Source organism: Arthrobacter sp. MYb229 (assembly GCF_002975405.1).
Classification (GTDB): domain Bacteria; phylum Actinomycetota; class Actinomycetes; order Actinomycetales; family Micrococcaceae; genus Glutamicibacter.
On record NZ_PCPS01000008.1, the window covers coordinates 57,672 to 115,342 of the forward strand.

Here is a 57,671-nt window from a genome sequence, read left to right on the forward strand (position 1 = left end):
CTGATCCTGATCGGACGCGGGGCGCTGATCACCCAAGCACCCACGCAGGAGCTGATCAAGCAATTCACCGAACCGGTCATCACGGTGCGCTCGCCGCAGGCCGCCGCGCTCGCCGGGTTGCTGCTGCAACCCGGTGTCGAGGTGAATGCCACCGCCGGAGACCGTCTGGAAGTGATTGGATTGCCGCTGGAAGCTATCGGCGCCTCGGCCTTTGCCGGTGGTATCGAGCTGCATGAACTCAGCGTTGCCCACGGGTCGCTGGAAAACGCCTACAACCAACTGACTCACGACACGGTGGAATACTCCACCGAGCTAGCAGGGAGAGTGGGAAGCAAATGAGCACGCTGCAGATCGGTGAATCCAGGACCGGTGACTTTGCCGGACCGCTGTTGCGGGCAACCGGCGCCGAGGCCACCAAATTCTTCGGGCTGCGTGCCCTGGTCGGGCTCTATGCCTCGGGAATACTGGTGACCATCGCATTGGGCTGGCTACTAGGGGCCAGCGCGAAAGCCAGCGGGGACAATGGCTTCGACACCGCGATGCCGGCGCCGCTGCTGGTGTTTGCGACCCTGCAATTCAGCCAGCTGTTCTTTGCCGCCGTGGCCGCCTTGCACATCACCAACGAGTACTCCAGCGGGAGCATCTACACCACCTTGCAGTCGGTGCCGCGCCGCTCGGTCATGCTCGGCGCCAAGGCGCTGCTGCTGGCCGGGCTCGGCTTGGTTGCCGGGGTCTGCATGATCGGCTTGGGCACCATCCCGGCAACGCTCAGTGCGGGGCAGTACGGCGCCTTCGCTCTCTCCGACCTGGTCTCGGCCTGCCTCGGCGCCGGTGCATATCTGGCGCTATTGAGCTTGATGGTGCTCGGCCTCGGGCTACTCTGCCGGAACTCGGCGGGAGCGATCGTCTCGGCGATCATGCTGGTGATCGGGCTTCCGCAGATCCTGCAGCTGATTCCGTTCGAGTGGGTGCAGACGCTGGCCCAATACCTGCCGACCAACGCGGCGACGTTCATGGCCACCGGCGCGTCCGAACCCTATGGGCCGCCGGCGGCGCTGCTGGTGCTGATCGGCTGGACCGTGGCCCTGCTCGGAGCCGGGTATATTTCGCTGAAGCGGCGCGACGCCTAGCCGCGGCCGGTGCGGGGGACCTGCCAACGCAGTTGCACAGACAGCGCAAAGCGAGGTATCCGGCTCACCGCCGGATACCTCGCTTTGCGCAATTGGTTGCTGTAACTATGCCTTGGACCGGAGCTGCGCCCGATCGCGCCATGCGGCGGTGCTCCAGAGCGCAAGCGCGATCAGCACCGGTTGGAAGAACAGCCGGGTGAGCCGTTTCCCGTCGGTATCCAGTCCGAACGCGTCGCGTCCCTCCTGCCATTGCGCGAAATTGCCGGGGAACACCGCGACGAAGAAGAGTGCGGCAATCCAGCCCACGGCTACCCGCTTTTTGAGCAGCGCCAGCAAGGATAGCCCCAGCCCGATTTCGGCCACGCCGGAGAGAATCACCGTCAGGTCCGGATCCAAGGGGACAAAGTCCGGGACCTGGGAGCGGAATTCCTCGCGGGCAAAGGTCAGGTGGCTGACCCCGGCGAAGCCAAGGAATGCTCCGAGCCCAATGCGTGCGCCGTGCCGGGCGAACCCCAGCGGTTTCGCCGCCGGCGACTTAGTCATCGCTGACGCTCACCAAGACATCGATGTTGCCGCGGGTGGCGTTGGAATAGGGGCAGACCTGGTGGGCCGCATCGGCCAGTTCCTGGGCCAGTGCGGGTTCCATGCCGGGAATGATGACCTCCAGCTCAACTGACAGCTTGAATCCGTCATCGCCGTCGCGGTTCAAATGGACTCGCCCCCCCACGCTGGAGTCCTCGATCTTGACCTTGCGGCTGCGCGCCACCACGTTCAAGGCCGAGTGGAAGCAGGCGGCGTAGCCCGCGGCGAAAAGCTGTTCCGGGTTCGTTCCGGTTCCCGAGCCGCCCAGTTCTGCCGGGGAGGTCAGGGACAGGTCGAGCTTGCCATCGGGGGTCTGGACGCGGCCTTCGCGGCCTTGGCCGGAGGACAGGGATTCTGCGGTGTATAGGGTTTCCATGGAACTGCCTTTCGATGATGGTGAAAGCTTGTAGTTATTCTCCGGAGGGTTGATCCGGAGAAGAGATTTCCTGCATGGAGGTGGTGATGCGGTGCAGGGCTGCCAGCAGTGCCTGCGCGCTCTGGAGATCCGGGAGTCCGGTGCCGCAAGCAATCTGCGCCGGAATATGCGCCAATTCTTTGCGCAGGGATTCTCCGGCGGGGGTCAGGCTGACGTTGACGACGCGGCTATCTTCCTCATCGCGCTGGCGTTTTATGAATTCCTTCTGTTCCAGCCGGCGCAACAGCGGGGACAGGGTCCCGGAATCCAGCTGGAGCATTTCGCCGATTTCGCGCACCGGCTTATCGCCTTCGGACCACAGCGCAACGAGCACCAGGTACTGGGTGTAGGTCAGCTGCCATGGGGCGAGCAGTTCGGCGTACGCCCGGGTGGTTGCCCGGCTCGCCGAATAGAGGGAGAAGCACACCATTTCGTCAACTATTGCCATAAAATAATGATTGCACGCAATTCAATTGTGCGCAACTTAAATTATTGGTCCTTTGGGCGCGGTGCTGCTCGGGCTACCGATCGGGCTCTTGGCGATGGCGCCGAATTGGTTATGGATTCGGGGTGCTTAGCTAGCTGGAGGCATCGGGAGAACTCCAGCCCTGTAGCTTGATCCGGTCACGTTTCGCGCAGTTCGGCTGGCATCGCTAAGCTGGGATTCATGAACATCGGCAAGCATCTGGCGAATGCCGGCGGGCGCAGCTACCCCCGCCTGGCGATAGTTCGCTCGCTGTTGCTGATTAGCGCGGTGCTTTTCGGTTTGTTCTCGATGCACGTGATGAATCATGGACTCTCGGCTGACTCCTCGGCCCCGCCGGCGCAGGCGCATTCGGCAGAAGCCCTGCCCATGCACCACGCTCCGCTAGCCGATCCGGGCCATCCCTCCGAGCAGGGCTGCACCGACTGCCCGCTGGGCCATGAGATGGCCGCCGCAGGTTGTGTTTTGGCGCTGCTGATCATGCTGTTGTTCCTGCGGCCACCGCATACCGTAGCTGTGGCCCGGACGGTGTTCCTGCGGACCTTGCGCGCAGCTTCGAAGCTTCGTGGGGTCGCGCCGCGCAAACCCGATCTGACGGCCTTGGGGATCTGCAGAACGTGAGAGCTTGGCAGGTCATTTGGCCTGCCGCCAGCTCGTTCCGGCGCCGCCGCAGGCAGGCGCCGCTCACGTTCCGAACTCATCAGGAGAATCACCCATGAACAAGCAGACCTTCTTTTCCAGCGCCCTCGCACTGGGCGCAATGCTCGCCCTCACCGGTTGCGCGGGGGAACCATCAAGCACTCCGGCGCCGAGCGCCTCGGCTTCCGAAGCGCATTCCGGGCATTCCATGGAGCAGTCCCCATCGGCCAATGACGCCGATATGGCGTTCGCCTCGGGCATGAAGATGCACCACGAACAGGCGATCGACATGTCCGAGATCCTGCTGGACAAGTCCGGGGTTCCCGCCGAGGTGGTGGCCCTGGCCGAACGGATTAAGGCGGCGCAAAGCCCGGAGATCGAACGCATGGACCGCTGGCTTTCCGAATGGAACATGCCCGAGGGCATGGATCACGGGGCTATGGACCACGGCGACGGGATGGTTCCGGAAGATGAGATCAAGGCCTTAGAGGACGCAACGGGGTCCGAAGCTGCCCGGCTCTTTCTTGAGCAGATGATCATGCATCACGAAGGTGCCGTGGTGATGTCCGAGACCGAGATCAACGAAGGAAGCTACCCGGCGGCCATCGACCTGTCCAAGCAGATCGTTGATTCCCAGACCAAGGAAATCAACGAGATGAAGCAGCTGCTTGAAACGCTGTAGCCAGGAAGTGAAGACAGAAAGGTTGGGATTGACCGTGCCCAAAAAATTTGAAGGCAGCAAAGGTGCGCGCGCCGGGATTGTGGCCGCGGCGGCCGGCGCGGTGCTCGCGCTGGCCGCGTTGACCGGGTGCAGCACTGCACCGGCGCCCGTCGCGCAGCCCGAGCCTACGGTGGTTGCGGCCGAGGACACCGGGGAGTTCCTCGCGGAGCTTGGCCTGGCCGGGCTCGATGCCAGGGCGGCGATCGATCGGCTCGACCGGATGCCGGTGGCGCAGCGGCCGGGCGACTTCACCGCCTCGGTGCAGCCGGCCCAGCTGGTGCTCACCGATGCGTCGGGACGCACCGCGGGTCTGCCGATGCCGGAAGATGAGTACTACCTTTCGGCGGCACCCTATGTGAGCCAGACCCACAGCTGCCATTTCCACAGCCTGACCACCTGTCTGGGGGAGCTGGCGGGAAAGGAAGTCCAGGTGAAGGCAACTGACGCCGACACCGGCGAGGTGCTGGTGGAGAAGGGCGTAAAAACCTTCGACAATGGATTCCTTGGACTCTGGGTTCCGCGTGGAATTATCCTGGATATGGAATTCAGCTACGAAGGCAAAACCGCGAAGACCACCGTGTCCACCGCCGGCAGCACAAACGCCACCTGCCTGACCGAGCTGCCGCTGGTCTAAGACAGCGCGTCTGCACAACCAAAAAAAGCATTCGGGCCTGCAACCACATCTAGTGGTTGCAGGCCCGAATGCTTGGCGCCGGAGAACTTAGTCCTTGGGCTCCTGGGCCGCCTTGTTCATCAATTCCTCGAACGCCCGGCGCTCCTTGCGGGAGACGGGGATCTGGCCGGTCAGCGGATTGACCACCTGGCCCGGAATCGCCTTGGGATTAACCGGATCCGCCGGCTTGGCGTCCGCCACCTTCGGCTCGGGCTTGGCCTGCTTCTTGTCCTTGGCCTGCACCGGCACCTGCTTGGCCCCCGGGGTGATCTTCGCGGTGGCCCCGTTCATGGCCAGCGCAAGATCCTGGGCTCCCGTGTGCTGCTCGGTGGAGTGCTTGCGTCCCGCGCGGCGCAGCTCGCGCTTCTCCTTGCGCGACTCCACCAGGCGGTAGAGCACCGGTACCAGGATCAGGGTCAGCAAGGTGGAGGAGATCAGGCCGCCGATGACCACCACGGCCAGCGGCTGCGAGATGAATCCGGACTGGCCGGTGAGTCCCAGACCCATCGGGATCAGCGCGAAGATGGTGGCCAGCGCGGTCATCAGAATCGGGCGCAGACGCTGGCGGGCACCTTGCATGATGGCCTCATTCAGCGCCATCGCCGGCCGCTCGGGGGTATCGGCCCGATACTGGTTGATCAGGTCGATCAGCACGATCGCGTTGGTGACCACGATGCCCACCAGCATCAGCATGCCGATCAAGGAAGGCAGCCCCAGCGGGATGCCGGAGATCAGCAGCAGGCCGATGGCCCCGGTAGCGGCGAACGGAATGGAGATCAGCAGGATCAGCGGCTGGATCAGCGACTTGAAGGTAGCCACCATGATCACGTAGACGATCGCGATGGCCGCCAGCAAGGCGAGGTAGAGCTGGTTGAAGGATTCGGCCTGCTCGGTGGCCGCGCCGCCGATTTCGGCACTGGCGCCCTCGGGCAAATCCACCGAGTCGAGGCGCTCGGTGACGTCCGTGGAGACCTTGCCAAGCATGTTCTCCGCCGGGGTCAGCGTGAGGGTGGAGATGCGCTCGCCATTGGAGGTGGTGACCTGCTGGACGACCTTGGTGCGTTCCACCGTCGCCAAATCCTGCAGCTGCACCAGGCCGGCGGCGGTGGGGATCTGCAGTTCGCGCAGCTTGTTCAGCCCGTTCAGATCCATGGGCTCGCCGATCTGCACGGTCATGTCCGTGTAGTCCAGGCGCAGGGTGCCCGCCGGGACGGCGGAGACCTGTGAGGCGACCAGACCGGAAAGCTGCGCCTCGGTCAGCCCCGCCTCGGCTGCCTTGTCCGCGTCGATATCGATGGAGACCTGCTCGCGTTCCGCCGAGAGGTTGTCCGCGATGCCGGTGACATGCTCGGTGCCGGCCAGCGCTTCGCGCAGCTTCTCGGTGGCCTCGCGCAGAATATCCTCATTCGGGGCCTTGACCTCCACGGTGACGTCGCTGGACATCATCGCCGAGGAATTGGAGCCGAAGCTCAGGGTGACATCCTCGGACAACTCCAGGCCCTGGATCTGTTCGCGGACCGTATTGCTCAGCGCCTCCTGGTCGCGATCGGGGTCGGTGATCGCGGTGAAGCTTGCGGTGTCCGCGCCGGAGGCGAACATCGCCGCCATGCCGCTGGCGGTGCCCACGGTCATCTGCACATCTTCCAGGCCCTCGATGTCCTGCAGCTTTGCTTCCACCTTTTCGGCCTCGGCCAAGGTGGTCTCCAGCGCGGTGCCCGAGGGCAGCTTCGCGGTGATGGAGATCGAGTTCTCCCCGGTGGAGCCGAGCAGGTTGGTGTTCAGCAGCGGCGTCATCGCCACGGTGCCGGCCAGGATCAGCACGGAGGCCAGCAGCGTGATGACCGGGTGCTTCTGCGTGCCGTTGAGCACCGGCACGTAGGCGCGCTGCAGCCAGGACTTGTCCTCGGCCACGTGGACGGTGCGGGTCGCCCCGGTTCCCGGGCGGTGCGGCAGGAACCAGTAGGCGAGCACCGGAACGATGGTCAGCGAGACCAGCAGCGAGGCGAGCAGGGCGATGGCCATGGTCATCGCGAAGGGGCTGAACAGCTCCCCGGCCATGCCGCCGACCATGGCGATCGGCAGGAACACCGCCACGGTGGTCAGCGTCGCGGCGGTAATCGCTCCGGCCACTTCCCTGACCGCCAGCAGGATGGACTGGGCCTTGGATTCGCCATGGGCCAGGTGGCGCTTGATGTTCTCGATCACCACGATCGAGTCATCCACCACGCGGCCGATGGAGATGGTCAGCGCGCCCAGGGTGAGCATATTCAGCGTGTACCCGAACACGTTCATGCCGATGAAGGTGGCCATCAGAGACAGCGGGATGGAGATCGCGGTGACCAGCGTGGAGCGCACGGAGAACAGGAAGATCAGGATGATGAGCACGGCGAAGCCCAGGCCCAGGGCGCCTTCCAGCGCCAGGTGGCTGATGGAGTCCTCGATGAAGGGTGCCTGGTCGAAGATGGTGGTCATCGTCGCCTTGTGGCCGAGCTCGGCCTCCAGATCCGCGATCATCGCGGTGACCGCGTGGGAGATCGCGACGGTATCCCCGTCCGGGGTCTTGGTGACCTGGATGGACAGGGTCTCATCCCCGTTGGTGCGCGTGACGCTGGTGGCCTCGTCGGCCTGCACGGAGACCTCGGCGAGATCCTTGAGCAGCACCGGGCCGTTGTCGGTCACCAGCGGAATCTCTTCGATCGCAGCCAGGGTATCTGGGGAGGATCCGGCGATGACCGGAAGCTGCAGCCCGTCGACGTCCATATTGCCCACCGGCATGGGGGAGCCGGCGTTCTCGATGCCGTCCTTCAGGTCGGCAACGCTCAGCCCGGCGGCGCTGAGCTTGTCGTCGTCCGGGATCACCGCGATGTGCTGGGAAGCGCCGCCGGAGACTGCGGCTTCACGCACCCCGTCGATCTTCTGCAGTTTAGGCAGCGCGATGCGTTCCACATCATCGTTCAGCGCTTCCAGGGACTCGTTCGAGGAGACCGCGAGCATCAGCACCGGAAGGTCGGCAATGGAGCCGGCCAGCGCCGTGGGTTCCACGTCTTCGGGCAGCTGGGTCTTCACGTTGGAGATCGCGCGTTCCACCTGCGCGCGGGCACGGTCCATATCGGTGCCGTACTCGAAGGTCAGCGCGATGCGGGTGAATCCGGTCTGCGAGGTGGCGGTGGAGGATTCCAGGCCCTCGACCGCCTGCAGCGCGGTTTCCAACGGGGCGGCGACCTGTTCGTCGACCACCTCGGGGCTGGCGCCCATCTGGGTGGCCATCACGGAGATCTGCGGGAACTCCAGTGCGGGGATCAGTTCCTGCTTCAGCGATCCCATGGAGATCACGCCGAAAACGGCGGCGAAGATCGTGATGAGCGCGATGAGCGCCCGGTTCTTCAAAGACAAGATGGCCAAGCGCTGCATGCGTGTGTGGTCCTAGCTGTGTCGCAGTGGGAGGGGCTGAGCACAACTTTAGTTGGTTGTCATTGCTCAACAGTCACCGAGAGATGTTAAGCACGCAAAAATCATCCGAATGGATTACCCCGGAGTTGCCTGCAGCAGCGGCGCCGGATGCGGCAGCTAGTTTTTGGGGCGTCTACTGTTCTCCGCGCCATGCCTTGAGGAACCATGTGCCAGCGTCGTATGGAAGGAAAATGCGCTTGTAGAACTCTGGCTCTGCTTGGCGCGTTGTCCACGTTGTCCCGCCGCAGGACAAGGCCTGCACCTCGCACTGAGTCCGCAGGGTCTCGCAGACGTGCGCCGAGCGTGTGATGGTGACTTCGGCCCGAGAACTTTGGCTGCGGCGCCCACCAATCTTAGACGGAAGTGGGTCGGGACGAACCGGGAAATCGAGTTAGAGGCTGTACGTGGATTATTGGCCATCGAGAACGGCTTTTTACTCAGGGGCCGCATCATTTCCGCGAGCGCCACCGATGGCCGTGGCATGGGGTAGCCGAAGTTCACCGCGGAACTCCGTTTCGGCTGGGATCGCACCAAGCGCCCTTGGATGGTCAGCCCGACTAGGAGGAGCTTCGTTGGAGCCGTTTCCTTGGGGCATGAGGTAGGCAGGAACGTTGCGAATATGAATGCTCGTTGGAGGGGTCCTCAAAGTTTCGCAACCTTCGTAGATCCACGAAGGTCGCCGCCGCGGAGGGCCAACGCCTAGTTAGGTTCGTTTTTTCGCTTCTGGTTTAGGGCTTCTTCGGCAACGATAGGAGCATCTTCGCGGCTCGTCCTAGAATATGCGACGTCATCGCCGCCATAGAGCTCTGCGGCTATTTCCGTGGCCGCATCTACGTTTTGAATACCCAGCTTTTCCAGCTAGAAGCTGAGGTCGGGCATGTCCCGATCTCGTGCTGAACTCAGCTTCATGGCAAGCAGCGTTTCAGGCGAAGCGATATATGCCTCGAGCCCGTCGCCAAGGTTGATACTGACCCATTTTGCTCCTGCGGGGATGAAAGCGGTCGCGCTGGAGTTCAGCCACCCGGAGGGAAGATTGCGTTCCTGGGCCATTGCTTCAATGACGCGTTCAACGTCGGCTGGGGGTGTATAGGAGGCATCAATGTCTTGGGTCACCCGACGATCGTTTCCCGTGAAGGCGATGGCCGCCCCGCCGACCAGTCGGATCGTCGGGGTGATTCCCTTGGCACGCAGCCTGCTCCCAAGCTCGCCAAGCAGTTCGCGAATCTCATAGATGGTGAAGTCTTTGCTCACGCCATCTCCAGCGAATTATCTTTGAGGAAAATATTAAAATCAGCCAATGTCTTCGGGGTGCGCTTGATTGTCAGTTCTCTGAATGCGTCGCTCATGCTCCGCGTGTCACTACCTGGAAACCAAGGGTCCTGCAGTTTTACACCCCACCGAGGTTTTTGTGCAGAAACGCCTTCAAGGGCGATTCGCGCGCCCGCTGCAAGCAAAGCATCAAATCGTTCGCTTCCGGTGGGGCCGGGCTTCTTGAGGTGCTCCGGCTTCATCATTTTCAATTGCTTCAATGAATCCATTGCAATTCGTAAAGCGAATTCTCTGTCACCGGAGGACAGCTCGCGGGCAATATCGCGGGCCGCCTCGTCGAGGATCGCCTGAGGCGTCGGAGCAGGGGCGGCCCAGCGGATGTTCAAGGCGTCGGCAACTCTAAGCGAAGCGCCAAGCTCAGCTGTCTCTTTGCCGGATTCAAGCTCATAGATGAATTTTCGGGAAAGCCCGGTTTTGTTTGCAAGCCCCTGCTGGCTCAATCCGCTTTGAATCCTTGCGCCACGGATTGCTCGCCCCAGTTCTTGCGCGGTACTAATCGTTCCCATATTTACATTATGACACCGTTCGCTCACAAAATGCAGATATGCGCGTAGGTAGATTGGAAGCGGGCGTAGGTCGTGATGAGAATTTCATGGAATTTCGCACTCATAGTTTTAAGCTTCGTTGCGTTGCGGTTTGGCGGTTATTCCTGCGCACAGACCAGAACCTTTCCGACGGCAGCGAATTAATCTTCGATAGATGACGTGCAGTGCTAGCCAGAGTCACAGTGGCGGGAACATTCTTTTTGGGGGGCTCTTTCCCTTTCGGTTCTAGCACCCGCCGGTGTTGTCATTTCGTGTGGCGGGCCCTTGGCGAAAGCAGGGTAAAAGGCACTCAGCCTAGGTCTCAGGGGTGCCAGATCATCGGACCTGCACTACTGGACTTTGTAATTGGCTCTGGCAATGAGGTAGGGATTGCGCTCTCACCCTAGTGTTTTGTGGATTTTGACGGTAGGTGCCGCGCGGTGCTTGGGTATAACAGTGAATAAGAAAGCAGTGCGAGCACAGCCGCTGTCCTTGGCCGACTTCTTTCTGGGTTTCTATATCTGGATAGCCTGATTGATCATTTTGGGATCTTCACCGATAGGATCGCGACGCAGAATTTTCCCTCCGGCCTCCATACCTATGGGGATTGCGAGCTGGTAAGGGCCTCCAAGGGCCTCAAAGATTCAAGTACACGGAACGGCGATCCTGACGTAACGAATTACGGCTGCCAGCAAGCAGGTGCTAAAACTGCCAACTGATCGGGTCCCATAGTGGGATTCGAGCGCATACTCGGTGTATGGGAATGCCCCACGGAACTTCGCAGATGGGTAGGACGGCCATGGATCGGGACACTTTACGCAGCGTGCAGCGGCCGTTGAAACAGCTTTACCGCGAGCAGCCGCAAGCCGGAAGCATCGTATTGGAGGCCACCGGAACTCTCGGAGAAGAAGGACTCTCCTGTTCGGTGCAAACCGGTCAGGCGCTGGTGAGCGCCGGCCTGCACCCGTCCACCGGCGGGGATGGGACGCTGGCCTGTTCGGGGGATCTGCTCCTGCAGGCGTTGGTGGCCTGTGCCGGGGTCACCCTGGCTGCGGTCGCGATCAACCGCTCGCTGAGCGTTGCCGGCAGCGTCCACGCGAGCGGTGTGCTGGATGTGCGCGGCACCTTGGGGCTGGACCCCGAAGCCGCGGTGGGATTCAGCTCGATCAAGTTGTCCTTCGAGCTGCACACCGAGGCCAGCGAGCAGGACATAGCGCAGCTGATCGAGGCGACGGAAAAATATTGCGTGGTGCTGCAGACCTTGCGATCCCCGCTGGCCATCGAGGTCACCGCGTTAGCAAAATGACAAAGGCCCGGTTCGCTTCCCTGGCCGTTAGGCGGCAGGAAGCAAACCGGGCCTTGCCTCGGCTGTCTAGATCAGTTCCAGGCTCTTATCCGTAGCAGCCTTGACCTCGGCGTAGAGCGCCGGGTTCTCGTTCAGCTTGGTGCCATAGGAAGGGATCATTTCCTTCAGCTTCGCTTCCCAGCCGGCGAACTGCTTCGGGAAGCAACGCGAAAGCAGGCCAACCATGATCGGGGTCGCGGTCGAGGCGCCAGGGGAGGCGCCGAGCAGACCGGAGATCGAACCGTCCGAGGAGGTGATGACCTCGGTGCCGAACTGCAGGACACCGCCCTTCTTGGCGTCCTTCTTGATGACCTGGACGCGCTGGCCGGCGGTGATCAGCTCCCACTGTGAGCCATCTGCCGCGGGGAAGTACTCGGCCAGGGCCTCGTCCTTCTTGGCACGCGACTTGAGCACCTCCTTGATCAGGTAGGTGGTCAGCGACATGTTGTCCTTGCCCACGGCAAGCATCGGGATGATGTTGTGCGGACGCAGCGACAGCGGCAAGTCCATTTGCCCGGTGGACTTCAGGAAGTTCATCGAGAAGCCGGCGTACGGGCCGAACATCAGCGAACGCTTGCCGTCAACGAAGCGGGTGTCCAGGTGCGGCACGGACATCGGCGGGGCGCCAACCGAAGCCTGGCCGTAGACCTTTGCATGATGCTGGTTGATAACCGCTTCATCGGTGCAGCGCAGGAACTGGCCGGAGACCGGGAAGCCGCCGAAGCCCTTGATCTCATCGATGCCGGACTTCTGCAGCAGCGACAAGGCGCCGCCGCCCGCGCCGACGAAGACGAACTTGGCCTTCACTGTCTTCACGGCGCCGCTGGCGTTGTCCTTGACGGTGATTTCCCAGCCGGCGCCATCGCGCTTGAGGGATTTGACCTTGTGGCCGTAGTTCACCGAGGCGCCCGCGGCGCTCAACGAGTTTGTCAGATCCTTGGTCAGGCGGCCGAAGTCCACGTCGGTGCCCGAGGCCACGCGGGAGGCGGCAACCTTCTGCGAGGCGTCGCGTCCCTTGGCGACCAGCGGAGTCCACTCGTTGATGGTGTCTAGATCGGTGGTGTGCTCCATTTCGCCGAACAATGCGTTCGGCTTCAGCGCGTCATAGCGCGCCTTGAGGTACTTGGAGTGGTCCTCGCCAATGACGAAGGACATATGCGGCAGCGCATTGATGAAATCCGCGTCTGCAACGCGCTTGTTCTCAACTGCCCACGAGTAGAACTGGCGGGATACCTGGAACTGCTCGTTGATGCCGATTGCCTTGGCTGGGTCAACGGTTCCGTCGGCCTTGGCCGGGGCGTAGTTCAGTTCGCACAGTGCCGAGTGACCGGTACCTGCGTTGTTCCATGGTGAGGATGATTCCTCTCCGGCCTTGTCGAGGTTTTCGAAAAGACCAATAGACCAGGTTGGTTCCAGCTGGTTGATCATGGTGCCAAGGGTGGCACTCATGATGCCGGCACCGATTAGTACTACGTCAAAAGATTCGGTTGACGTTTCAGAAGGCACGAGGATCTCCATCGACAGTGATACTTTGCTCTACTACAGACTAGACCTAGTAGACCACCGGTTAAAAATCCTTAACTGGAAAGTGCGGGTGAGTTAGTCATCTGCACGTCCAGATAGCTCTCATTGAGCATGGGCGAAGAAGGATAGTAAGTGACATTCGGGTTGAAGGCCAAGGCGGAAATCGGAAATACCAGTGGGACCAGCGGTAGATCGGTGTTCAGCGTGGCCAAAATGGCAGTCATGGCCGCCGTGCGTTCCTCGCCAGGAGGCAAGGAGCGGGCAGCCAAGGCCTGTGAGTCAAGTAACTTGGAGGTGTATCCGAACTCATGCTCCTTGGCGTCGAGAATTCCGGAGATGAAGTCATCTTCCAGGCGATAGCCACCGGAGAAGCCCAAGAGGTGCATCCCGTTGAATTCCTCCGAACGCACCGTATCCACATATCCGTCGGTCCACGCAATGGGGCGTGGCTTGATCCGGATGCCGACCGCAGCCAGGTCTTCGGCCAATTGGGCGAAGGTGCGCTCGGGCAGCGGAAGGTAGTTTCGCGAGACCCGCAGCGGGTAGGCGAACTCGATGATTTCGCCCTTGTAGTCGATGTCCGCCAGCAGCTGCTTGGCCTTATCGGAGCTGTGGTTCAGCGTGCCCTCCGGATCCGGGACGCCGAAGGCCGGCGGCAGGATGCTCTGCGCGGATTTGGAACCCTGCAGGAAGAGGTTGTCGGCCAACCGTCCACGGTTGACCGCGTGGGTGATGGCCATGCGGAATTCGGGTTTGGCCAGCCATTCGTTGCGGTGATCCAGTCCGAGATACAGCACCGAGAACGGGTCGCGCTGCACGACGACTTTCGCGTTGCGCACCAAGGTACGCATGATATCGACCGAAACCATGTCGAAGCCGTCGATTTCCTCCGCCATCAGCGCGCTTTCGCGGTTGTAGGGGGAGGGGACCGGGGAAACCACCACTACTTCTGGATGGTTCGGGTTGTTGCTGAGCTTTGATTTGTCCCAATAGTCGGCGAAGAGCTCCAGATTCACGGTGCCCTCGTCGTTGGATACGAACTTGTAGGGGCCGGTGCCGGAAGGCGCGGTGAGCAGCGCTTCGCTCGGGTTGCTTTTCGGGCCTCCGGTAAGCGAATCCGGTGCGGCGATCGCCATCCCCGGCAGGGTGAGCGATTCGATGAGCCCGGCACGGCGTCGACGCAGCTTCAAGGTGAGAACGTATGGCTCCGTGGCCTCGACTCCGGCGAAATAGCTTGCGCTGCCGCCGAGGGATTTTCCGGTGAATAGGTCCTGAGCGTAAATGGCCTTGAGCTTCTCCAGCTCGGCCAGGCGCTGGGTCTCGGCCGCCTTCTGCTCCTCGGTGACCGTGGTGCCCTGGTCCAGCTTGAGCTTCAGCTCCGCCTCGGTAGGCAGCTTGGGAATGTCTTTTTCGTGGTGGAAGACGTGCATGAAGCCCTGGCTGGAGCGCAGCTGCAGATCCTTGGGCAGCTTGACCCAGCGGTTGAAGTTCGCCACGACGGCTGCGGCATTGAATTCGCTGCCGTCGTGGAAGCGCACCCCGCGCCGCAGCGCGAAGGTATAGCGCAGCCCGTCTTCGCTCTCGGTCCATGATTCGGCGAGGCCGGCAATGGGGCTGCCGGTATTCGCATCGATGGAGATCAGCGTCTCGTAGATCTGGCGGGTGATGCGGAAGGATTCGTTGTCATTGGCCAATGCGGGATCCAACGACACCGGGGGAGCGGAAGCTGCCAGACGCAGGGTACGCGGAATTGCAGGTTCACTTGCCGACGGGCTGGCGGAGGCTACGCCTTCACCGTTCTTAGAGGTGCAGGAAGCCAACGCCAGTGTTGTCGCAGCGAGCGATCCAGTGAGCAGCAAGCGTCGCGTCACGAGATGTTGTTGCTTCGAAGGCACGGTTGTGGCTCGACTTCCTCTTGATTGCTTTCGGTTCCCAGCCGCGGTGAACCGGCGGCTTTCGCGGCGGTAAACGGTTTGGGTATTTATCAAAGATAGCGCACGCCGCTAGCGGCACCCCCAGTAACTCTCGGGGTGCCGCTAAGTGGAATCAAATTGTTAGCTAAAAAGCATTAACTAGTGATCTGATGCACAGCGTTCTGGCCAAGTTCGCCTTCGGACCAGGCCGGGAGCTGCTTTTTGAGCAGGCGCACCATCCGCGGGAAGAAGGCGCCGGTGTTTCCGCCGTTATGCGGCAAGATCAACGCGTTCGGGCATTGCCACAGCGGGTGGTCCGCCGGCAGCGGCTCTGGTTCGAAAACATCCGAGGCCACCGACAGCCGGCCGGAGGAAACTTCGGCGACCAGCGCATCGGTGTCCACCACTGGACCGCGGGCCACGTTGACCACCAGTGCTCCGTCGGGAAGTTTGGCGAGCAGCTGGGCATCCACCAGATGGTGCGTGGAGTCATTCAGCGGAACAATCAGAATCAGCACCTCGATTTCACCGGCGTGTGCGGAGAGCTGGTCAATGGAGAGCACCTGGCCGTGCGCGTCGGTGCGGGCGCGGGAACCGAAGCGCAGCAGGTTCACCTCGAAGGGATCCAAGCGTTTGCGGATCTCCTCGCCAATGCCGCCGACGCCTACTAGGCCCACCGTGCGATCGGCCAAGCCGGGCCACTGCATGGGGTTCCACGCCCCTTCGCGCTGGTCGCGTACCGCCTGTGGGAAGCCCCGCAGTGATGCGATGGCCAGCCCTAGTGCCATCTCTGCGGTGGCTGCGGCGTGCACCCCGGCGGCCGTGGTGATGCTTGCCCGGTCGCCAACGAGATCAACCAGTCCGTCGTAGCCGGTGGTCTGCGTTTGAACGTGGCTGACGTTTGGCGCCCGATCGATGTTGCGCAGGCTGTGCGGTGAAGCCATATAAGGGAAGATCGCTATGTCGATCTCCTCCAGGTTCGTGGATGGCTCGTTGACCAAGTCCCAAATAACTGGCTTGAGGTTGCGTGGCAGCTCGCCGACAGCGTCGAGGAGTTCTTGAGTGGGAAAGGAAACCGTGCGTTGGCTGTTCATGGGTTCACTGTATAAAGCAGGAGATGCCTATGGAAATAACCCCAAGTCATCTGCTGTAACGAAGGTCACCGGCCGGAGGGCCCCTCTCGTTTTGCACTCTCGCCGAAAGCTGGTAAAGTTTTATCTCGTTGCGAAAGCGCGAAGCATAAAAAGCTTCTAGAACATCGCAGCGGGCGCCTCTAGCTCAATTGGCAGAGCAACTGACTCTTAATCAGTAGGTTTCGGGTTCAAGTCCCGAGGGGCGCACAGTGAGAAAGGTCGGACTTCGGTCCGGCCTTTTTGCGTACCCGGATCAAACTTCGGCACCTAGCCCTGAAATGCGGGCCGTAAACCTGGGGTCGGATTTCTTCTCTCACGGCCGACTTTGATCGTCCCCTCATTTGCCCCAGCCTCAACGCTCGTTAGCCGTTCATCGTTTGGCTCATGGCAGAGAGGAATGAACAGCGGACCACGACTATGGGGGAGCGCCATGCCCGAGCCAGAACGTGAATACCAAATCAATGTCCTGCGGGAATTTCGAGGCACAGAATCCATCACCATTTCAAACTGGACAAAAAGAGGCTGGGAAGTAGCCGAGGTAATGGCACTGGCTGCTGTTAACGATAATTACCTTGCGTCGGCCCAGGCAGAAGCTCCCGAAGCACGCCTAAGTGATACTTGGCGTGTGCGTTGCCGCGCTGTTCCTGAAAGGTGGAATCTTGGCATGGATGGAAGGTCACCGCGAAGTCGAACCCGCTGAACGGGCACCGCATCGGTCAGTAAGAGTAGGTGAAGGAGCTGTCGCCAAAAAGACGGAGAAAGTGGAAGTACGAGCCGAACCCGCGTTTGCTTCTGGTGGCTACGGAATGTTTCTGCGTATTTATCCTCATAAATAACGAATAGTTGAAGCTCACAGTTAGAATCACGGCAGTTGGAGAAGTGCAGAGTTAGTACCTATGGGGGCGAAATGTCTGAATCGGAAATTGATTACCACTCTAAAATCGTGAAAACGATCCGAGGCGCGGAGTCCAGGGCGATTTCGAAGTGGACAAGTGAAGGGTGGGAACTCGTAGAGGAAAAGCGCGGACGACTCCAAACTCAAATTACCTTCCGTCGCCCAAAGCGCAAGTTGTCTAGACGAGCGATGGTAGTTCTTGGCGGAAGTATGGCCGCGTTATTTATTTTTATTGGTGTCATGGCCGTTCTCGAAAGTGGAAATGAACAAGAACCAATTGCGCCAGTTGCTCGTGAATCGGAGCAATCAAATGAAGAACCAATAATCGATGCGACCGCGGAAGTGATAGACGCAGAGCTGCCGTCCGGTGATTCGTTGCTGACCGAAGTTCCAAGTGCAGCACCCGCAGAAGAAATCTTGACCGTGGACAACAGCAAAGACTTAGCTGAGCTTCTGGCTGGGAGCGATTCCGGTCCTGTGGTTGAAAAGTTCGCAGCGAAGTACAAGGACCAGTTGATTGAATTCGATGCCAGCGTTTGGGCTCTCGCGCAACATGGTAACTACAAAACTCGGTATGACATCTTGATCGCTGCCGGGAACTTTGATGAAAACCGGTCGCCTGGCCCAAGCTTCCAATTTCGTGATGTCAATACCACTAACGACCTGCACTACACCAATGAGAGCCCCACAGGCACTATTGGCATCCGAGACAACATCCATGTAGTTGCCAGGGTCGGAAAATATAGCCCGGATAGTCTTCTGTTCCAACTGGAACCAATCGAAACTAGCTTTAGATGAGCCGCCAGCCTTTCTGCGGAACTGTCCTTGCTGGATTCTTCCGCGGCCTCATCTTGCGCGTGTAATCCGATAAATATTCCCCTTCTCGAATCCGTTGCACTTTTGGAACCCATAATTTCTCAGAGTCGAGGAATCAGTTTCTTCAGCATGGGCTATTTGCTTGGTCCGAGCCTGCAGATGACTAAACACTAGATCTCGTGGAATTAATTCATAAGTTCCCGCAGGACGATTCAGAATGTGGTTCAAACCACGCAGGAAATTTTAACGAATTTCCTGCCCTGCGACCCCAGGGGATCCGGTAAGTCCTATCTGACTAGGTGTTTGTAGGGTTCCAAGGGTGCGGGCAGTCGATTTTCCTTTTTGGGTGCCTTCTGCCTATGATTATCTACGTCGCAACGACATGAACCGGAAACGGACTAGTCAGAGCGAAGTAAGCGCCTCTAGCTCAATTGGCAGAGCAACTGACTCTTAATCAGTAGGTTTCGGGTTCAAGTCCCGAGGGGCGCACAATGAGATCCGACCTGAACTATCAGGTCGGATTTTTTGTATATCCACGGAAAAGGGGTTCTACGAATGAGCAATGAAGCCACTACGCCAACTCGCTTGGCTGCGGGGGATCAGGCGCCAGACTTCACGTTGAGCGACGCCGAGGGCAATGAAGTGACCTTGTCCAGCCTCCGCGGCAAGAAAGCCATCGTGTACTTCTACCCGGCGGCCTCCACGCCAGGCTGCACCAAGCAGGCCTGCGATTTCCGCGACTCGATCCAGTCCCTGAAGGCTCTGGGCTACGAAGTTCTCGGAATCTCCCCGGATGGGGTCACCAAGCTGGCAAAGTTCGCCGCCAAGGAAGAGCTCAACTTCCCGCTGCTGGCCGACGAGGACCATGCGGTCGCCGAAGCCTATGGCGCCTGGGGCGAAAAGAAGAACTATGGCCGCACCTACGAGGGGCTGATTCGCTCGACCATTGTGGTCGACGAGCAGGGTCTGGTTTCCCTGGCGCAGTACAACGTTCGTGCCACCGGTCACGTAGCAAAGCTGCGTCGTGACTTGGGGATTGATCCCAAGTAGAAGCATGGTTCGCCGATTTTATATCTGCGAATTATTCCGCTAGACTAGTTGAGGTCGAGTTACCGGACTTCGAGTCAGGTGTAGCGCGAGCGAGTATGGCGGAATTGGTAGACGCGCTGGATTTAGGTTCCAGTGTCTTCGGACGTGAGAGTTCAAGTCTCTCTACTCGCACCAACCACACAAAACCTCCCGAACTAGCAAAGTTCGGGAGGTTTTGTGCATTCTGCAAGGTGGACGCTGGCGCGCGGAGCGGTGCCGTGGCTCGGATCCTGCTCGTTGCCGCGGGCCGGGGGAGTAGGCTTTGGAAGAGCAATCCTGCGATCGGGAATGCTGAAGGTGATTATTCAAGGGGTGGAATGTGGAGCGCGAAAAGCTGCCCACGATGTATAGCTTGGCGCAATCGGATCCGGAGCAAGCGCTCATACCCCGCGCTGGCATCCCGGCGCAGGACCTCGCCCAGATCGAGCGCATCATGGCCGAACTGGGACGGCTGCGTGCGGTGGAGCGGCGCATCATGCATAGCGCGCAAAGCTTCATGAAGCTCAACGAAACGGATATGCGCGCCATTCGCCAGCTCATTTCCGCAAAGCATGCCGGGCAAGCGGTGACCCCAGGATTGCTCGCCCGCCATTTGGGGGTCACCACCGCCTCTGTGACCAAGATGATCGACCGGCTCGTGGCCGGCGGGCATGTGGTGCGCAAGGCGCACCCCACCGATCGGCGCTCCTGGCAGGTGGAAGTCAGCGAAGAAACGCATCTGGCCGCCCGCGAGCAGCTGGGGCGCCACCACGCCAAGCGATTCGACGTGGCCCTGGGATTGAGCGCCGAAGAACGCGATGTGGTGATCCGCTTCCTCGCCGGCACCTCCGATGCCCTGCAGGACAGCCTCTACGGGGTCGAGCCCGAAGCCTCCGAGTCCGGCGAATAACTCCCTAGGCCGGGGTGCTCTCGTTTTCGGCCTGCGTTATGATGCTGCGCAGCATCGAGGAGAAGATCAGGCCGTGGAACGGGTACACGGACCACCAGTAGAGCCGTCCGGCGAGCCCGCGCGGGAAGAAGATGGCCCGTTGGGTCAGCCGCACCTTTCCGGCCTCCTGGTCGCTGAGCCGGAATTCCAGCCAGGCCCGTCCGGGCACGCGCATTTCGGCGCGCAGGCGCAGCAGCTGGCCCGGCTCCAGGGCTTCGACCCGCCACCAGTCCACCACATCTCCCAGCGCCAGCTTTTCGCGTTGCCGCCGTCCGCGGCGCAGGCCTACCCCTCCGGCTAGCTTGTCCAGCAGCCCGCGGGCCTTCCAGAGCAGCGGGAAGGAGAAGTAGCCGGACTCTCCGCCGATGCGGCCAAGCACCGTGAACAGCCCGGCGGCGCTTGCCGCGCTGTCCTGGGTTCGCTCATCGACGTAGACCCGGTGCCCGGCCCACTCGGGGTCCGAAGGCAGCGGATCCGCGGGGGCCGAAACGGGGTGCGCCGTAGCCCAATTGGTGTCCACCGAGTCGGTGCGGATCTTCTCCAAGGCCAGCGCGACCGCGCGTGGATAGTCCGTCAGCCCGCCTTCGGGGCGGTCGATCAGCTCATCGATGGCCCGGTTGCGCACCAGGCAATCGTGCTGCAGCGAATCAACCAGCGCGCCGGCGAGGGTATGCGGCAACGGAGTGACCAGGTTAACCCAATGCGAGGCCAGCCGCGGCGTCAGCAGCGGAAGCGGTATCACCCACGGCTTGCGCAGTTCCGCCTGGACGGCGTAGCTGCGCATCAGCTCGGCGTAGCTGTAGGCAAGCGGGCCGCCAATGTCATAGGTCCCCCAGCTGCCGGCCGGCAGTTCCGCGCAGCGCGCCAGATAATGCAGGGCGTCGCGCACCGCGATGGGCTGGACCTTGTTCAGCACCCAGCGCGGCGCGGGCATCACCGGCAGCACGTCGCTCAAATGCCGGATCATTTCGAAGCTGGCGGAGCCCGAACCGATCACCAGGCCCGCCTGCAAGGTGAGCAAGGGGACCGGGCCGGATCCGAGGATCCGGCCCACCTTGGCCCGGGAGGCCAGATGGTCGCTGAGTTCGCCCTCGGGATGCAGCCCGGAGAGGTAGACCAGCTGTCCCACCGAAGCCTCGGTGGCCGCTTTCAGCATGCTGTGCGCGCACCGTTCCTCGGCGGCCATGAAATTCTTGGTGCTGGACATCGAATGCACCAGGTAATAGACCACGTCCGCTCCGGCGCAGAGCCGTGCGACCGCCGAGCCGTCCTCCAGGGTTCCGGAGACAACCTCTACCTGCTCGCGCCAGGGGACGTCGCGCAGCCGGTCGGCGCTGCGCGTGAGCACGCGCACCCGGTGCCCGCGTTCGAGCAGCAGCGGAACCAGCCGCCCGCCGATGTAGCCGGTCGCGCCGGTGACCGCAATGGTGCTCATAATTGCCTCGATTTCTCTCGGGTGCCCAAGCGCAGTGCGATTCCACCCGCGCTGAGCAGCAGCAGGACCGCAATCGCCAGCGCGCCGTAGCCGACCAGTTCGGATTCATTGGTCCCGGTGAGCCGGCTATGCCCAATCCAGGCGATGCCCCAAGCCATGGCCAGCGCCGTGTAGAGCTTTCCTGCACAGTACCAGCAGACCGCCACCGCGATGAGCGCGGCAACGACCAGCAGGGCCAGCGCCGCCACCCGAGCCCACGCGGCGTCTTCTCCCACGCCCCAGGAGGAGAGCAATGCCGAGACATTGGCAATGCTGGCCACGTTCACCCAGCCCAGGTAGACGCCGAAAGTCAGCCACATGATCCAGTGCTCGGCCCGCGTGCTGCTGGGGAAGCGCACCAGCCGGACCAGGATCCAGAGCAGCACCAGCAGCAGCGCGAATATCACCACGGCGCTCAGCGCCAGCAGGTCGAATTGCACCACCGCGATCCAGGCCGCATTCAGCAGCGCGGAGGCCGCGACCGGCAGGCGCAGCGTCCTCAGGGTTACCGAGCGCCGCCCGGCGGGCAAGGCCTGGTAGACGGCGAACACCGCAAGTCCCAGATAGATGAAGCTCCAGATGGAGAACGCCGGCCCGGACGGGGACAGCAAGGTCGAGTCGGCACCGAGGTAGCCGCCGGCGGCATCTTGGATGGAGGTGCCGCCCAGGGCGCCGCTGCCGATGAAGGCCGCCGTGATCGCCGCGCCCAGGGCTGCGATTTCCAGGAGCACCGTAGGCCAGGAGGCCAGCGATGCGCTGCGTTGTGGTTCTTTCATGATCCGCTCCTCGCGGTTGGTGGGGCAAAAATCTTGAAACTGGAGTCGACAAATGAAGATACTTAAACCATGATGTATCTAGCGAAGCTAATAATCAACCTAGCGAGAGAAGTTCTTCATGGCTACCACTGCGGACCCCAGGTCTTCTAGCGTGCTGCGTCTCATGCGCCAATTCCAGCATGCCTACGCGGCGGCCGAGGACGAATACCGCAGGGAACTGGGCCTGAACGACACGGATCTGCGCGCGTTGAACGCGCTGGGAGTCAACCGGCAGCTCGGTCCCGGACAGCTTGGCGCCAAGCTCGCGGTGTCCACGGCGGGAATCACCTCCGTGCTGGACCGGCTCGAGGCCCATGGCTACATCCGCCGCGAGGACCATCCCCAGGACCGGCGCAAGAAGATGATCTTGCATGGAGAGAACTTTCCAGGCCTCCCGGAGCAAGCCGCGGGAAGCCTGCGCGGAATCTACCGGGCCTTCCGGGAACTGGACGAGCAGCAACAGCACACGGTGCTTGGCTTCCTGCATGAGGCCTGCCAAGCGTTGGAATCCGACACCGAAACCCACCTATGGAGCAAAGGGCCATGACCATCCACGCCACCTCACACACGGCACCATCCAGTAAAGACCCCGGATTGCCCGGCTTTGCCGATGCCCGGACGCTGGCCGAAATCCGCCGGCATCTGGAAACTATCCTGAACCAGGCCAAGGCGCGGGCGAGCGTCTATTCCCCGCACACCGCGCAGCTCTGGGAGCAGATCGCGCGCAGTGTGGAACATGGAAAACTCACCCGCCCGGCGCTGGTGTTCCTCGGCTACCAGGCGTTCGCCGGCCGGGATCCGGGCCGTGCCAAGGATCTGGCCTGCGCCTTCGAGCTGCTGCATACCGCCTTGCTGATGCATGACGATGTGATCGACCGCGACTACATGCGCCGCGGCCAGCCGACCCTGTCGGCGCACTACCGCGATCAGGCGCTGGACGCCGGACGCGGCACGGCGGATGCCGAGCACCTGGGCAACAGCGCCGCGGTCATCGCCGGGGACCTGCTGCTGGCAGAGGCCATCAAGCTGGCCGCCCGCGCCGGGCACGGCCTGGACTGCGAAGGGGCCGTGGAGGACGCCTTCGCGCAGGCCATCGCCCAGGCCGGGGCCGGTGAGCTCGAAGACCTGCTCTACTCGCTGCTCGATGCACCGGCCACCACCGGAGAGGTGTTGCGCATGGAAGAGCTCAAAACCGCCGCCTACTCCTTCCAGCTGCCGCTGCAGGCCGGGGCGCTGCTCGCCGGGGCCAGCGCGCAGCAGGCCGCGCGGCTGGGCGAGGTGGGCTGCCAGCTGGGCATCGCCTACCAGGTGATCGACGACGTGCTGGGGACCTTCGGGGAACCGGAATCCACCGGAAAGCCCAACGATTCGGATCTGCGCGAAGCCAAGAGCACCATTCTGACCTCGCTGGCCAGCGAACAGGAAGGCTTCAGCTCGCTGCTGGCCGCCTACCGGGCCGGGCACAGTGATATGGCCACCGTGCGCCACGCCCTGGAAGAATCCGGAGCCGAGCAGTTCGCCCGGAAACTCGCCAACGAGCTCTGCGCCTCCGCCACCCGTTCGGCCACCTTCCTGCGCCTGCCTGCCGCCGCGCAGCGCATGCTGCACGAATGCACCGCCCTGATCCTCTCCCGGAGCAACTGAGCCATGGAACCCACAGATCTGCAACGCTACGCGGACACCGCCCAGCGCAGCGCCCGCGTGGTGATCGGCTCCTACTCGACCTCGTTCTCGCTGGCCTGCAAAATGCTGGACCGGGCCACGGCCAGGCATATCGCCAACATCTACGCCCTGGTGCGGCTGGCCGACGAGGTGGTCGACGGGGTAGCCCGCGAAGCCGGGCTGGATGCCCGGCAGGTCGCCGCCGCGCTGGACGCGCTCGAAGCGGAAACCGAGCAGGGGCTGGGCAGCGGATACAGCACCAACCTGCTGGTGCACGCATTTTCCGCAACCGCCCGGGCCACCGGCATCGGCACGGAGCTGACCCGCCCGTTCTTCGCCTCCATGCGCGCGGATTTGCTGCGCAGCACCCACGACGCCCAATCCCTGGAGCAGTACATCTACGGGTCGGCCGAGGTGGTGGGGCTGATGTGCCTGCAGGTGTTCCGCGCCATGCCCGGAAGCCAGCGAAGCCGCACCCCGGAGGCCACCGCCGCAGCCCGGAGCCTGGGCGCGGCCTTTCAGAAGGTGAACTTCCTGCGCGATCTGGCCGCAGACAGCCAGCAGCTGGGACGCAGCTATTTCCCGGGCACCCCGGCCCAGGGTTTCTCCGAAGCGCAGAAATCCGCGCTGGTGGCCGAGATCTACGCCGACCTTGCCATCGCCGAGCGCGGCATCTCACTGCTTCCGCCCGGCGCGGCACGCGCGGTGCGCATGGCACACGATCTGTTCGCCGAACTGAACCGGCAGCTCGAACGCACCGCGGCCAGCGAGCTGCTCACCCGGCGGATCTCCGTCTCAACCCCGCGCAAGGCCCTGATCGCGGCCAGGACCATGCTCGGCACTATTTCTTGGAGCAGCAAATGAGCACTTCTTCCTCCCGCGTCGTGGTGATCGGCGCCGGGTTCTCCGGGCTGGCCAGCGCCGGACTGCTGGCCGCCAGCGGGCACCAGGTGACCGTGCTCGAGCAGCACCCCACCCTCGGCGGACGTTCCGGCCGCCTGCACCGGGAGGGTTTCCGCTTTGACACCGGACCCTCGTGGTATCTGATGCCCGAGGTCTTCGAGCATTGGTTCAACTTGATGGGCACGGGCGTGGAAGAGCATCTGGAGCTGCGCGAGCTGCCGGTGGGCTACCGGACCTTCTTCGAAGACGGCGCCGCGCCGGTGGACATGGGTACCGGCGCCGCGGTCCGGGAGCTCTTCGAGGAGCTGGAGCCCGGATCCGCCGCGGCGCTGGATAAATACCTGGCCCAGGCCGGCACCAGCTACGCGCTGGCGCTGAAGCATTTCCTCTATGACGACTTCCGCTCCTTGAGGGGACTGCTCAACCCCGGACTCGCGCGCCATGCGCGGAGCCTGGCCCCGCTGCTGGCCAGCGACCTGCACGGCTACATAGCCAAGCGGTTCGCCAATCCGCAGCTGCGCCAGATCCTCGGATACCCGGCCGTTTTCCTCGGCTCCAGCCCGCGGCGCACCCCGGCCCTGTACCAATTGATGAGCCACCTGGATCTGGTGGACGGAGTGAAATACCCGATGGGCGGATTCGCGGGCCTCGCCGACGCCATGGGCCAGCTGGCCATCTCCCGGGGCGCCACTGTGCACCTGGGCGCCACGGCGACGAAGATCGAAACCGCGAAGCGCCCCGGACCGGCGGTGGAAGCGGTGCGCTGGGTCGATGCCGCGGGCAATCTGCAGCGCACCGAAGCGGACTTCGTCATCGGCGCCGCGGATCTGCACCACCTGGAAGGCGAGCTGCTGGACCCTCAATTGCACAGCCACCCGGCGAAAAGCTGGAAGTCCAAGGACTCGGGGCCCAGCGCGGTGCTGCTCTGCCTGGGCATCTCCGGCCAGCTCCCGGAACTGGAGCACCACAACCTGCTGTTCACCCGCGACTGGGATGATAATTTTGCCCGGATCCACGAAGGACGCGAACTTGACGAGCAGACGAGCATCTACGTCTGCAAACCCAGCGCCACGGACCCGGGCGTGGCCCCGGAAGGACATGAGAACCTGTTCATCCTCGTTCCCGCGCCGGCGCTGCCCGAGTGGGGCCGTGGGGGAGCCGACGGGCAAGGGGATTTCATGGTCGAGCAGGTCGCGGACGCGGCCATCGACCAGCTGGCCGCCTGGGCACGGATCCCGGATCTGCGCGAGCGCGTGGTGGTGCGCCAGAGCATCGGACCGGCGGATTTCCTCACGCAATATGGCGCCTTCCGCGGTTCCGCCCTCGGCCTGGCCCACACCTTGGGGCAAAGCGCGATGCTGCGCCCTGGCAACCAGAGCAGCAAGGTGGCCGGGCTCTACTTCGCCGGCAGTTCGGTGCGCCCGGGGATCGGGGTGCCGATGTGCCTGATCAGCGGGGAGCTGGCCGCCAAAGCGGTGAACGGCATCGGCACGCCGGGCGCCATCGACGAAGCCCAGTGGGCGCAGGTGTGCGGAGTGGGCCAATGACCTATCTGCTGATCTTGCTGGGGCTCATCGTTTGCATGGGGCTGCTCGACGCGCGCTTCAAGCTCTTTGTTTTCGCCAAGCCCTGGGCCGCGCTGGCCAGCCTGGTGCTGGGGACGGTCTTCTTTCTGCTCTGGGACGTGATCGCCATTGCCCAAGGCATCTTCCTGCACCTGGACTCGGCGCTGATGACCGGGATCATGGTGGCCGAGCAGCTGCCGCTCGAAGAGGTGTTCTTCCTGTTCTTCCTGTGCTATTCGACAATGATCGTGGTCAACGGGGTTGCGCTGCTGCGCCGGCCGAAAGCCGCTGCGCGGCCACCCCGGGAAGGAGCAGGAAATGTTTCTTGAATTGGGTTTCTGGTTTACGGCCAGCGCCGCCCTCGCCCTGATCGCGGCCCTGCTGTACCGGCGGATCAGGCCGGCCGCAGCGCTTCCGGTCTTGGGGCTGGGACTGCTGATCATGGTGCTGCTCACCGCGATCTTCGACAACGTGATGATCGCGGCGGGCCTGTTCGACTATGGCGAGCAGACCTTGCTGGGCGTGCGCATCGGACGCGCCCCGCTTGAAGACTTCCTCTACCCATTGTGCGCGATACTGCTGATGCCCGCCCTGTGGTGGCTGCTTGGCGGGAAACCAACGGCAGAGCATCAGAACCAGGGGAGCAGCAAATGATCCGCGCAATCCTCGCCACCTCCCGACCCATCTCCTGGGTGAATACCGCCTACCCCTTTGCTGCGGCCTACCTGATCGCCGGGCAGCGCCTCGATTGGCTGCTGGTTCTGGGAACGCTCTTCTTCCTGTTCCCGTACAACCTGCTGATGTACGGGGTCAACGACGTCTTCGACTACGAGTCGGACCTGCGCAATCCGCGCAAGGGCGGCGTGGAGGGCGCGGTGCTGTCCAGGGATGCGCACCGCACGATCCTCTCCGCCTGCCTGATCAGTTCGCTGCCGTTCATCGCGGTGTTGGCTATTGGCGGGACCGCGCTGTCCAACGCGGTGCTGGCGGCCAGCGTGGCCGCGGTGCTGGCCTACAGCGCACCGCGGCTGCGCTTCAAGGAACGCCCGGGGCTGGACTCGCTGACCAGTGCGGTGCATTTTGTGTCCCCGGCGGTCTACGGCTGGGTGCTGGCAGGCAGCGGCTTGACCCTCACCCAGTGGTGCGTCTTCGGCGCGTTTTTGCTTTGGGGGATGGCAAGCCATGCCCTGGGCGCCATCCAGGACATCATCCCGGACCGGGCCGGGGCGCTGGGCTCGATTGCCACGGTGCTCGGCGCGCGGATCACGCTGTACCTGGTGCTGCTCGCCTATCTGCTGGCCGGGGCAGTGCTGCTGGGCTTGTCCTGGCCTGCGGCCGGCGCGGCATTGCTGGCAGTTCCCTACGTGCTCAACGTGCTGCCGCATCTGGCGGTGAGCGATGCAAGTTCCGGGGCGGTGAATGCTGCGTGGAAGAGATTTCTCTGGATCAATTACCTCTGCGGCTTCCTGCTCACTATGCTGATTATTTACACCACCATGTTCGCGTAGCCCAGTAGGCAGAGAAGGAAGTACAACATTCTATGGACGTCATCTTGCTTTCCGAGGATGGCGAACCGATCGGTTCGTGCCCGAAGGAACTAGTGCACACGGAGAACACCCCGCTGCACCAAGCCTTTTCCTGCTACCTGTTCAACGCGCAAGGACAGCTGCTGGTGACCCGCCGCGCCCTGTCGAAGCTGACCTGGCCCGGGGTTTGGACCAACTCCTTCTGCGGCCACCCGATGCCCGGTGAGGAACTGGTGGATGCGGTGCGCCGGCACGCGGCCCATGAGCTCGGTGCGCAAATTGCCGACCCGCAGGTGGTGCTGGCGGAGTTCGCCTATCGCGCCGTGGACGCCTGCGGAATCGTGGAGAATGAACGCTGCCCGGTATTCATCGCCACCCTGCAAAATGAGCTGGCGCCCAACCCGGAGGAGGTCATGGACTTCCAGTGGGTCGAGGCAGAAAAGCTGGAAGCCGCCGTGCAGGGCACCCCGTGGGCATTCAGCCCGTGGATGGGCTGGCAGTTGGCCGAATTCTCGCCGCGCCCCACTCCCTGAGTCCTCTCGTTTTCTCGATTCCCGGGCAGCGCGTTGATGCCGAGGCAAGCCAGGCGTTTGGTAGGGCACTGTACCGTGGGTTGTATGGGGCGGTCCGTTGTGGCCTGTCCCACACAGAAAGAGAAAACGACGCATGGATTCGACAAAAGACCTTTCACTAGGTGTCATCGCAACTTCGCAGAAGACGGACGAACGGCGCCTGCCGATCCACCCGCTGCACTTTGAGCGGATCGATGAGAACTTCCGAAAGCGGATGATGGTCGAGACCGGCTACGGTCTTCCCTGCGGCATCGACGACGAACAACTCGCCCCGCTGGTCGGCAAAATCGCCACGCGAAGCGAAATCATGCAATCCGCAGACATCCTGCTCTTGCCCAAGCCGCAGCACGCGGATCTCGAAGAAATGCGGGTGGGGCAAACGCTGTGGGGCTGGCCGCACTGCGTCCAGGACGAAAAACTCACGCAGCTGGCGGTGGACAAGAAACTGACGCTCATCGCCTTCGAAGCGATGAACCACTGGGGCAGCGACGGAAGCTTCGGGCTGCACGTCTTCCACAAGAACAACGAGATCGCCGGCTACGCCTCGGTGCTGCACGTCATGCAGCTGTGCGGGGTCACCGGAGACTACGGGCGCCGGCTCTCGGCGGTGGTCATCGGCTTCGGCGCGACCGCTCGCGGGGCGGTCACCGCACTGCGCGCCCATGGCATCAACGAGATCCAGGTGCTCACCTCCCGCGCCGTGGCGGCCGTAGCCTCGCCGATCCACGCGGTGACGATGGTGCAGTTCGAACACGAAAGCGGGCCGCACCTGAGCGAAGTGATCACCGACGAAGGCAAGGTTCCCTTGGCTCCGTTCCTCGCCGAGAGCGATATCGTGGTCAATTGCACCCTGCAGGATCCGAATGCCCCGTTGATGTACCTGAGCACCGAGCAGCTGGATGCCTTTTATCCCGGAAGCATCATCGTCGATGTGTCCTGCGATGAAGGCATGGGCTTCGACTGGGCCAGGCCGACGTCCTTCGCCGAGCCGATGTTCAAGGTGGGGCCGAATATCAATTACTACGCGGTGGATCATTCGCCGTCGTATCTGTGGAATTCGGCCAGCTGGGAAATCAGCCTGGGGCTGCTTCCGTTCCTCGAAGAGGTCATGGGCGGTCCAGAGCTGTGGAAAGAGAACAAGACGCTCGCGCACGCCATCGAGATCCAGGACGGCGTGGTCAAGAACCCGGCCATCCTGGAGTTCCAGAAGCGCCACGCGCAGTATCCGCACGAGCTGGCGCGAAGCCAAGCATAGGCTTGGGGGATCGCTAGCCACTAACGGTAGCTAGCCATCGAATGTGCAATGCCCCTGCGCCAGCCGGATTCATCCGGCGCAGGGGCAAAACACATGCTCCTAGGCGATGCGCAGCGCGAAATGCGCAGAGAGTTGTTGCCGATTGCGCGTCCCGGTCTTTCGAAATAGCCGCGTAAGCCTCGCTTCGACCGCGCTGACTGATATGAACAACTCATCAGCGATGCCCTTGTTTGTTAGGCCTTGGCGAACCATCGAGACCAACTGGTTTTCTTCATGAGTCAGCAACTCCAGCTCGGGTTCGGACGTCGGTGCGTCGTCTACCTTTGACAGTAGTTTTACAACGCTATCGGCCCAACCTAGGGCACCAATATTGCGGTAAATTGTCTTGGCCGCGATGAACTGCTTCACCGCTTGGCTTTGGCGGCCCATGAAGTCCAAGCGCACACCATAGCAGTGGTGGATTCTTGCAAGTTCCAACAAACTGTCGCCAGGCTGCCAGGTTTCCAGCAACGATTGAAAGCGTGAGAGGGCCACTTCGCCGGGCAAGGCAATGGCTTGGGCACGACGCAGGAGCAACTTCGCCTGGCGGCTCTTCACCGACGCCATCAGAGATTGCGTTGCACGAAATTCATTGGCGGCCTGTTCGGGATGATTGGCCGAGGCTAGGGCCTCGATCAGGTTCACGCAGGTTTCCACATACTGGGTATTAACTATCTTCCGGTACGTGAGTTGCGTGTGCTGGAAATGCGTAGCGGCTTCGTCGAATCTGCCGCTCATCAGTGCATGGAGACCCGCCAATTCGGTGACTCTGCTGGCGTAAATCGAGGGGATCTCGTCATGGGCGTAAGGACGAAGCGAATCAAGGATAGGCATCGCCTTGTCCGCGCGGTTCTTCATGAGCCAGTACCAAGCATTAATAATTCGAGGCAACGGACGCATCAACCCTGCGTTAGCCGAAGAATTCCACCGTTCAACGGCTTTCAAACCACGGGGAACATCGTGGGCCTTGATTGCCAATTGTGCGTCGTAGAGCAAGCCCAGAGATTTATATAAAGGTACGCCATGCGCACCACTTAATAGTCGTGCCAAGGTGGCTCGCGCTTGCTCGTGCTGACCGAGCTCCGAGAGCGCCGATGCGACAGTCAAGTAGGTGATTTCATCCACTTCGCCTGGCTTCGCGCGGCTGATCACTTGCGATTCCGACAGGATTGGATCAAAGTTTTGGGTGTATGAGTCGTGCACCATCCGCGCCTGCAAAAATCGTGGTGTCCCGTCTGAATCCGCTTTGGTGAATAGCTCTTTGGCGCGGCGCAGATCCGCACCGGCATCTTCCAATTGGCCGTTCAAACAAAGCGCGAGAGCACTCATGCTCAGCAAGTTTCCGCACAATGCGTGATGTTCGCATTGATGTTCATCAACTGCGCTATAAATCCTTGATGTCGGAATGAAGGTTCCTTTAAGAGCCATCAGTTCCAACTCCAGGGTCATTAGTTTGAGCTTTTCACTGGAAGTCATTTCCAGCGTCAAGGTGTATTGGGTGTAGCGCTGTGCAATTCCAAGTTGACCGCTGCGCAGCAGCTGCAAGATGTAGGCGAGTAGTTCGGGAACAGGGTTCTCTTCCTCGAGCCGGACTAGCGCCCATTCAACGAATTCGATGGCAGCGTGGATTCTGCCTCGTTTGAGTAGCTCAATGGCGGCGATGATGAGTTCTCCGGACGGGGCCATCGAATCGTCAAGGTGGCTTTCGTGAAAGAGCTTCAGTGCCGGCGTCTCAGATATCTCGGCGACATGCTTATGCAGTTGGATCCGGTTCGGACAATCGGCGCTCCAGAACAAACGGCTGCGCATCAAAAGATCCGGAAGGCTTAGCATATCCTCGTGCAGTGAGACGATCCCGGCAGTGACTAGTTCGCGGAGGTCGAAGCTGGTTACCTCCGGCAGCTTCAAGGCGCTGGCATATGAGATCAGAGGACCAATAGCAATATAACGCAACGCGTTGATCTGCGCAGGAGTAAACTGCGCATGCAAGTCACTCATAGTCGCGCTGGATTCTTGCCTTGGACGATAGGGAATCGCCAGTGGCCAGTGGTTCTCCAATTGCGCATCTGTTAGCGACTTGACATGTTCGACAATGGTTCCAGGATTACCGTGAGCGAATTGTGCTAGCACTTCGGCCACGGAATCCTGAAGGTCGACGATGCAGTGGTCTTTGGCGACCTGCTTCAGGGTTGTAGGATCCATTCTGTCCAAGCTGTACCTCCGAAAGGCTTCGAAGGGCTCGGGAACGCGATCCGTGCTGATTGTCGTAATAAAGCTGACGCGATTTCCCTGCATGCGACTGGCGAGAAAACCGATAATTCGCTGACTGGCAGCATCCATTAAGTCTAAATCGTCAATGAGAAAAACCATTTCGGGTTCTACCTTCTCAACGAGCTCTTGGTGCAGGGCCATAGCAATTTGGTAGCAGTCCACCTGGGCATCTACTGCGTTGGGAAATAGCTCGGTGACTTTTGGCGATAGTTTGAGCGGGACGGCGCAAAGAAACGACAAAAGTCCAGACAACGGCCATGAGGTTTCATGCTTACTCGATCGAATTAACCGGTGCGGTTGACCGTTGAGTTGTTGCCCAATCTGCTCTAAAGTCCAGGACTTTCCCAATCCCGGCCCTCCGGAAATGATCGCCGCACGATCGCGATATCCGTGAGTAAACTTTCGAAGCTTGGCCAGAAGCTGTTGGCGATTACGCATGGCAACCCCTCGCAGATTGAGAAGTTGTCGAAAAAATGGTGCTCAGAGGCAGAAATAGCATGGATAGTACTCCCCAAAGTACAGTTGTTGCGCCATCAACTTTGCGAGTTGTAGCGGTAGTGAATGCACTACTCCCCAGTAGGCAATTCACAAACGACTTGATTTTATAGCTATTTCAAGAATATGACCTAAAAACAATTTGCGCAAAAACTATAGCTCACTTGTCCGTAATATTTTCCTTCCTTCTCGCTTTAATTTATTAGAAATTATCCTCGGGTTTGCATGCACATGGTTGAAACGTTAAGTCGATCCGATTGCTGCGAGCAGGCCCCGGGCTAGCGGGCATCATCATAAAATGTTTCCCCCTGATCGGATATGGCAGGGGGCAAGAAACGCCGGGTCGGGCTGTTCCAGATGCCAGTGGATCCCGAACGCAAGGATCGAATCAAGGTAGCAATGCACAGGTATGAATCCACCACGCGCAGAAACGGGAAGAGCGGCGCCATCCAAAGGTAAGACATGCGACGGGTCATTACCACCGCAAAGAGCGTCAGCAATAATTCAGGAATGAGAAGCCCCAGAAGGAGTGCATAAGGGGGCAATACTCCAGATAGCGTGGTGATCACACCGTTCGGGTCTGCCCAGAAGTTCAAAGCTACTTCAGCAGCGGCGCTGACCAGCAAAGCGGGAAGTAGTAGCAAGAAGAACAGCGAGCAGCTCACCAACTCAACAATGTACAGCGCCTGAACTGCCCAGAATTTGCCGATGTGTAGCCCATGGCGTCGAACAGTCTGCCAATAGCCCAGCGTCCAGCGTCGCACCTGATTGATGTAATCGCCGAGATTATCTGGATCTTGGGTGTAAGCCACGGCGGCACCAGGATGGAAAGCCACGCGTCCCAACTTCTTGGCGTGGACTTCGAAGGTCATGTTGAAATCTTCAATGGTTAGCCCTTCTGCCGCAATATCGATTTCAGGGAGTATTCGAGCCCGATACATGCTCGCAAATCCAGGAACAATGTTGACCACGTTGGCTTTCTTAGCCGCCTGGCCATACTTCACGAGCACCTGCACGAATTGGTAGAGACGTTCACGGTAAGCCACCAGCACCTTGCCCATGAGGGTTGCCGGTGCCGGGTCAAAGATCGTTCGGGCCCGCCCTGCGACTGCCACGACCTGCGGGTCTGCGAATTGCGGAAGACCGGTTGAAAAGTAATCGGGGGAAAGCTGGGTATCTGCGTCCAGCAGCATCACAACTTCGAATCCGGAGTCCAGCTGGAAATGCTCTACCGCAGCTGCCAACGCGCCAGCCTTGCCACGGTTTGGATTCAGGCTGATTACTTGTGCTCCAAAGGACCGGACTATGCCGGCGGTCTTATCCGTTGAGCCATCAGAAGCGACGAAGATTTGGGTGGCCGGCAGCAGGGCGAGTACCGATTGCAGAGTTTTGGCGATGACCAGTTCCTCATTGTGTGCGGCAATGAGCACCGCTACCTGTGAATAGTCAGGATAATCCCGCCCCGCTATCAGATTTTTACGTCCTCTGGCAGGTTCTTTCGGATACGGCGATACCTCGGTCACTAGACGAAGCAATCCGGCTGTTGACCACAATATGGTGGTCAGCCCCACGACCGTGACTGCCAAGGCGATGATGATTATTAACATGTTTCCCCCAAGGAACAAATGAACTTTCCATCACTCGACGCTAACCACTTACTTCTCGGTCAGCCAATGATTCTCAGTGGGGTTAACCCCACAGTTAAACAACCCCATGGGGTTAACCCCAAGTGTTCGCGCAGGACGTAGCCAGCAGCCTGGACCGTGGCCCAGTGTTGTTTTGGGCGGACCAGCGGTCACTGGGTCTTGGCTGCACAAGAACCTGTTCGTAAAGCTTTTTGGGGGCGAACAGACAGTCTTGCAACCCATGGAAATGGTCCGTCCAATCACAAAAGGCAAGCAATTCTTGCCTTGGGGCAATCGAAGAACTTCTTGGGGGAAGCATATGACCACACAATTGATTACCGACGGTCTTCAGGCTCAAAAACAACTCGACAGCGGCGAGCCGTGGGCAGTAAAAGTGAGAAACCGTCCACAGCCGGGCCGGGACTTCGACTATGACGTCGCGATCGTGGGAATGGGCTACGTTGGCTTGCCGACAGCCTTGGCGCACCATGTTTCGGGTGCCAAGGTACTAGGCTTCGACATCAGCGGTAAGCGTATTGGAGACATCAAGGCGCGCGAAGTTGATCTTCTGCCAACGGATCACCAGCGTTTGGCCAGTGCGTTGGCCTCAGATTCGTGGACGCTGAGCCAAGAATCGACGGATCTGTCTCGGGCGGCGGCGGTCATTGTCTGCGTGCCAACTCCTGTCGATGGGCATCATGTACCGGACCTTTCGATTTTGGCCAGTGCGAGCCGCATGGTCGTGCAACAAGCAGTCGCCGGACAATTGATCCTCATGACGTCGACGACTTATGCCGGGTGCACCCGCGAAATGATCGTTGAACCGCTGCGTAAGCGTTCTCTGGTACCAGGTGCCGATATCAGCGTGGCTTTTAGCCCTGAACGCATCAATCCGGGCGTTTCCGATTTCAGCATTGAAGATGTGCCTCGTGTCGTTGGCGGATACACCTCTAGGTGCCGTGAAGCGGCAGTGAAACTACTCGCTAGCTACACCGGTACCGTGCACCGCACCAGCGGAATGGAAGTCGCCGAGATGACCAAACTGCTGGAAAACACTTTCCGCGCAGTAAATATTGCCATGGCCAACGAATTTGCCCAGGCGTGCCAGGTGCTTGACTTGCCAGTTCAGGAAGTTATTGATTCGGCCGCCACCAAGCCATTTGGATTTATGCCGTTTACTCCGGGCCCCGGTGTGGGCGGGCATTGCATTCCCTGCGATCCGCACTATCTGTTGTGGCAGCTTCGGGCCCACAACATGAGCCTGCCGGTGATTGCCGCGGCCATGGAAGGAATTGAACAACGCCCGGCGCAGACCGTAGCTCGTTGCGCCCAGGTTCTGTCGAATACCGGAAAGGGGCTCTTGGGGTCTCGTGTACTCGTAGTCGGACTTGCCTACAAGCCTGATGTGGCAGATTTGCGCGAATCGCCGGCGCTGCAGATCATCGACAAGCTGATCGCAGCCGGAGCCGACGTGGCCTTCTATGACCACCATTTTCCAGAGTCGGTCACTGTGAACGGCAAACAGATTATCGGCTGCGCGAAGCCTGCCGAATTCAACGCAGACTTGGTCCTGCTCCACACTCGTCACGCCGCGGCGGACCTGTCCTGGATCAACAAGGAAACCACTGTCCTCGACGCCACCTATCGCGCCGAGGAACTTACCCATCGGGTCCTGCTCTAGGCACAGCAACACACCTTTTCATTTCCACGTATCGCATCCATGAGGCGGAACGGGTACGAGGGATCCATTGCCATGATTATCAGGAGAAAACATGCGCACAGTCATTACCGGCGGAGCCGGATTCATTGGAAGCCACTTGGCAGACTACCTGCTGGCCGCAGGTGACGAAGTAACAGTTTTTGACGATCTGTCCACGGGCACAGTGGATAACCTCACAGAGGCTTTCAAAAGCCCGAAGTTCAACTTTATCGAGGGGACAGTTCTAGACAAAGAAGCTGTAAGCAGCGCAATCGCAGGGGCTGACAGGGTCTTCCATCTGGCTGCTGCAGTAGGTGTGCAACTCATTGTTGAGCAACCATTGGTGAGCCTGCGCACAAATATCCATGGAACCGAGAACGTGCTGGACGCTGTCAAAGCCGCCGGCGCGAAGCTGCTGCTAGCTTCCACCTCGGAGGTCTACGGCAAGAACTCAACCGATGCGCTCAGCGAGGATTCCGACAGAATTCTCGGCGACGCGTTGAAATCACGGTGGACCTACGCGGCCGCCAAGGGCATTGATGAGGCCTTCGCCCATGGTTACTGGAACGAATACGGAGTTCCAGTTTCAATTGTGCGCCTATTCAACACCGTTGGTCCACGCCAGACCGGTCGCTACGGCATGGTGGTGCCAAACCTTATTGGCCAGGCGCTGACCGGACAGCCGCTCAGCGTGTTCGGAGACGGCAAGCAGACCCGGTGCTTCTCTTATGTCGGCGATGTGGTGCCAGCGCTGGTTGCCCTGATTGAAAACGAGCGCAGTTACGGCCAGGCTTACAACCTCGGCGGTTCCCAAGAAATTTCCATCGGCGCGTTGGCAGAACAGATTCTGCAGCGCGTAGGTGGCCAAAGCACAATTGAACTAATTCCTTACGACCAGGCATATGCCCCAGGGTACGAAGACATGCGCCGCCGCGTGCCAGATAATACCAAGGCAAATCGGCTCATCGGGTTCGTTCCGCACACCAACGTCGAGCAGATTATCGACCACGTCGCGAAGGACTTGGAATCCCGTGGTGCACTCAACGAGCGGCTCATGGGACGGCCCGGCGCAATGCTGAAAATCGCCGTCTAGATCATCTGAAAGCAATTGCCGAGGGTCCGTCCTGCCCTACGCGGACGGACCCTCGGCAATTCCGAACTCAGTTTGCAACTACACCAAGACTTAATTGAAATGAGTGGGAGTACGTGAAATCTGCGTCAAAGCGTGGGATGAAGATGTTGGTGGCATTTCTTAGTGCGGGGGCTTTGCTCACAGGATGCGTTTCGGCCGACGTGCTGTTTAGCTCACCAACCATGAAAGCCAAAGGTCCAGCACCGGCTCCTCCGGAGCCGCGGTTAGATACGGTGCATCAATCGCCACCACAGCTTGAACGACGTGACTATGACCGCGACAAAACGGTTGTGTCACTGACTTTTGATGATGGGAATGCGAGCCAGCATGAAGCCGTAAAAATACTCGACGAGATTGAGCTTGAAGGTACCTTTTACGTGAATTCCTCGGTTCTCGACAGTCCGGGATACTTTTCGCGAGCGCAACTTGATGCCATGGCGAACACCGGTCATGAGATCGCTGGACACGGTGTGCAGCACCGCAACTTGAGCGACTTGGAACCGGTGGAAACCGTTCGCCAAATATGTATGGATCGTAAAAACCTCAGCAATTGGGGATACCAGGTAACTAGCTTTGCGTTCCCCGAGGCCGGGTCCAACCCGGCCATCGAACAGGCCGTAGCGGACTGCGGGTACAACAGCGCACGGGGATTAGGCGGGATAGAGTCCGTGACCGGTTGCGAAGGCTGCGGATACGCCGAGTCCTTTGATCCGAAGAACATCTGGCATACCTTGGCTCCGGCCATGGTGGATGCTGACTGGACCGTTGAGGACATGCAGAATCTGGTGCTGAACGCGGAAGAAAACGGGGGCGGGTGGATCCAGATTACCTTCCATCATTTGTGCCCATCGAGCTGCAATGAAATTTCTGTGCAGACCGAAGACTTTGCGCAATTCGTTTCTTGGCTCAAAGACCGAGAGCAAAAAACCGGGACCGTCGTTCGGACGGTGGATGAGGTGGTTGGCGGTCCGATCCGTCCGATCGTAGATGAACCAGAACTACCTGCTAACACCGAGGGCAACTTGGTGGTCAACTCAGGCTTTAGCGAGCAGCCTAGGGGTGATGATTTCTCTCGATGCTGGCAAGCGGCCGGGTATGGGAAAAATAATGGCCATGCTCGAGTAGAGCCGAAGGCAACCAACGATTCAGACGGTGTGAGGCTAGAAATCACCAACTATCGGGACGGCGATTTCAAATTTCTGCAGCGTCTGGATCTGGGCGAATGCGCTACCCAAATCATCCCGGGGGAGCGCTACGAAATGAAGGCGACCTATTCCGCGACGACGACAGCCCAATTTGTGTTGTACCTCCGCGATCCGCAGGGGGACTGGCTATATTGGACTGCTTCAGACTGGTTGGCACCGACCGATGCGGCCAAGGAAGCGGTATGGGTTGCTCCTGCGATACCGGAAGGGTTCACCGGTCTGTCATTTGGACTGTCTTTATTTAGCGAGGGTATCTTGCACGCCGATGACGTGGAAATGTCGGTGTACTCGGACTAAGCGTGCGGGATGAAGCATAAGGCGGATACGACGAAGCGCAGCGGCCGGCGGGCCGCTGCGCTTCGCTGTGAACTGTCGTGAAAATGCCGGTGGTTAGACGAAGCTCTCGGTTCCCTCGATGGTGTTCATGAAGTGGTCCATGAAGTCCGCGAAGTCGCGGGCATCGATTTCCTGGTCGATCAGGGCGCCGAGCGTCACCGCGTCGTCAATATGGATGTCGATGCTGGGGCGGCTGGGGATGCTGAAGCGGAAGACGCGTCCGGTGGAGGTGGCTACCTCATAGCCGCCGTCGCTGAGCAGCGCCAGCTGGTTCACGTTGGTGTTGTTGATCGTGATTGCCGCTTCGGAAGCGCGCAGGTCCGCCGAGGAGACCGGGGCGAGGACCAGTTCCGCTGGCTGACGTCGATATCCAATGACCTTGAGCCCGCCAGAGCCAGCAATGCCGGTCCCTGCTACCAGGTTATAGCTGGCGAAGTTAGGGATCTGCGTATCAAAGGCCTCGTGCAGGAGGCGCTTGACGTGGTCGGTAGGATTTTCGTCTGGGCGTGGGTCCATAACTCACACTCTACCGATAATGCTGGACAATTTGATCAGTCTCCTCGTTTAGCGAAATATGTCATTGTCGCGTCATGGGTTGTCCAATTGGTCATATTGACTTCTAGAATTTGATTTATGAGCCAGGAGACTACCCCAGACATCAAACCACGTTCCCGTGTGGTCACCGATGGTATCCATGCGGCCCCCGCACGCGGCATGCTTCGCGCGGTCGGCATGGGAGACGACGACTTCGTCAAACCGCAAATCGGCATCGCAAGCTCGTGGAATGAAATCACCCCGTGCAACCTCTCGCTGAACCGGCTGGCGCAAGGCGCCAAGGAGGGCGTGCACTCCGGTGGCGGCTTCCCGATGCAGTTCGGCACCATCTCCGTTTCGGACGGCATTTCCATGGGCCACGAAGGCATGCACTTCTCGCTGGTTTCCCGCGAAGTGATTGCCGACTCGGTCGAGACCGTCATGATGGCCGAGCGCCTGGATGGCTCGGTGCTCCTGGCCGGCTGCGACAAGTCGCTGCCCGGCATGCTGATGGCCGCCGCCCGGCTGAACCTCTCCTCGGTGTTCCTCTACGCCGGCTCGATCATGCCCGGCTGGGTCAAGCTGGAGGACGGCACCGAAAAGGACGTCACCCTGATTGACGCCTTCGAAGCCGTGGGCGCCTGCGCCGCCGGCAAGATGAGCGAAGAAGACCTGGGCCGCATCGAACGGGCCATCTGCCCGGGCGAAGGCGCCTGCGGCGGCATGTACACCGCGAACACCATGGCCTCCATCGGCGAGGCGCTGGGCATGTCCCTGCCGGGCTCGGCGGCCCCGCCCTCAGCCGACCGCCGCCGCGACATGTTCGCGCACAAGTCCGGCGAGGCGGTGGTGGAACTGCTGCGCAAGGGCATCCGCGCCCGCGACATCCTGACCAAGAAGGCCTTCGAGAACGCCATCGCCGTCACCATGGCCTTCGGTGGCTCCACCAACGCGGTGCTCCACCTGCTGGCCATTGCCCGCGAAGCCGAGGTCGAACTGACCCTGAGCGACTTCAACCGCATCGGCGACAAGGTGCCGCACCTGGCGGACCTGAAGCCCTTCGGCCGCTACGTGATGAACGACCTGGACCGCATCGGCGGGGTGCCGGTGGTCATGAAGGCGCTGCTGGATGCCGGCTTGCTGCACGGTGACTGCCTGACCGTCACCGGCAAGACCATGGCGGAGAACCTCGAGCACATTGCCCCACCGGATCCAGATGGCAAGATCCTGCGGGCCATGGACAACCCGATCCACAAGACCGGCGGGGTGACCGTGCTGCACGGTTCGCTGGCCCCGGAAGGCGCGGTCGTGAAGTCCGCCGGCTTCGACGCCGACGTCTTCGAGGGCACCGCGCGCGTCTTTGAACGCGAGCAGAGCGCCATCGAGGCGCTCGACGCGGGCAAGATCCAGGCCGGCGACGTAGTGGTCATCCGCTACGAAGGCCCCAAGGGCGGTCCGGGAATGCGCGAGATGCTGGCCATCACCGGCGCCATCAAGGGGGCAGGCCTGGGCAAGGACGTATTGCTGCTCACCGATGGCCGCTTCTCCGGGGGCACCACCGGGCTGTGCATCGGGCACGTGGCCCCCGAAGCCGTGGACGGCGGGCCCATCGCCTTCGTCCAGGACGGGGACAAGATCCGCGTGGACATTCAGGCGCGCAGCTTCGACCTGCTGGTTGAGCCTGCCGAGCTGGAAGCCCGCAAGGTCGGCTGGGAGCCGCTGCCTGCCAAGTTCACCACCGGTGTGCTGGCCAAGTACGCGAAGCTGGTCAACTCGGCGTCAACCGGCGCCTACTGTGGCTAGCAAAAAGCCAGTGTGATCCATTGGTTGGACGCAAAAGCGTCCAACCAATGGACAACCATCTCGTATAATGAGATACAAGGGGTTTCTAGTTGCTCTTTACCTCCCGGTGGAGAAAACTAGAGATATGCAAACAACCTCCGAGGTTCTACTAGTTATCAGGCGCGAAGCCTGAAACGTTGTCCACCAGGACAGAACGTCGGAAACGCGCCAGCCCCCTTTCGTCAATAGTGACGGCCGCGGGGCGTTTTTTATGCGCAAACGAAGAGATAGATCAGGAAAGGATCCCGATGAGCAACGTAACACCAGCCAATCCGGCCTCGGTTGCGAAATCAATTAATCGATCAAAGGATGCCGCCACCGCTGTCTCTTCCGTCGTGGAAGCTTCGAACCCGGTACAGGGTCCGAATACTATCGTCGCTGCCACAAAGATGACGGGGTCACAAGCCATCGTCCGCTCACTGGAAGAACTGGGCGTCAAGGACGTCTTCGGATTACCAGGCGGGGCCATCCTTCCCACCTATGATCCACTGATGGATTCGACCAAGATTAATCACATCCTGGTCCGCCACGAACAGGGTGCTGGCCATGCCGCACAGGGTTACGCCATGGTTTCCGGAGAAGTCGGCGTGTGCATCGCCACCTCCGGTCCGGGCGCAACCAACCTCGTCACCGCGTTAGCCGATGCCAATATGGACTCGGTGCCGATGGTGGCAATCACCGGCCAGGTGCACAGCGCCTTCATCGGCTCGGACGCATTCCAGGAAGCCGACATTGTCGGCATCACCATGCCGATTACCAAGCATGCCTTCCTGGTGACCGACCCGGAAGAAATCCCGCGGGTTATGGCAAGCGCCTTCTACCTCGCGCAGACCGGCCGCCCCGGTCCGGTGCTGGTGGATATCACCAAGGATGCCCAGCAGGGAGATATGACCTTCTCCTGGCCGCCGAAGGTGGACCTGCCCGGTTACCGCGTGGTCACCAAGGGACACAACAAGCAGCTGCGCGAAGCGGCGAAACTGATCGCCGGCGCCAGCCGCCCGGTGCTCTACGTCGGCGGCGGCGTGATCAAGGCCAACGCGCATGAGGAACTGAAGGCCTTCGCCGAGTTCATCAACGCCCCGGTGGTCACCACGCTCACCGCGCGCGGCGCCTTCCCGGATTCGCACACCCAGCACGTGGGCATGCCAGGCATGCACGGCGCGGTCTCGGCCGTCACCGCATTGCAGCAGGCCGACCTGCTGATCACCCTGGGCGCGCGCTTCGATGACCGCGTCACCGGCGTGCTCTCCTCCTTCGCACCCAACGCGAAGGTGATCCACGCGGATATCGACCCGGCCGAAATCTCGAAGAACCGCACCGCGGACGTGCCGATTGTCGGCTCGCTGGATGAGATCATCCCGCAGCTGCAGGAGGCGTGCACCACGCGCTTCGAAGCGGACCCGCCGCAGGATCTGACCAGCTGGTGGGGCCTGCTCAACCGGCTGCGCGAAACCTACCCGATTGGCTACACCGAAACCCATGACGGGCTTTCCGCGCCGCAGAACGTGATCGAGCGCATCGGTGCGCTGACCGGTCCCGAAGGCGTCTACGTGGCGGGCGTCGGCCAGCACCAGATGTGGGCGGCGCAGTTCGTGAAGTACGAGCGCCCGCGCTCCTGGCTGAACTCCGCCGGCTTGGGCACCATGGGCTACTCGGTACCGGCGGCCATGGGCGCCAAGGTCGCCCAGCCGGACCGCGTGGTGTGGGCCATCGACGGGGACGGCTGCTTCCAGATGACCAACCAGGAGTTGGCCACCTGCGTGATCAACCAGATCCCCATCAAGGTCGCCATCATCAACAACTCCTCGCTGGGCATGGTCCGCCAGTGGCAGACGCTGTTCTACGAATCGCGCTACTCCAACACCGATTTGAACACCGGCCACGGCACCGCACGGGTCCCGGACTTCGTGAAGCTTGCCGATGCCTATGGCTGCGTGGGCCTGCGTTGCGAACGCGACGAGGACATCGATGCCACCATCCAGCAGGCACTTGCAATCAATGACCGCCCAGTGGTGATCGACTTCGTGGTCTCCGCGGACTCCATGGTGTGGCCGATGGTGCCCTCCGGAGTGAGCAATGACCAGATCCAGTTTGCCAAGGGCATGACCCCAGAGTGGGAAGAGGAAGACTAGAACATGGCAAAGCATACGTTGTCGGTACTCGTCGAAGACGTTCCCGGCGTACTCACCCGAGTGGCCAGCCTTTTCGCCCGCCGTGCGTTCAACATCCACTCGCTTGCGGTGGGTCCCACCGAAATCGAGGGAATCAGCCGCATGACCGTGGTGGTGGACGCCGAGGGGGATTCCCTGGAGCAGGTCACCAAGCAGCTGAACAAGCTGATCAACGTCATCAAGATCGTCGAGCTGCTGCCGGAAACCTCGGTGCAGCGCGACCACATCATGGTCAAGGTACGCGCAGATGCGGCAACCCGCCTGCAGGTTACCCAGGCCGCCGAGCTCTTCCGCGCCTCCGTCATCGACGTGGCTCAGGACTCGCTGGTCATCGAGGCCACCGGCAATGCCGGGAAGATCGATGCGCTGCTGGCGGTGCTCGAACCCTTCGGCATCCGCGAGATCGTCCAGGCCGGTACCCTAGCGGTAGGACGCGGCGCGAAGTCGATGTCGGACAGGGCACTGAAAACCCTCTCCGCCTGAACGGCACCACGCAAATTTCCACAACTTTCAACAACAAACTTCTTATTCGAAGAAAACCTAAGGAGCAATCACAGTGGCTGATATGTATTACGAAGACGACGCCGACCTCTCAATCATCCAGGGTCGCAAGGTAGCCGTCATTGGCTACGGCTCCCAGGGCCACGCACACGCACTGAGCCTGCGCGACTCCGGCGTGGACGTCACCGTCGGCCTGGCCGAGGGCTCCAAGTCCCGCGCCAAGGTCGAGGCCGAAGGCCTGAAGGTCGCCACCGTGGCCGAGGCCGCCAAGTGGGCAGACGTCATCATGATCCTGACCCCGGACCAGGTCCAGGCCCAGGTCTACGCCGAGTCGATCGCCGAGCACCTCGAAGAGGGCAACGCCCTGTTCTTCGGCCACGGCTTCAACATCCGCTTCGGCTTCATCCAGCCACCAGCCAACGTTGACGTGGCCCTGGTAGCTCCGAAGGCACCGGGCCACACCGTACGCCGCGAATTCGAAGCAGGCCGCGGCATTCCGGACCTGATCGCAGTGGAGCAGAACTTCACCGGCGGCGCCAAGGAACTGGCACTGTCCTACGCAGCAGGCATCGGCGGCACCCGTGCCGGAGTCATCGAGACCACCTTCACCGAAGAGACCGAAACCGACTTGTTCGGTGAGCAGGCTGTGCTGTGCGGCGGCACCTCGCAGCTGGTGCAGTACGGCTTCGAAGTTCTCACCGAAGCCGGCTACAAGCCAGAGATCGCCTACTTCGAGGTGCTCCACGAGCTGAAGCTGATCGTCGACCTGATGTGGGAAGGCGGCATCGCCAAGCAGCGCTGGTCGATCTCCGACACCGCAGAGTACGGCGACTACGTCTCCGGCCCACGCGTGATCACCCCAGAGGTGAAGGAAAACATGAAGGCTGTGCTGGCCGATATCCAGTCCGGCGCCTTCGCCACCCGCTTCATGGAAGACCAGAAGGCCGGTGCCCCGGAATTCAAGGCACTGCGCAAGAAGGGCGAAGAGCACCCAATCGAGACCACCGGCCGCGAACTGCGCTCGCTGTTCTCCTGGATCTCCGATTCCTCTTCGGATGACTACGTGGATGGTTCCGTAGCTCGCTAATTGCAGGCTTTGAGTTAATCCAGTAACTAAACGCCGCTGGCCCTAGCGATTGAAAAATCGTGCGGGCCAGCGGCTTTTTGCTGTCGACTTGTCCATTTAGTGATCGGGTGCATGAAACAGGAGGAGATTAATTCAGATTTCCGGGGTTGCAGTTTTATTCTTTCTCTATTCAATGATATTTTGGGCATAAAATGGCTAAAGTATGCAATTAGGATGGGTTCCTTTTGGTATTGCATTGGATGGAAGGTCTTTGGGTTCATTGACTTCTAAGTCAATATTTTTACAATTTTCTGTAAAATTTATCCAAAGATACATAAAATAGTATATTGTGAATAGATCGAAGTAGTTTTAGCCACTTTTGGAGGGTTTGTGTCTGCTGATATGGTCGTTCCGACCGAAGAAGTTACAGTTTCAAAAACTGCGGTTAAGGACTTACTATCTGGTCTATCTGGTCCGGAGAAATCGCAACTTTCTGACACGATCGGATGCGTCCAGGAGCAACTGCATTCACATTTAGAGAAGTACGCGCGAGCAGCCCTTGAAGAATATTCGAGAATGGTTTTGGGGCAGAAAGTATACACACGTGGGTCTGACGTGCGCGAATACCGCCTGTATCTACTAATACGTTATGTTTATGATGATAGATTGCCCTCTGAGAAGCAGATTTGTGAAACTTTCCAAGTTACATCGTCTCAGGCTCGCAGCCTACTCCGAGCAGTGATGTCAAAATTCCAATATGAACTTAAAACAGCAATCGATGCCACTTTATTGGACGCATTGAACCATTGTGTCCCTGTGGCTTCCGAAGATGCTAATTGTGATCTGACTTTTACTCCAGAATCCGAAAACATCGTGACCTCACTGAATGAAATTTTAGGAAGACTAAACGGAAACCTACAGCCCATCGTTCGCCAACGGCATTCTGTCAATGTATGCGAAGTGAATCGGGAATCCTACCAGGAACTAATGAAGCACTTGGCAGTAGATGCTGGATAGTATTATTGCAATATTTGCACTAATCGTTACGATCCTTACTGCCTTGTATTCGGTCTGGTGGCCGAGTATTAGAAGTGCCATCAACGAGCCAAACCGTGGGACAAGAGGTGGCGTAGGATCTCAGTATGCACATGTCCTAGGTCTCTTGAGAGCTCAGGTGATGCCACTAGCAGTGGTGTCTTTGATGACGACGATAGCTCTACTTCCAGTAATTTTTTCAGAAGTTATCTTTAAGACGTTAGAGAGTCTGGATAGTAACGGGTTGTCTGTTCGGTTGTATGACCCACTGCAGGCTCTTTTCGTAATTGTTTATTTATTTAGCATTTACTTGACCTATCTCGTTGTTCGCCTTCTCATCGAAATCTCAGCGAAGGGTAAGTCACTGAAGAATAAGTTGAGTGAATTTCCAAAGACGACATAATAATCGCAGAATATGAAAGTTGCCCAGAGCTGTTGGATAGAACGGATTTCGCTTCGCTTAATTCGATTTGGTATGTGCGCCTTCCGGCACGAACCCGTTCCGTGGACGGACTTTCTATAAATGACGTATAGTTCAATAACCTGCGCAAGAAGGGCGAAGAGCACCCAATCGAGACCACCGGCCGCGAACTGCGCTCGCTGTTCTCCTGGATCTCGGATTCCTCTTCGGATGACTACGTGGATGGTTCCGTAGCTCGCCAAGACCTACTGCACGGTGCACGACGTCATGACGCTCGTGGACCCCGTTGGCTGCCTGCCGACGGGATCCACGAGCGTTTTGCTATTCCTGCGCGGTGCGGCCCGACAGATCCATCGGCCTATTGCGGTCGTCGAATAGGTTTCGGTTCTTGTAGCGGTGCCACGGCGTCGGCCAGGTATTCGCGCGCTTTCTGGCGTTCGGCCTTGATGACTTGGTGAACGCTTGAATAGTCGATGCTCTGCGCCAGAATGGATTCCAGCTGTTGGATCTGTGCCAATTCGCGTTCTCGCAGACCCAGCACGTCCAGCAGGTAGCCAATCTTTTCCATATTTCCGTATCCATGATGCTGGTTGGCGCGCGTGATCGTTGCGAATGGACGTTCGGTGAGCACGGAGAAAATGGTGCCATGGAAGGTGTCCGTGACCACCGCGGAGGCCCGGCTGAAATAGCCAAGCAATTCGAAAGGGCTACAGTCAACGAAGGTGTCGCCACACGGTTGGGCTCCGCCAAAGCACATGACTTTGAGGCCTTTCTTCTTTGCATAGGCCCTGATGTGTGCGTTCTCGATATCGTCGAGTCGGCCAGGGTAGGCGTAGACCAATAGGTAGGGTTCAGCAACTTTCCTGCCGTTCGGGCTCAGGGACAGTGGCAAGAGGTCGAAGACTAGCGTCGGGTCCAGATGGATCGGCGGCCTGGCACCGGTCAAGCTTTCAACGATATGGGCCGAATTTTCATCTCGTACGGAAATGCGGTCAAATCGGGCGAAAGCAGCGGCAAGTTCTTCTTCCACATGGTGCGTGCGGATTTTCTCCAAGGTCGTATTGCCAAAGGAAGCGGCAAAGGAAATGAGACTTTGGCTTTGAGAATTGATACCGAATAAGTCTCTGGAGAACCCAACATTGGCGTTTGATTGCACGCAATTGAATACTTCATCACTGCCGATGACTTGCAAATCCACATCCGTGTCGTAATTGCGGGAAGCAGGCAATTCAATCCGCGGAAAGTACTTTTTCGCGTACGTTCTCTTGTGTTCGAAGAAGCGCAGCTTGTCCGGCCACGACGCGTCATCAGAACCGTATTCCTTGACCTTGCGAACGATTCGGCCCAAATGCGAAGGCATCGCGTTGGACTGAGATTCATTGACTAACGGTGTTCCTGGCCGGTAGTCGAGAAAAGTGAGATCAGCGGTTGGTACGAGCTCGGCCAAGAGCCTGCGTAGCGAATATGCCTGCAAAGAGGATCCATAGTTCAAAATCCTATGCATCGACATAAGCCCAATGGTTGCCATTTCGCGCCCCCTGCGAATATTGACGTGGCTAACCGTAATTATATTGGTGGCTAGCCAGGTTGTGATCCAGAGCATATCAGTCCCATTCACTGCCCACCGCTATGCCGGGCAGGTCAAGGAAAGCCACGGCGCCTATACGCCTCGCTGCGCGGACCAGCAAGGGGCTTGGCAGCGCAGCTAAATTCGATGCAACAGGTTTTTGAATTGGTTTCCGCTGAACGGGGCGGTACAGGCGTTCGTCTGGATTTCATACCTCCCGTTTGCTGGTGAAGATGCTTCGGCTCCTCTAGACTGACAAGCAATTCTATTGCTCAGCGGCTGGGGGAGCCATGGCTAAAGATCTCGCTACTGTTGTGTCTACTGGTTTATGCGTGGGGTGCGGTGCTTGCGCCGTTGCAGAGCCGGGGGCGCTTGCGATGCGAAAAACCGAGTTGGGTACCTACCTGCCTGTGGCCCGCAGCGGTGTTCCGCTGTCGGAACTGGGAGACCAAGTCCTGACGAACGCCAGTGCAGTCTGCCCTTTTTCCGCGGACGCCCGAAACGAAGATTCCATCGGTGAAGAACAGTTTGGCGGCGCTGACGCATCACACCATGCCGTGACTGGCTACCACCGGAAAATTGTAGCCGGCCACGTAGCCGATGATGATTTCCGAAGCCTCGGAACATCAGGTGGCATGACAACTTGGGTGTTGAGCAGACTACTGCAGCGAGGCGACGTTGACGCGGTCATTCATGTGGCCTCCACCTTCGAGGCGCTGCCTAATCCGCTGTCCCGTTATACGATCTCACGGACTGTGCTGGACCTCCTTGGCGGACGGAAGTCCCGGTACCATGTGCAGACCCTCGCGGAGGTGCTCACAGAGGTCAGGGAAGTCCCTGGCAGGTATGCAATTGTCGGTGTTCCATGCTTCATCAAGAGTGTGCGTTTGCTGGCGGACCGAGATGAGCTCATTCGACAACGAGTTGTATTTGCCGCTTCCTTATTCTGCGGGCACCTGAAGTCGAGCCTGTACTCGGACTACCTGGCCCGCTCGGTCGACATGGACCCTCCGGAAGTAAACGACATCGACTATCGCCACAAAGAACCTGGCCGTCCTCCGAACCGCTATAGCGCCAAGGTCGCACGCATCGACGGGACGGAAGTTATTCGTGGCGCTGAGCAAATACCCATGGCCAATTGGGGAATCGGCATTTTCAAATTGGGAGCTTGCGACTATTGCGACGACATCACCGGGGAGACAGCCGATATTAGTCTCGGAGATGCGTGGCTGCCTCCATTCATGTCGGATTGGCGTGGCGCGAATGTAGCCGTTGCGAGGTCGAATCTTGCGGCGGAGATCCTCTCCGAGGGTGAATTGAATGGCTCTCTGGATGTCATCGAATGGGACGCTGACACTGTGGCAGCGTCGCAGGCCGGCGCGGTACGCCATCGGCGACCTGGGCTAGCGGTGCGGCTCGCCAATCGTATTCGAAACGGGCAGTGGGTTCCCGGCAAACGTGTAGCGCCAGCTAGTGACGTCGAAATGGAAACAGTCTTCGCCCAGCGCATGCTTAATCGGGAAAAGATTGCCTTGGCTTCGGGACCAGCCTACGTCCGCGCTTTGAAGGAAGGCGGAGTGCCCCAATTCATCGAGGAGATGAAACCGTACATCCGCCAATATGACGGCACGACCGGCTCAACGATGATCCGCAGAGCAGCGACCTGGATTTTATTGAGGCTTCCAACTGCGTTGGAAACTGCACTACGCCGTATCGCTCGTGTCCTGAGATTGACTTGAGTACGCACCCCGGGCGACCGGCCCCGCGCCAAAGGCATGACTTGGGCGCATGCTGAATCCCGTTCCGCGTAGGAACGCGGGCGACTCGCGTCAACCAAGTTCTTTTCTCGTGCTCGAGTTGCGAAGTTGTTTCGAACGGACGGATTCTTTTCGCATTCACGGTTGGTGGATGTGCATGCACTAGGTCTTGCGAACCCTACGGCAGCGCATTCCTCTCGTTTAAATGCTCGAAGACGGGTAGCATGACTTCCATAATCTATATGGTCTCTTTGGGGGAGACCTGATGTTTATCCAGATCTTTGGGGGGATAGGGTAAATGGGTGGATTTGTTGTATCCACTATGTGGCTTGACCATTGGGATGGCTTGCGTCAGGATTGCTGGCGGTCAGAATCCCATCTACATCTTTTTCGAGCTGACATGCAGGATCGTCTTCGGCGCATGGTGCAGGAGCGGACGCCGGGCGGCTTCGTCTTGCGCGGTGCGCAGGGCACCGGAAAACGCGAATTGGTCCGCGCGGCATTCGAACATGCCGACGCCGGAATCGAGCCAATTTGGGTTTCGGGCAGTCGTTACGGAAGCGAAAAATCCTACGGCGCGATTCAATTCCTGCTAACAGGTTTGCCCGATGCGCAACTGAACTCCCCGTTGGCTGTATTCGGCCATTTGAAGAGTCACTTTGAACTCTGTGCGCCCAAAGCTGTGGTGATCGTCGAACATCTTGGACTGATTGATCCTTTGACCACCGCCGTCTTGTCCCAGCTCGTGAGCAACGGCCTTGTTAGATTGATTCTCCTGGAAGAAGCAATCGATGAGATGCCTCAGGACCTTGCGGTTCTAGTGCGCATGGGAACCATCGAGATGATTCACCTCGACAGCTTGACCTTAAAGGAAGCCCGAACCGAAATATCGCTGATGTTGGGTCTGAGCGTCTCCTACTTAACTTCGTTCCATCTATGGCGCTATTGTGCGGGCAGCTCCGAGGTCCTCCGGGCTGTGGTCAGTGATTGCCGGAATGCCCAAGCTATCCAAGCGACCGACAGGTTCGCAGCCTTAAAGCAGAGTGAGTTGCCAATCGGGCTGCACACCGAGCACTACGTGCAGTCGAGAATTCAACAATTGTCCTCGGGCCAGAGAGCGATTCTGGATTCCGTTGCCATCCGTGGGGAACTTGCCGCATCGACCGGTGCTTCGAGCCAAGCGGTGGACTTCCTCGTTTCTCGCGAGCTGCTGGAACGGCAGGGGAAGAAATGGTCGATTCCATGTCCAGCTATTGCGCACACGATAGCTAGCTGGCAGGGACAACCTGCTTTTGAGGCGACGGAGCTGCCAGAGGAGGATCCGTGCCAAGCGGCGGTGGCTCAGCGAGAGCGCTTGCTTCCGGAGCGTGCGACCAAGTTCCAGAACGAACAGGATTCGCAGATCGCAGCGCCTAGTTGCACCGGTCAAATCACCGAAACGATCGAAGTGTTCTCGGCACGGCCAGAACTGCAGCTGGCAACCGAGCACACAACGGCGCAAAGGAACGAGCATCTAGTCACGCTGGAGCGGCTGCTCGAAGAGAGCCGAATGCATGAGGCCGAAAAAGTGATATACGAGCTGCGCCCCAATGGCCGGAAGCATCTGTGGGAAGACCTCGATCACTGCCAGCAGCATCTAGCCTTGGCGCTCATTGCACTGTACTCGGTTCGAGTCAACGACGAAGATACTGCCCGAGCATTGGTCGGTGCGATTCTCGCCGATGTCGTTCACGAGGCCCAAAGCCATCAAGCCGTGCAGTACACGATCCGTTTGTGCATGGGACGGACAGTGCGGGCATTAATTTCTACTTGCCTGGCGCTGAGGGAATGGGGGCAGTGCCGAAATCTTATCCAGATGGTGCTGGACGGCGCCGTTGCTGATCACCGTCTGCTGACCTTCGCCGAGACGGCTCATGCCTTGCTGCTGGCCATGGCCGGGAATGAGACAAAAGCACGAGAAATTGGGCAACCGCTCAGACTCCAGGTGCTGCATTCTGGAACCATTGCCGACCTGCGTCTCGTTGATGCAATGATCAACGGCGCCGCGCTGGTGGATAGCGAAAGCGGAGATGCTCCGGTCCCGGCGATGGATGCGTCAACCAGCGGTTGCGCACGCATAGGCATCGACTTGTGCGTTGGCCAGTTGCTTTCGAACCGCGTCCATTCGCGGATGGCCAGTGAACTGTCCAAGTGGGCGGAAACGCAAGGGGAAAAGCTGCTGGCCTCGCTGTTGTTGGCTCAGCAGATCTGCCGGGGTGACTTTCATCTGACTTCACGTCTTGCGGACTTGCAACACGGATTCGAACACCCTTTGGCGAATAACCTGCGCATGTTGGCATTAGGCGTTGACAACGCAGACACCATGAGCATCACCGCACAACTCGGGCGGCTTATTGAACTAGGTTTTGTTTCCCTGGCCGACGGCCCCGAGGCCGGTGTTTATGGGATGCTGAATGCCGGACAAAAGCGGCAGCTCGCTCGCAGCGCCGGCAGCTTCCTCGCCAAGATCCAGCCCAGTTCTGCAGGTTCAGATACCTTCGCAAGTCTAGCCTCGCTCACCGTCCTAACCGAGCGAGAGAAATTTGTCGCGTCGGCGGCGGCCAGGGGGCTATCGAACCTGCAGATCGCCAAACAGGCTAGTGTTTCTGTACGAACCATCGAGGGGCACCTCTACCAGGTGTATTCGAAGCTTGGAATCAGCAAGCGTGCCGACCTCAAGTTGCATGCTCGTGCCGGTGAGAAATGACTAAATATCCTGACTTCGCACAGACTTCTGGCTATTGGCAACCCAAGGAATACGAACAGCTGGTTCATGCCCTGTCAGAGGAGGGTTGCACCGGAGTTTTGCTGGTGGGAGAAACTGGCAGCGGAAAATCGGCATTGGTTCGAACCCTGCTCGAACTCGCCGAGTTCCCCTTCCATACTGTTCGCCTCATTTGCAGCGCCGCCTTGCGGGGTACCGCATACGGCGCCTTAGCGCCATTGCTCGCTGGAATCACGGAGGAAATCAACGACGTTGGGGCGATCCGTGAGTCATTAAACGCGGTCCATGGCATGCTCGACTCGGATGATTTCGCAACCCGGGTGTTGATCATTGTTGAAGAAGGGCAATATATCGACTCGGCCAGCGCCTTTGTGCTGTCCCAACTAGTCCGGTCTGGATTGGTCAAGCTCTTAGTCCTGAGCAACGAGGTGCAACAGAACACGGTCGCCGCTGAGGTGCTGATCTCCGTGGCCCAGCTGCATCGAATCATGCTGGAGCCAATGACCGTGCAGGAAATCGAACGCATCGGTGTCGACATTCTTGGCACTTCATTGGGCCATGGGTCGGCGCAAATGATCCATTTCGAAACCGCTGGGCTGCATGCGTTGGTTGAGGAATACGTACTCATGGCCAAAAGGCAGGGTGCCTTGTTAAGCGATGGCCGGGTAGTTGTGCTCACACGCCCCTCGCTGAACTGCGACGCACGCGCGGCCGAAGAAGTCCGGCTGATGGCCCAGCGGTTTGATGCAGAGCTTCGCGACGTGCTGGAACTGCTGGCAATGGCCGGAACAATTCCCGTGACCGCATTACGCCACCTCGGTCTGCTCCAAGTGACTCAGCAGCATCACTTAACCCTCATCGAAACGCGCAACGGCAAAGTTGGCCTCCGGAGCAGTTTCTACGCCGAAGCGATTCGCGGTAGCTTCCCTCCGGGCAAGAACAGAGAATTATTTGAACGATATGGTGAGCTGCTGCAATCCGGCGTGGCGACGGACCCACGCTACACGCTGTGGGCTATTGCTCAGGGCGAAAGCGTTGATTCGTCCCGTCTGCAAGAGGCCATCCGCCATTCGCTTGAGGACAACGCCTTTGAAGAAGCGGCATACCTGCTCGAGCAGGCCGACGGATTTCCTTCGCGCAGAAGTCAACAAGCGAAGATTCAGTTGCTGTTTGGACAGCGGAGGTTTCATGCCGCCGAAGTCATCGCGCAGGCCTCCGCACGCGGGGCGGGCGACGACGCTACCCAGCTCGCGGATATTGCACAAGCGGTGCTGTGCTGGATCCGTGGCGAAGAGGACAGAGGCGAAGGCGAGCCACTGGCGAACGCCGATGCCGGGACTCTACGAGGTCCGGTCGGGCCGCAGGAGATGGCCCCATTGCCTCTGGACCGGGAAGCCATTTTTCAGATCCAGCTAGCCACGGAAAACTACCGGAGCGGGAATTTTGACCGGCTGATGGATCTTGAATCAATCGCGACCAATACGGAAGCCCAGCTACTCCTGCCAAGGATCAACTACCGATTGACGCTTTTAGTCCTCAAGATCAGAGCGATGATTGAGCGTGCCGAATTCGGTCGCGCACGGAAGCAGCTCGATGACTTCGAGCTGGTAAATTCCTTCGAAGTATCCTTCGCGAACGGAACCCTAGAGCTGCTGCGTTCGATGCTGGAATCCAGAATAGGCAACGTCGCTCAGTCTCGCGTCCACCTGCGCCACGCACAGGTGGAACTGCAGCTCAGAGATCCGCAATCAATGTTGCCAATGAGCGCAGTCCTGCAGTATGTACTGTCCGGTGGGGAAGCGCCCTCTGTGGACAATGTGCAGGGCCATGGTTTCTCCGGACAGGAATTACTCGATCGCCCGGGATTCCAGCGAGCCGACACGAACGGTGCCGGAGACAGATTCGGTGATGCCCTGCTTCGTCCTTTGATGGCGGCCTTGTGCACAGGAATCCATGCCGATGGGCAAATTACGCAACTGCTGGAGAGGATTCCGGAAACGCACGTAATCCCGCGCGTCAACGGACTCTACTATGCCGCGCTGCGCAGCGCGGACAACGAGCTTCGGCAGTTCTGCGCCGACGCGATCAGCGAGATCCAGGTCCCGCCCGCGTATCTAACCGCGCAGCGAATGGTGCGCATTGTGCAACTTTGCGGGCAAGCGGACCCCGAAGCCATGCTGGATTTTGGCGAAGAATTGCATGCGGCGGGCGACCAAGTACTCGCCTTGGAGATAATGTCGCAAGTAGTGCAGTACTGGTCATCACGGCAGGATGCTCGCCGGCGAGGAACGGCGATCCGGAAAATACAGTCATGGCTTGGCGAAATAGAGCAAGAGCCGTGGGGAGTCATATCTGCAGCGCTGAAACTCACGGGTTTGACCACACGCGAAAATGAGATCGTGGAACTGGTTCGCCGTGGGTTGACCAACCGGGAAATCGCCCGTGTACTTACCGTGTCGCAGCGCACCGTGGAAGGACATCTTTACCGGATATTTGCCAAGCTGGGTGTTTACGAGCGTTCTGAGCTTTTCGTCGGTGACTAGTGAACAGCTGGTGTTGCTCAACGCCGGCTTGGAAAGGCGCAGCGGCCACAGGGAAAGCCGAATATGGTCCGATCCAGCCAGGGAATACGGCCGCCGGACTGCAGCATTCGTCCCTTCTGGGTATCCACTACCTAGCTCGATCTGGCACATAGAGTACATGCGCGTGTTTTCGCAGCCAGTTCTGGGCAACTAGGGTGCCTCATTACGCGTGAGGGAACAAAGTCCCGCTCCATAGAATTAGCGATCATGAGGCTTGTCCGTGAACACGGAAAGAACCTCATGTAAACAATGGGGATTTAAGGCAATGGGGAGCCAACGATACTCGTGAATTGGGATTAGCAGGACCATTATTTGTCATGTCCTGTGTCACGATATCGGCACCGCCTACTAGGGGGACGGCGTGTCGCAAGCATTTGGGTCATTGGGTAGTCGAGAGATTATCCGCAACTTGAAGAATAAGTCTGCAACGGCGCAGGCATGGGGTGGTTCACGAACGGGGATTGAAGTACCCATCAGATTCTCCGCCGCCAAATGGCGGCAGGGCTACATTCGGAAATTGGCAGTTTCGGACTTCCTGATTCTGCTTTCCATCGGTGCACTGGGAATGGCCAGCGCGCCCTTCCAATTGAATGCGGCCCAGTTTTTCATCGTTGCCGCGATGCTCATTTGGGCTCTGTTTCTCATTCTCGGCAGGACACGTGCCACTCAGCAAATCGGCGTGGGCGCGAGCGAGTACAAACGCGTCGTAGATTCCACGGCCTTAGTCGCAGGTTTGATGGCCTTCGCAGCGGTGCTTTTCGACATAGACGGCGTCAGGGAATTGATTCTGATTGGCTTCCCAGCGGGAATGGGATTGCTTGTGCTGGAGCGATGGGTCTGGCGGCGCTGGCTGTGGAAGCAAGCCGCATTCGGATATGCACTCTCTCAGGTAGTAGTCGTCGGCCAAGAGCACGATATCGAGTACGTGGTGCGTCAGCTACGCAGAAAGGCCGGGCCGGCCTACAAGATTGCTGGCCTGCTGATTGACGGTCCGCAAGATAATGTTCTAGGCATTGATGTCGTACCAACATTTTCGGGTCTGGAAAACCTGGAAGCGGCAGTCCACAATGTTGAGGCAGACTCCGTCATCGTCGCCGGGCCCCTGCGTGGTGGTGGCAACGCACTCAAGGACTTGAGCTGGCGGCTGGAGGAAACGAAGACGAATGTGATCGTGGTTTCCTCGCTCACCAATGTGGCAGGACCGCGCATCAGCATGCGGCCTGTTGAGGGCTTGCCTTTGATGCATGTTGAAATGCCAAGCTTCACCGGTGGCCACCATGTAGTCAAACGGATTTTGGATGTTGTCCTTTCGGGAATCGCACTACTTGGTTTGGCCCCGGTATTCCTTTCCATTGCCCTCGCTATAAAGTTTTCAAGCGAAGGGCCGGTTCTCTTCAGCCAGCAACGGGTGGGGCGGCGTGGCAAGTCTTTCCGAATTTACAAGTTCCGTTCGATGGTCGTCGATGCCGAGGAGCAACTGGGCAAATTACGGGAACAAAATGAGGGAAGTGGCCCGCTCTTCAAGCTCAAGGCGGATCCACGGGTTACGAAGGTTGGTGCCTGGCTACGCAAGTACTCTCTGGATGAACTTCCGCAAATCTACAATGTCCTGCGTGGCGATATGTCGCTCGTGGGCCCTCGGCCTCCGTTGCCCTGCGAGGTTGAATGCTACGAGGGGTACACCGAACGGCGCCTATTCATCAACCCCGGACTGACCGGACTGTGGCAGATCAATGGGCGATCAGATTTGGATTGGGAAGAAAGCGTACGTCTGGATCTCTACTATGTGGAGAACTGGTCGCTCACCGGGGACCTGATGATTATGTGGCGCACGCTCAAGGTGATGCTGCGTCCGGCAGGCGCCTACTGAGGCGCAAGGAGCGGGGTTCGGCCCTGGCGATTCGCCCAAGCGCGGTTCGGCAGGCGCCGCCTTGGTCAGCGAGCATGGTGCCGCTGCTTCCGCTGTGGGTCGATTCGGGGCCTTGGGGCTACCAGACCACCCGGGAACCACCTAGCTGGTGGACAAATTTCGGGTATGGACTACGCGTGCAAGTCTATTGCGTGGTTCGTATCTTGGAGCTAGGTAGGAGAGCAGAACCTCGAGATTCGTGCCGAGGGCTTGTTGGCAAGTCTTTGAGATACGGCAAGGACATTGGGGTTGCAGAAAACGGTCCCCAGCCGTTCAATCACCTCCTGCCTGTTAAGACGGAGCCAGTGACGTAGAGCTGCCACAATGTGGTATGCGCCCCCAGCCGTCGCTGGCTCCTCCTTTGCGCTCTCCTGCGAAGGAACCGGGAAGGCCGGAAGCCGAGGGCTTGAATTCTCGGCACCTAGGGTGACGAGAGTCTCACTGAGCGGGTACGGGGAATCATTTTCTGCAACGCGCCCGGGTGATGATCAAAAGATTTATACTGACGTAAGGCGTTGTGCAAATCTTGAGTATTAGAAAAATGGCAAAGAATATACGGCGCTTTTAGATAATCGCAATGCATGCAGTAATCGTTATCTAAACGTTGTAATCGAATATTTACATGGGTAAAGTCAGCAACCATGTTCGCTTGAACCGCTCACTATTGCGGGCCCAATTGTATTCGGAGTAATTTTTGTCATCCTTGAATTCCATGATTCTTCCCCTTTCGCGTAGCCGCCGCTCGGCAGCCCGAGTCCTTACCGGCACTTTGGCGGCCGGCCTCGTATTCACCGGCCTTTACCCCTGGGTCGAGGTGCCCAAGGCCTCCGCAGACACACAGTACGTGGTCAATGGGACCTTCGCCTCGGGGGTGTCGGGGTGGAAGACCAACTCGAAGCAGCAGAGCATTAGCCACGTTGCGAATGGCCGAAATGGAGGCGCGGCACGGCTGTCGGCGACCACCGGTCCCGCCGGTTCCGTATTGAACGATCAGAAGTCCACCTTGACCAACGTTGCCGCCGGACAGACCTTCACCGCAACGGCCTGGGTCAAAGCGGAAGAACCAGGCATGGGTGGGCACCTGCGCGTCCGCGCTGTCGGCAACGATGGTGTCGATACGCACCGTGAATACTTCCACCTGAAGGACACGAACTGGACCAAGGTCAACTTCACGTTCACCAACACCAGAGCCGGCGCGGATTTCGACTTGAACGTCGTAGCCTATGACCTGGCTGTTGGCACCGGGCTGCTCATCGACGATGTGAAACTGACGCCGGGAACGGACGCGGTCGATGCGGACCCGAATGATCAGATCGGCGGCTACCTCACCGAGGGCGGCACCTACAGCAAGATTGGTA

46 protein-coding genes, 3 tRNA genes and 2 pseudogenes (2 of these 51 cut by a window edge) are annotated in these 57,671 nt (G+C 59.6%); 36 read left to right on the top strand and 15 right to left on the bottom strand.

What is annotated here, in order from left to right:
* Both CQ019_RS16550 and CQ019_RS16555 read left to right on the top strand, forming a co-directional pair.
* A protein-coding gene (locus tag CQ019_RS16550) for an ATP-binding cassette domain-containing protein (protein WP_105570216.1) crosses the window boundary here: on the top strand, positions 1–339 show its end. Its footprint begins 588 nt before the window's first position; only the last 339 of its 927 coding nucleotides appear in the window; its start codon lies beyond the left edge, outside the window; the stop codon is at positions 337–339.
* Entirely contained in the window at positions 336–1,130 is a 795-nt protein-coding gene (locus CQ019_RS16555; protein ID WP_105570170.1) for an ABC transporter, read from the top strand. The genes CQ019_RS16550 and CQ019_RS16555 overlap by 4 nt, the downstream gene beginning before the upstream one ends.
* 105 nt (positions 1,131–1,235) lie before the next feature.
* Here the strand turns inward: CQ019_RS16555 and CQ019_RS16560 are convergent, their stop codons facing one another.
* From CQ019_RS16560 to CQ019_RS16570, 3 genes are read right to left on the bottom strand one after another with little or no spacing between them, the layout of a single operon-like run.
* Positions 1,236–1,673, bottom strand: a complete 438-nt coding sequence (locus tag CQ019_RS16560) for a DoxX family membrane protein (RefSeq protein WP_105570171.1) — start codon at positions 1,671–1,673, stop codon at positions 1,236–1,238.
* Entirely contained in the window at positions 1,666–2,088 is a 423-nt protein-coding gene (locus tag CQ019_RS16565; protein WP_105570172.1) for an organic hydroperoxide resistance protein, read from the bottom strand. Before CQ019_RS16565 ends, CQ019_RS16560 begins: the two co-directional genes overlap by 8 nt.
* Before the next feature lie 34 nt (positions 2,089–2,122).
* A complete protein-coding gene (locus CQ019_RS16570; protein ID WP_181148572.1) occupies positions 2,123–2,575 on the bottom strand; it encodes a MarR family winged helix-turn-helix transcriptional regulator in 453 nt (150 codons plus the stop codon).
* 219 nt (positions 2,576–2,794) lie between these two features.
* On the opposite strand from CQ019_RS16570, the gene CQ019_RS16575 reads away from it, so the two are divergent.
* The 3 genes from CQ019_RS16575 (at position 2,795) to CQ019_RS16585 (ending at position 4,605) form a co-directional block, all read left to right on the top strand.
* Complete coding sequence (locus CQ019_RS16575; RefSeq protein WP_105570173.1) at positions 2,795–3,232, top strand: DUF6153 family protein; 438 nt, start codon at positions 2,795–2,797, stop codon at positions 3,230–3,232.
* 94 nt (positions 3,233–3,326) lie between these two features.
* On the top strand, positions 3,327–3,932 hold the full coding sequence (locus tag CQ019_RS16580) for a DUF305 domain-containing protein (protein ID WP_105570174.1): 606 nt from the start codon (positions 3,327–3,329) through the stop codon (positions 3,930–3,932).
* A gap of 34 nt (positions 3,933–3,966) precedes the next feature.
* Positions 3,967–4,605, top strand: a complete 639-nt coding sequence (locus tag CQ019_RS16585; RefSeq protein WP_105570218.1) for a CueP family metal-binding protein — start codon at positions 3,967–3,969, stop codon at positions 4,603–4,605.
* Positions 4,606–4,692: 87 nt separating this feature from the next.
* Here CQ019_RS16585 and CQ019_RS16590 read toward each other — a convergent pair whose 3' ends face one another.
* From CQ019_RS16590 to CQ019_RS16600, 3 genes are all read right to left on the bottom strand, one after another.
* Positions 4,693–8,055: an efflux RND transporter permease subunit gene (locus CQ019_RS16590; RefSeq protein ID WP_105570175.1), complete on the bottom strand. Its 3,363-nt coding sequence runs from the start codon at positions 8,053–8,055 to the stop codon at positions 4,693–4,695.
* Between the two features lie 897 nt (positions 8,056–8,952).
* Complete coding sequence (locus CQ019_RS16595) at positions 8,953–9,345, bottom strand: DUF6036 family nucleotidyltransferase (protein WP_105570176.1); 393 nt, start codon at positions 9,343–9,345, stop codon at positions 8,953–8,955.
* The gene (locus tag CQ019_RS16600) at positions 9,342–9,929 is read right to left on the bottom strand and encodes a helix-turn-helix domain-containing protein (protein ID WP_105570177.1); all 588 of its coding nucleotides are present in this window, start codon (positions 9,927–9,929) and stop codon (positions 9,342–9,344) included. The genes CQ019_RS16595 and CQ019_RS16600 overlap by 4 nt, the downstream gene beginning before the upstream one ends.
* Before the next feature lie 817 nt (positions 9,930–10,746).
* Between CQ019_RS16600 and CQ019_RS16605 the strand changes: the two genes are divergently transcribed.
* Entirely contained in the window at positions 10,747–11,253 is a 507-nt protein-coding gene (locus tag CQ019_RS16605) for an OsmC family protein (RefSeq protein ID WP_105570178.1), read from the top strand.
* A 66-nt stretch (positions 11,254–11,319) separates the two neighbouring features.
* Here CQ019_RS16605 and CQ019_RS16610 read toward each other — a convergent pair whose 3' ends face one another.
* The 3 genes from CQ019_RS16610 to CQ019_RS16620 all read right to left on the bottom strand — a co-directional run bounded on the left by CQ019_RS16610 (position 11,320) and on the right by CQ019_RS16620 (position 15,823).
* Complete coding sequence (locus tag CQ019_RS16610; RefSeq protein WP_181148573.1) at positions 11,320–12,810, bottom strand: malate:quinone oxidoreductase; 1,491 nt, start codon at positions 12,808–12,810, stop codon at positions 11,320–11,322.
* Positions 12,811–12,869: 59 nt separating this feature from the next.
* Positions 12,870–14,687, bottom strand: a complete 1,818-nt coding sequence (locus CQ019_RS16615; protein ID WP_105570220.1) for an ABC transporter substrate-binding protein — start codon at positions 14,685–14,687, stop codon at positions 12,870–12,872.
* A 197-nt stretch (positions 14,688–14,884) separates the two neighbouring features.
* Complete coding sequence (locus CQ019_RS16620) at positions 14,885–15,823, bottom strand: 2-hydroxyacid dehydrogenase (RefSeq protein WP_105570179.1); 939 nt, start codon at positions 15,821–15,823, stop codon at positions 14,885–14,887.
* Positions 15,824–15,996: 173 nt separating this feature from the next.
* Between CQ019_RS16620 and CQ019_RS16625 the strand changes: the two genes are divergently transcribed.
* The 6 genes from CQ019_RS16625 (at position 15,997) to CQ019_RS16650 (ending at position 19,551) form a co-directional block, all read left to right on the top strand.
* Positions 15,997–16,069 (top strand) — tRNA-Lys (locus CQ019_RS16625).
* 700 nt (positions 16,070–16,769) lie between these two features.
* A complete protein-coding gene (locus tag CQ019_RS16630) occupies positions 16,770–17,555 on the top strand; it encodes a DUF4839 domain-containing protein (protein ID WP_096288603.1) in 786 nt (261 codons plus the stop codon).
* Positions 17,556–17,989: 434 nt separating this feature from the next.
* A tRNA-Lys gene (locus CQ019_RS16635) sits at positions 17,990–18,062 on the top strand.
* A gap of 66 nt (positions 18,063–18,128) precedes the next feature.
* The gene (gene bcp / locus CQ019_RS16640; protein ID WP_105570180.1) at positions 18,129–18,623 is read left to right on the top strand and encodes a thioredoxin-dependent thiol peroxidase; all 495 of its coding nucleotides are present in this window, start codon (positions 18,129–18,131) and stop codon (positions 18,621–18,623) included.
* An 89-nt stretch (positions 18,624–18,712) separates the two neighbouring features.
* Positions 18,713–18,797: transfer RNA gene (locus CQ019_RS16645), tRNA-Leu, on the top strand.
* Positions 18,798–18,981: 184 nt separating this feature from the next.
* Positions 18,982–19,551, top strand: a complete 570-nt coding sequence (locus CQ019_RS16650) for a MarR family winged helix-turn-helix transcriptional regulator (protein WP_105570181.1) — start codon at positions 18,982–18,984, stop codon at positions 19,549–19,551.
* A gap of 4 nt (positions 19,552–19,555) precedes the next feature.
* Here the strand turns inward: CQ019_RS16650 and CQ019_RS16655 are convergent, their stop codons facing one another.
* Positions 19,556–21,025, bottom strand: coding sequence for an SDR family oxidoreductase (locus tag CQ019_RS16655; protein WP_105570182.1), 1,470 nt, complete (start codon positions 21,023–21,025; stop codon positions 19,556–19,558).
* A complete protein-coding gene (locus tag CQ019_RS16660) occupies positions 21,022–21,840 on the bottom strand; it encodes a tryptophan-rich sensory protein (RefSeq protein WP_105570183.1) in 819 nt (272 codons plus the stop codon). Before CQ019_RS16660 ends, CQ019_RS16655 begins: the two co-directional genes overlap by 4 nt.
* 118 nt (positions 21,841–21,958) lie before the next feature.
* Here CQ019_RS16660 and CQ019_RS16665 point away from each other — a divergent pair, with 118 nt between their 5' ends.
* The 9 genes from CQ019_RS16665 to CQ019_RS16705 all read left to right on the top strand — a co-directional run bounded on the left by CQ019_RS16665 (position 21,959) and on the right by CQ019_RS16705 (position 29,362).
* Positions 21,959–22,426, top strand: a complete 468-nt coding sequence (locus CQ019_RS16665) for a MarR family winged helix-turn-helix transcriptional regulator (RefSeq protein WP_105570184.1) — start codon at positions 21,959–21,961, stop codon at positions 22,424–22,426.
* Positions 22,423–23,523: a polyprenyl synthetase family protein gene (locus CQ019_RS16670; protein WP_105570185.1), complete on the top strand. Its 1,101-nt coding sequence runs from the start codon at positions 22,423–22,425 to the stop codon at positions 23,521–23,523. The genes CQ019_RS16665 and CQ019_RS16670 overlap by 4 nt, the downstream gene beginning before the upstream one ends.
* A 3-nt stretch (positions 23,524–23,526) precedes the next feature.
* Complete coding sequence (locus tag CQ019_RS16675; RefSeq protein WP_105570186.1) at positions 23,527–24,405, top strand: squalene/phytoene synthase family protein; 879 nt, start codon at positions 23,527–23,529, stop codon at positions 24,403–24,405.
* Positions 24,402–25,991 carry a phytoene desaturase family protein gene (gene crtI, locus CQ019_RS16680; RefSeq protein WP_105570187.1) on the top strand — a complete coding sequence of 530 codons (1,590 nt, stop codon included), beginning with the start codon at positions 24,402–24,404 and terminating at the stop codon, positions 25,989–25,991. Before CQ019_RS16675 ends, crtI begins: the two co-directional genes overlap by 4 nt.
* On the top strand, positions 25,988–26,338 hold the full coding sequence (locus CQ019_RS16685) for a lycopene cyclase domain-containing protein (protein ID WP_096288619.1): 351 nt from the start codon (positions 25,988–25,990) through the stop codon (positions 26,336–26,338). Before crtI ends, CQ019_RS16685 begins: the two co-directional genes overlap by 4 nt.
* Entirely contained in the window at positions 26,328–26,663 is a 336-nt protein-coding gene (locus CQ019_RS16690; protein ID WP_105570188.1) for a lycopene cyclase domain-containing protein, read from the top strand. The genes CQ019_RS16685 and CQ019_RS16690 overlap by 11 nt, the downstream gene beginning before the upstream one ends.
* Positions 26,660–27,517 carry a prenyltransferase gene (locus CQ019_RS16695; protein ID WP_105570189.1) on the top strand — a complete coding sequence of 286 codons (858 nt, stop codon included), beginning with the start codon at positions 26,660–26,662 and terminating at the stop codon, positions 27,515–27,517. The genes CQ019_RS16690 and CQ019_RS16695 overlap by 4 nt, the downstream gene beginning before the upstream one ends.
* A gap of 32 nt (positions 27,518–27,549) precedes the next feature.
* Positions 27,550–28,068, top strand: a complete 519-nt coding sequence (gene idi / locus CQ019_RS16700; RefSeq protein WP_105570190.1) for an isopentenyl-diphosphate Delta-isomerase — start codon at positions 27,550–27,552, stop codon at positions 28,066–28,068.
* Between the two features lie 133 nt (positions 28,069–28,201).
* Entirely contained in the window at positions 28,202–29,362 is a 1,161-nt protein-coding gene (locus CQ019_RS16705; protein WP_105570191.1) for a N(5)-(carboxyethyl)ornithine synthase, read from the top strand.
* A gap of 99 nt (positions 29,363–29,461) precedes the next feature.
* Here the strand turns inward: CQ019_RS16705 and CQ019_RS16710 are convergent, their stop codons facing one another.
* Together CQ019_RS16710 and CQ019_RS16715 are read right to left on the bottom strand one after the other, a co-directional pair.
* Positions 29,462–32,110 (bottom strand): LuxR C-terminal-related transcriptional regulator, encoded by a 2,649-nt coding sequence (locus CQ019_RS16710; protein ID WP_105554427.1) that lies wholly within the window; start codon positions 32,108–32,110, stop codon positions 29,462–29,464.
* A 335-nt stretch (positions 32,111–32,445) separates the two neighbouring features.
* Positions 32,446–33,774: a glycosyltransferase family 2 protein gene (locus CQ019_RS16715; protein WP_105570192.1), complete on the bottom strand. Its 1,329-nt coding sequence runs from the start codon at positions 33,772–33,774 to the stop codon at positions 32,446–32,448.
* 337 nt (positions 33,775–34,111) lie between these two features.
* Here CQ019_RS16715 and CQ019_RS16720 point away from each other — a divergent pair, with 337 nt between their 5' ends.
* The 3 genes from CQ019_RS16720 to CQ019_RS16730 all read left to right on the top strand — a co-directional run bounded on the left by CQ019_RS16720 (position 34,112) and on the right by CQ019_RS16730 (position 38,125).
* The gene (locus CQ019_RS16720; RefSeq protein ID WP_105554429.1) at positions 34,112–35,473 is read left to right on the top strand and encodes a nucleotide sugar dehydrogenase; all 1,362 of its coding nucleotides are present in this window, start codon (positions 34,112–34,114) and stop codon (positions 35,471–35,473) included.
* 91 nt (positions 35,474–35,564) lie between these two features.
* Positions 35,565–36,584 carry an NAD(P)-dependent oxidoreductase gene (locus tag CQ019_RS16725; protein ID WP_105554430.1) on the top strand — a complete coding sequence of 340 codons (1,020 nt, stop codon included), beginning with the start codon at positions 35,565–35,567 and terminating at the stop codon, positions 36,582–36,584.
* Between the two features lie 137 nt (positions 36,585–36,721).
* Entirely contained in the window at positions 36,722–38,125 is a 1,404-nt protein-coding gene (locus CQ019_RS16730; RefSeq protein ID WP_105554431.1) for a polysaccharide deacetylase family protein, read from the top strand.
* Between the two features lie 93 nt (positions 38,126–38,218).
* Here the strand turns inward: CQ019_RS16730 and CQ019_RS16735 are convergent, their stop codons facing one another.
* Positions 38,219–38,680, bottom strand: coding sequence for a hypothetical protein (locus tag CQ019_RS16735; RefSeq protein WP_105570193.1), 462 nt, complete (start codon positions 38,678–38,680; stop codon positions 38,219–38,221).
* Between the two features lie 117 nt (positions 38,681–38,797).
* On the opposite strand from CQ019_RS16735, the gene ilvD reads away from it, so the two are divergent.
* From ilvD to CQ019_RS16765, 6 genes and pseudogenes are all read left to right on the top strand, one after another.
* A complete protein-coding gene (ilvD, locus tag CQ019_RS16740) occupies positions 38,798–40,501 on the top strand; it encodes a dihydroxy-acid dehydratase (protein WP_096288631.1) in 1,704 nt (567 codons plus the stop codon).
* A gap of 287 nt (positions 40,502–40,788) precedes the next feature.
* On the top strand, positions 40,789–42,672 hold the full coding sequence (locus tag CQ019_RS16745; RefSeq protein ID WP_096288633.1) for an acetolactate synthase large subunit: 1,884 nt from the start codon (positions 40,789–40,791) through the stop codon (positions 42,670–42,672).
* 3 nt (positions 42,673–42,675) lie between these two features.
* A complete protein-coding gene (gene ilvN / locus CQ019_RS16750; RefSeq protein WP_096288635.1) occupies positions 42,676–43,194 on the top strand; it encodes an acetolactate synthase small subunit in 519 nt (172 codons plus the stop codon).
* 82 nt (positions 43,195–43,276) lie between these two features.
* Entirely contained in the window at positions 43,277–44,299 is a 1,023-nt protein-coding gene (gene ilvC, locus CQ019_RS16755) for a ketol-acid reductoisomerase (RefSeq protein WP_096288637.1), read from the top strand.
* A gap of 369 nt (positions 44,300–44,668) precedes the next feature.
* Positions 44,669–45,295, top strand: a complete 627-nt coding sequence (locus CQ019_RS18350) for a hypothetical protein (RefSeq protein WP_146113389.1) — start codon at positions 44,669–44,671, stop codon at positions 45,293–45,295.
* 552 nt (positions 45,296–45,847) lie between these two features.
* Positions 45,848–45,973 (top strand): annotated as a pseudogene (locus tag CQ019_RS16765) (ketol-acid reductoisomerase); the annotation flags it as partial.
* Positions 45,974–46,092: 119 nt separating this feature from the next.
* Here the strand turns inward: CQ019_RS16765 and CQ019_RS16770 are convergent.
* Positions 46,093–47,337, bottom strand: coding sequence for a polysaccharide pyruvyl transferase family protein (locus CQ019_RS16770; protein ID WP_105570195.1), 1,245 nt, complete (start codon positions 47,335–47,337; stop codon positions 46,093–46,095).
* A gap of 254 nt (positions 47,338–47,591) precedes the next feature.
* On the opposite strand from CQ019_RS16770, the gene CQ019_RS16775 reads away from it, so the two are divergent.
* From CQ019_RS16775 to CQ019_RS16795, 6 genes and pseudogenes are all read left to right on the top strand, one after another.
* Positions 47,592–49,040 (top strand): Coenzyme F420 hydrogenase/dehydrogenase, beta subunit C-terminal domain, encoded by a 1,449-nt coding sequence (locus tag CQ019_RS16775; protein ID WP_105570196.1) that lies wholly within the window; start codon positions 47,592–47,594, stop codon positions 49,038–49,040.
* A gap of 439 nt (positions 49,041–49,479) precedes the next feature.
* Entirely contained in the window at positions 49,480–51,804 is a 2,325-nt protein-coding gene (locus CQ019_RS16780; RefSeq protein ID WP_181148576.1) for a LuxR C-terminal-related transcriptional regulator, read from the top strand.
* A pseudogene (locus CQ019_RS18960) lies at positions 51,801–52,202 on the top strand (ATP-binding protein); the annotation flags it as partial. The gene CQ019_RS16780 and the pseudogene CQ019_RS18960, both read left to right, overlap by 4 nt.
* A gap of 87 nt (positions 52,203–52,289) precedes the next feature.
* Positions 52,290–54,365, top strand: coding sequence for a helix-turn-helix transcriptional regulator (locus CQ019_RS16785; protein WP_181148578.1), 2,076 nt, complete (start codon positions 52,290–52,292; stop codon positions 54,363–54,365).
* 556 nt (positions 54,366–54,921) lie between these two features.
* Positions 54,922–56,274, top strand: coding sequence for a sugar transferase (locus CQ019_RS16790; RefSeq protein WP_258137332.1), 1,353 nt, complete (start codon positions 54,922–54,924; stop codon positions 56,272–56,274).
* Between the two features lie 751 nt (positions 56,275–57,025).
* Positions 57,026–57,671, top strand: partial view of a carbohydrate binding domain-containing protein gene (locus CQ019_RS16795; protein ID WP_105570200.1) — the beginning only. It continues 812 nt past the right edge of the window; 646 of the gene's 1,458 nt are visible here — the first part of the coding sequence; the start codon lies at positions 57,026–57,028; its stop codon lies beyond the right edge, outside the window.

Bases quoted from the DNA above. Each gene is read 5' to 3' on its own strand.
- bcp (WP_105570180.1), top strand. From the start codon at position 18,129: ATGAGCAATGAAGCCACTACGCCAACTCGCTTGGCTGCGGGGGATCAG.
- CQ019_RS16665 (WP_105570184.1), top strand. From the start codon at position 21,959: ATGGCTACCACTGCGGACCCCAGGTCTTCTAGCGTGCTGCGTCTCATG.
- CQ019_RS16605 (WP_105570178.1), top strand. From the start codon at position 10,747: ATGGATCGGGACACTTTACGCAGCGTGCAGCGGCCGTTGAAACAGCTT.
- ilvN (WP_096288635.1), top strand. From the start codon at position 42,676: ATGGCAAAGCATACGTTGTCGGTACTCGTCGAAGACGTTCCCGGCGTA.
- CQ019_RS16685 (WP_096288619.1), top strand. From the start codon at position 25,988: ATGACCTATCTGCTGATCTTGCTGGGGCTCATCGTTTGCATGGGGCTG.
- CQ019_RS16590 (WP_105570175.1), bottom strand. From the start codon at position 8,055: ATGCAGCGCTTGGCCATCTTGTCTTTGAAGAACCGGGCGCTCATCGCG.
- CQ019_RS16600 (WP_105570177.1), bottom strand. From the start codon at position 9,929: ATGGGAACGATTAGTACCGCGCAAGAACTGGGGCGAGCAATCCGTGGC.
- CQ019_RS16745 (WP_096288633.1), top strand. From the start codon at position 40,789: ATGAGCAACGTAACACCAGCCAATCCGGCCTCGGTTGCGAAATCAATT.
- ilvC (WP_096288637.1), top strand. From the start codon at position 43,277: ATGTATTACGAAGACGACGCCGACCTCTCAATCATCCAGGGTCGCAAG.
- CQ019_RS16705 (WP_105570191.1), top strand. From the start codon at position 28,202: ATGGATTCGACAAAAGACCTTTCACTAGGTGTCATCGCAACTTCGCAG.
- CQ019_RS16620 (WP_105570179.1), bottom strand. From the start codon at position 15,823: ATGAACAGCCAACGCACGGTTTCCTTTCCCACTCAAGAACTCCTCGAC.
- idi (WP_105570190.1), top strand. From the start codon at position 27,550: ATGGACGTCATCTTGCTTTCCGAGGATGGCGAACCGATCGGTTCGTGC.
- ilvD (WP_096288631.1), top strand. From the start codon at position 38,798: ATGAGCCAGGAGACTACCCCAGACATCAAACCACGTTCCCGTGTGGTC.
- CQ019_RS16555 (WP_105570170.1), top strand. From the start codon at position 336: ATGAGCACGCTGCAGATCGGTGAATCCAGGACCGGTGACTTTGCCGGA.
- CQ019_RS16560 (WP_105570171.1), bottom strand. From the start codon at position 1,673: ATGACTAAGTCGCCGGCGGCGAAACCGCTGGGGTTCGCCCGGCACGGC.
- crtI (WP_105570187.1), top strand. From the start codon at position 24,402: ATGAGCACTTCTTCCTCCCGCGTCGTGGTGATCGGCGCCGGGTTCTCC.
- CQ019_RS16630 (WP_096288603.1), top strand. From the start codon at position 16,770: ATGTCTGAATCGGAAATTGATTACCACTCTAAAATCGTGAAAACGATC.
- CQ019_RS16780 (WP_181148576.1), top strand. From the start codon at position 49,480: ATGGTGCAGGAGCGGACGCCGGGCGGCTTCGTCTTGCGCGGTGCGCAG.
- CQ019_RS16670 (WP_105570185.1), top strand. From the start codon at position 22,423: ATGACCATCCACGCCACCTCACACACGGCACCATCCAGTAAAGACCCC.
- CQ019_RS16580 (WP_105570174.1), top strand. From the start codon at position 3,327: ATGAACAAGCAGACCTTCTTTTCCAGCGCCCTCGCACTGGGCGCAATG.
- CQ019_RS16725 (WP_105554430.1), top strand. From the start codon at position 35,565: ATGCGCACAGTCATTACCGGCGGAGCCGGATTCATTGGAAGCCACTTG.
- CQ019_RS16660 (WP_105570183.1), bottom strand. From the start codon at position 21,840: ATGAAAGAACCACAACGCAGCGCATCGCTGGCCTCCTGGCCTACGGTG.
- CQ019_RS16655 (WP_105570182.1), bottom strand. From the start codon at position 21,025: ATGAGCACCATTGCGGTCACCGGCGCGACCGGCTACATCGGCGGGCGG.
- CQ019_RS16695 (WP_105570189.1), top strand. From the start codon at position 26,660: ATGATCCGCGCAATCCTCGCCACCTCCCGACCCATCTCCTGGGTGAAT.
- CQ019_RS16730 (WP_105554431.1), top strand. From the start codon at position 36,722: ATGAAGATGTTGGTGGCATTTCTTAGTGCGGGGGCTTTGCTCACAGGA.
- CQ019_RS16775 (WP_105570196.1), top strand. From the start codon at position 47,592: ATGGCTAAAGATCTCGCTACTGTTGTGTCTACTGGTTTATGCGTGGGG.
- CQ019_RS16675 (WP_105570186.1), top strand. From the start codon at position 23,527: ATGGAACCCACAGATCTGCAACGCTACGCGGACACCGCCCAGCGCAGC.
- CQ019_RS16720 (WP_105554429.1), top strand. From the start codon at position 34,112: ATGACCACACAATTGATTACCGACGGTCTTCAGGCTCAAAAACAACTC.
- CQ019_RS16735 (WP_105570193.1), bottom strand. From the start codon at position 38,680: ATGGACCCACGCCCAGACGAAAATCCTACCGACCACGTCAAGCGCCTC.
- CQ019_RS16565 (WP_105570172.1), bottom strand. From the start codon at position 2,088: ATGGAAACCCTATACACCGCAGAATCCCTGTCCTCCGGCCAAGGCCGC.
- CQ019_RS16690 (WP_105570188.1), top strand. From the start codon at position 26,328: ATGTTTCTTGAATTGGGTTTCTGGTTTACGGCCAGCGCCGCCCTCGCC.
- CQ019_RS16575 (WP_105570173.1), top strand. From the start codon at position 2,795: ATGAACATCGGCAAGCATCTGGCGAATGCCGGCGGGCGCAGCTACCCC.
- CQ019_RS16570 (WP_181148572.1), bottom strand. From the start codon at position 2,575: ATGGCAATAGTTGACGAAATGGTGTGCTTCTCCCTCTATTCGGCGAGC.
- CQ019_RS16610 (WP_181148573.1), bottom strand. From the start codon at position 12,810: ATGGAGATCCTCGTGCCTTCTGAAACGTCAACCGAATCTTTTGACGTA.
- CQ019_RS16770 (WP_105570195.1), bottom strand. From the start codon at position 47,337: ATGCTCTGGATCACAACCTGGCTAGCCACCAATATAATTACGGTTAGC.
- CQ019_RS16710 (WP_105554427.1), bottom strand. From the start codon at position 32,110: ATGCGTAATCGCCAACAGCTTCTGGCCAAGCTTCGAAAGTTTACTCAC.
- CQ019_RS16715 (WP_105570192.1), bottom strand. From the start codon at position 33,774: ATGTTAATAATCATCATCGCCTTGGCAGTCACGGTCGTGGGGCTGACC.